Source organism: Bradyrhizobium sp. JYMT SZCCT0180, assembly GCF_018130165.1.
Classification (GTDB): Bacteria; Pseudomonadota; Alphaproteobacteria; order Rhizobiales; family Xanthobacteraceae; genus Bradyrhizobium.
The window spans coordinates 1-56539 of the sequence record NZ_JAFCLZ010000025.1 but is presented as its reverse complement, the minus strand read 5'-3'; the positions used below and the strand labels follow the sequence as shown (position 1 = coordinate 56539).

At 63.5% G+C, this 56539-nt stretch carries 51 protein-coding genes, 1 other RNA gene and 2 pseudogenes (1 of these 54 cut by a window edge); 29 read left to right on the top strand and 25 right to left on the bottom strand.

Going from position 1 to position 56539, the window contains the following annotated elements:
• The 4 genes from JQ641_RS30675 to def all read right to left on the bottom strand — a co-directional run.
• Positions 1-251, bottom strand: the 5' portion of a protein-coding gene (locus JQ641_RS30675) for a GIY-YIG nuclease family protein (RefSeq protein WP_211999662.1). The gene continues 52 nt to the left of window position 1, outside the view; only the first 251 of its 303 coding nucleotides appear in the window; the start codon lies at positions 249-251; its stop codon lies beyond the left edge, outside the window.
• Positions 252-421: 170 nt separating this feature from the next.
• Positions 422-1159, bottom strand: coding sequence for a tRNA pseudouridine(38-40) synthase TruA (truA, locus tag JQ641_RS30670; RefSeq protein WP_211999585.1), 738 nt, complete (start codon positions 1157-1159; stop codon positions 422-424).
• Positions 1159-2091 (bottom strand): methionyl-tRNA formyltransferase, encoded by a 933-nt coding sequence (gene fmt, locus JQ641_RS30665; protein WP_211999583.1) that lies wholly within the window; start codon positions 2089-2091, stop codon positions 1159-1161. Before fmt ends, truA begins: the two co-directional genes overlap by 1 nt.
• A gap of 174 nt (positions 2092-2265) precedes the next feature.
• Positions 2266-2793: a peptide deformylase gene (def, locus tag JQ641_RS30660; RefSeq protein ID WP_211999581.1), complete on the bottom strand. Its 528-nt coding sequence runs from the start codon at positions 2791-2793 to the stop codon at positions 2266-2268.
• Positions 2794-2940: 147 nt separating this feature from the next.
• Here def and JQ641_RS30655 point away from each other — a divergent pair, with 147 nt between their 5' ends.
• The 3 genes and pseudogenes from JQ641_RS30655 to JQ641_RS30645 all read left to right on the top strand — a co-directional run bounded on the left by JQ641_RS30655 (position 2941) and on the right by JQ641_RS30645 (position 6074).
• Positions 2941-4149, top strand: coding sequence for a DNA recombination protein RmuC (locus tag JQ641_RS30655; protein WP_211999580.1), 1209 nt, complete (start codon positions 2941-2943; stop codon positions 4147-4149).
• A gap of 71 nt (positions 4150-4220) precedes the next feature.
• Positions 4221-4519 (top strand): annotated as a pseudogene (locus tag JQ641_RS30650) (GIY-YIG nuclease family protein).
• A 193-nt stretch (positions 4520-4712) separates the two neighbouring features.
• On the top strand, positions 4713-6074 hold the full coding sequence (locus JQ641_RS30645) for an AmpG family muropeptide MFS transporter (RefSeq protein ID WP_211999578.1): 1362 nt from the start codon (positions 4713-4715) through the stop codon (positions 6072-6074).
• Between the two features lie 136 nt (positions 6075-6210).
• On the opposite strand, the gene JQ641_RS30640 is transcribed toward JQ641_RS30645, so the two are convergent.
• From JQ641_RS30640 to ffs, 5 genes are all read right to left on the bottom strand, one after another.
• Positions 6211-6654: a hypothetical protein gene (locus JQ641_RS30640; protein WP_211999577.1), complete on the bottom strand. Its 444-nt coding sequence runs from the start codon at positions 6652-6654 to the stop codon at positions 6211-6213.
• Positions 6655-6680: 26 nt separating this feature from the next.
• On the bottom strand, positions 6681-7286 hold the full coding sequence (gene recR / locus JQ641_RS30635) for a recombination mediator RecR (RefSeq protein WP_192739177.1): 606 nt from the start codon (positions 7284-7286) through the stop codon (positions 6681-6683).
• A gap of 56 nt (positions 7287-7342) precedes the next feature.
• Positions 7343-7663 (bottom strand): YbaB/EbfC family nucleoid-associated protein, encoded by a 321-nt coding sequence (locus JQ641_RS30630; protein ID WP_192739178.1) that lies wholly within the window; start codon positions 7661-7663, stop codon positions 7343-7345.
• Between the two features lie 36 nt (positions 7664-7699).
• On the bottom strand, positions 7700-9511 hold the full coding sequence (locus tag JQ641_RS30625; RefSeq protein ID WP_211999576.1) for a DNA polymerase III subunit gamma/tau: 1812 nt from the start codon (positions 9509-9511) through the stop codon (positions 7700-7702).
• 108 nt (positions 9512-9619) lie between these two features.
• An RNA gene (gene ffs / locus JQ641_RS30620) (signal recognition particle sRNA small type) lies at positions 9620-9716 on the bottom strand.
• A gap of 227 nt (positions 9717-9943) precedes the next feature.
• On the opposite strand from ffs, the gene JQ641_RS30615 reads away from it, so the two are divergent.
• From JQ641_RS30615 to JQ641_RS30590, 6 genes are all read left to right on the top strand, one after another.
• On the top strand, positions 9944-10366 hold the full coding sequence (locus JQ641_RS30615; protein WP_211999575.1) for an HIT domain-containing protein: 423 nt from the start codon (positions 9944-9946) through the stop codon (positions 10364-10366).
• Between the two features lie 4 nt (positions 10367-10370).
• Positions 10371-11321, top strand: coding sequence for an NAD(+) diphosphatase (nudC, locus tag JQ641_RS30610; RefSeq protein WP_192739181.1), 951 nt, complete (start codon positions 10371-10373; stop codon positions 11319-11321).
• 87 nt (positions 11322-11408) lie between these two features.
• Positions 11409-12371 (top strand): sugar kinase, encoded by a 963-nt coding sequence (locus tag JQ641_RS30605; RefSeq protein ID WP_211999574.1) that lies wholly within the window; start codon positions 11409-11411, stop codon positions 12369-12371.
• A 69-nt stretch (positions 12372-12440) separates the two neighbouring features.
• Entirely contained in the window at positions 12441-12941 is a 501-nt protein-coding gene (locus tag JQ641_RS30600) for an Lrp/AsnC family transcriptional regulator (RefSeq protein ID WP_192739183.1), read from the top strand.
• A gap of 84 nt (positions 12942-13025) precedes the next feature.
• Positions 13026-13358, top strand: coding sequence for a hypothetical protein (locus JQ641_RS30595; RefSeq protein ID WP_211999573.1), 333 nt, complete (start codon positions 13026-13028; stop codon positions 13356-13358).
• 36 nt (positions 13359-13394) lie between these two features.
• Positions 13395-14861: a methyl-accepting chemotaxis protein gene (locus tag JQ641_RS30590; RefSeq protein ID WP_211999572.1), complete on the top strand. Its 1467-nt coding sequence runs from the start codon at positions 13395-13397 to the stop codon at positions 14859-14861.
• 134 nt (positions 14862-14995) lie between these two features.
• Here JQ641_RS30590 and JQ641_RS30585 read toward each other — a convergent pair whose 3' ends face one another.
• The 6 genes from JQ641_RS30585 to JQ641_RS30560 all read right to left on the bottom strand — a co-directional run bounded on the left by JQ641_RS30585 (position 14996) and on the right by JQ641_RS30560 (position 21949).
• Positions 14996-16495 carry a phosphomannomutase/phosphoglucomutase gene (locus JQ641_RS30585; protein ID WP_211999571.1) on the bottom strand — a complete coding sequence of 500 codons (1500 nt, stop codon included), beginning with the start codon at positions 16493-16495 and terminating at the stop codon, positions 14996-14998.
• 146 nt (positions 16496-16641) lie between these two features.
• Positions 16642-16980 (bottom strand): HepT-like ribonuclease domain-containing protein, encoded by a 339-nt coding sequence (locus tag JQ641_RS30580; protein WP_211999570.1) that lies wholly within the window; start codon positions 16978-16980, stop codon positions 16642-16644.
• Positions 16970-17266, bottom strand: coding sequence for a nucleotidyltransferase family protein (locus JQ641_RS30575; protein WP_211999569.1), 297 nt, complete (start codon positions 17264-17266; stop codon positions 16970-16972). Before JQ641_RS30575 ends, JQ641_RS30580 begins: the two co-directional genes overlap by 11 nt.
• 63 nt (positions 17267-17329) lie before the next feature.
• Positions 17330-17845, bottom strand: coding sequence for a TIGR02281 family clan AA aspartic protease (locus JQ641_RS30570; RefSeq protein WP_211999568.1), 516 nt, complete (start codon positions 17843-17845; stop codon positions 17330-17332).
• Positions 17846-17991: 146 nt separating this feature from the next.
• The gene (hrpB, locus tag JQ641_RS30565) at positions 17992-20475 is read right to left on the bottom strand and encodes an ATP-dependent helicase HrpB (protein ID WP_211999566.1); all 2484 of its coding nucleotides are present in this window, start codon (positions 20473-20475) and stop codon (positions 17992-17994) included.
• A gap of 154 nt (positions 20476-20629) precedes the next feature.
• Complete coding sequence (locus JQ641_RS30560; protein ID WP_211999565.1) at positions 20630-21949, bottom strand: UDP-glucose dehydrogenase family protein; 1320 nt, start codon at positions 21947-21949, stop codon at positions 20630-20632.
• Between JQ641_RS30560 and JQ641_RS30555 the strand changes: the two genes are divergently transcribed.
• The 4 genes from JQ641_RS30555 (at position 21948) to JQ641_RS30540 (ending at position 27388) form a co-directional block, all read left to right on the top strand.
• Complete coding sequence (locus JQ641_RS30555; RefSeq protein ID WP_211999563.1) at positions 21948-22103, top strand: hypothetical protein; 156 nt, start codon at positions 21948-21950, stop codon at positions 22101-22103. The two genes, JQ641_RS30560 and JQ641_RS30555, sit on opposite strands and share 2 nt — an antisense overlap.
• A 59-nt stretch (positions 22104-22162) precedes the next feature.
• Entirely contained in the window at positions 22163-23227 is a 1065-nt protein-coding gene (locus JQ641_RS30550; RefSeq protein WP_211999561.1) for an acyltransferase family protein, read from the top strand.
• A 208-nt stretch (positions 23228-23435) separates the two neighbouring features.
• Positions 23436-26489: a DNA polymerase I gene (gene polA, locus JQ641_RS30545; protein ID WP_211999559.1), complete on the top strand. Its 3054-nt coding sequence runs from the start codon at positions 23436-23438 to the stop codon at positions 26487-26489.
• 263 nt (positions 26490-26752) lie between these two features.
• Positions 26753-27388 (top strand): LysE family translocator, encoded by a 636-nt coding sequence (locus JQ641_RS30540; RefSeq protein WP_211999557.1) that lies wholly within the window; start codon positions 26753-26755, stop codon positions 27386-27388.
• Positions 27389-27522: 134 nt separating this feature from the next.
• On the opposite strand, the gene JQ641_RS30535 is transcribed toward JQ641_RS30540, so the two are convergent.
• Positions 27523-28149: a glutathione S-transferase family protein gene (locus JQ641_RS30535; protein WP_211999556.1), complete on the bottom strand. Its 627-nt coding sequence runs from the start codon at positions 28147-28149 to the stop codon at positions 27523-27525.
• 202 nt (positions 28150-28351) lie between these two features.
• On the opposite strand from JQ641_RS30535, the gene pyrE reads away from it, so the two are divergent.
• Both pyrE and JQ641_RS30525 read left to right on the top strand, forming a co-directional pair.
• Entirely contained in the window at positions 28352-28915 is a 564-nt protein-coding gene (gene pyrE, locus JQ641_RS30530) for an orotate phosphoribosyltransferase (RefSeq protein ID WP_211999555.1), read from the top strand.
• Between the two features lie 289 nt (positions 28916-29204).
• A complete protein-coding gene (locus tag JQ641_RS30525) occupies positions 29205-30014 on the top strand; it encodes a DUF2865 domain-containing protein (RefSeq protein WP_502755014.1) in 810 nt (269 codons plus the stop codon).
• 101 nt (positions 30015-30115) lie between these two features.
• Here JQ641_RS30525 and JQ641_RS30520 read toward each other — a convergent pair whose 3' ends face one another.
• Entirely contained in the window at positions 30116-30547 is a 432-nt protein-coding gene (locus JQ641_RS30520) for a hypothetical protein (protein ID WP_192739302.1), read from the bottom strand.
• 134 nt (positions 30548-30681) lie between these two features.
• On the opposite strand from JQ641_RS30520, the gene JQ641_RS30515 reads away from it, so the two are divergent.
• Complete coding sequence (locus JQ641_RS30515; protein ID WP_211999554.1) at positions 30682-31173, top strand: DUF3658 domain-containing protein; 492 nt, start codon at positions 30682-30684, stop codon at positions 31171-31173.
• Positions 31174-31206: 33 nt separating this feature from the next.
• Here JQ641_RS30515 and JQ641_RS30510 read toward each other — a convergent pair whose 3' ends face one another.
• Positions 31207-31536 carry a DMT family transporter gene (locus JQ641_RS30510; protein WP_211999553.1) on the bottom strand — a complete coding sequence of 110 codons (330 nt, stop codon included), beginning with the start codon at positions 31534-31536 and terminating at the stop codon, positions 31207-31209.
• Positions 31537-31740: 204 nt separating this feature from the next.
• Between JQ641_RS30510 and JQ641_RS30505 the strand changes: the two are divergent.
• A pseudogene (locus JQ641_RS30505) lies at positions 31741-31908 on the top strand (RNA polymerase sigma factor region1.1 domain-containing protein); the annotation flags it as partial.
• A 58-nt stretch (positions 31909-31966) separates the two neighbouring features.
• Here the strand turns inward: JQ641_RS30505 and JQ641_RS30500 are convergent.
• Positions 31967-32200, bottom strand: a complete 234-nt coding sequence (locus JQ641_RS30500; protein WP_211999550.1) for a hypothetical protein — start codon at positions 32198-32200, stop codon at positions 31967-31969.
• Positions 32201-32403: 203 nt separating this feature from the next.
• Here JQ641_RS30500 and JQ641_RS30495 point away from each other — a divergent pair, with 203 nt between their 5' ends.
• From JQ641_RS30495 to rocF, 3 genes are all read left to right on the top strand, one after another.
• Complete coding sequence (locus tag JQ641_RS30495) at positions 32404-34938, top strand: glycogen/starch/alpha-glucan phosphorylase (protein WP_211999548.1); 2535 nt, start codon at positions 32404-32406, stop codon at positions 34936-34938.
• A 223-nt stretch (positions 34939-35161) separates the two neighbouring features.
• Entirely contained in the window at positions 35162-35977 is an 816-nt protein-coding gene (locus JQ641_RS30490) for an acyl-CoA thioesterase (protein ID WP_211999547.1), read from the top strand.
• Between the two features lie 140 nt (positions 35978-36117).
• Positions 36118-37086 (top strand): arginase, encoded by a 969-nt coding sequence (gene rocF, locus JQ641_RS30485; RefSeq protein ID WP_211999546.1) that lies wholly within the window; start codon positions 36118-36120, stop codon positions 37084-37086.
• A 148-nt stretch (positions 37087-37234) separates the two neighbouring features.
• Here rocF and JQ641_RS30480 read toward each other — a convergent pair whose 3' ends face one another.
• The 3 genes from JQ641_RS30480 to JQ641_RS30470 all read right to left on the bottom strand — a co-directional run bounded on the left by JQ641_RS30480 (position 37235) and on the right by JQ641_RS30470 (position 42582).
• Positions 37235-38848 (bottom strand): phosphoenolpyruvate carboxykinase, encoded by a 1614-nt coding sequence (locus JQ641_RS30480; RefSeq protein WP_211999545.1) that lies wholly within the window; start codon positions 38846-38848, stop codon positions 37235-37237.
• A gap of 284 nt (positions 38849-39132) precedes the next feature.
• On the bottom strand, positions 39133-41751 hold the full coding sequence (locus JQ641_RS30475; RefSeq protein WP_211999544.1) for a CHAT domain-containing tetratricopeptide repeat protein: 2619 nt from the start codon (positions 41749-41751) through the stop codon (positions 39133-39135).
• A gap of 84 nt (positions 41752-41835) precedes the next feature.
• Positions 41836-42582, bottom strand: coding sequence for a HugZ family pyridoxamine 5'-phosphate oxidase (locus JQ641_RS30470; protein ID WP_211999543.1), 747 nt, complete (start codon positions 42580-42582; stop codon positions 41836-41838).
• 212 nt (positions 42583-42794) lie between these two features.
• On the opposite strand from JQ641_RS30470, the gene JQ641_RS30465 reads away from it, so the two are divergent.
• The 5 genes from JQ641_RS30465 to JQ641_RS30445 all read left to right on the top strand — a co-directional run bounded on the left by JQ641_RS30465 (position 42795) and on the right by JQ641_RS30445 (position 46857).
• The gene (locus tag JQ641_RS30465) at positions 42795-43496 is read left to right on the top strand and encodes a response regulator transcription factor (RefSeq protein WP_016843287.1); all 702 of its coding nucleotides are present in this window, start codon (positions 42795-42797) and stop codon (positions 43494-43496) included.
• Between the two features lie 173 nt (positions 43497-43669).
• On the top strand, positions 43670-45481 hold the full coding sequence (locus JQ641_RS30460; protein ID WP_211999542.1) for a sensor histidine kinase: 1812 nt from the start codon (positions 43670-43672) through the stop codon (positions 45479-45481).
• Positions 45478-45999, top strand: coding sequence for an HPr kinase/phosphorylase (locus JQ641_RS30455; protein ID WP_211999541.1), 522 nt, complete (start codon positions 45478-45480; stop codon positions 45997-45999). Before JQ641_RS30460 ends, JQ641_RS30455 begins: the two co-directional genes overlap by 4 nt.
• A 133-nt stretch (positions 46000-46132) precedes the next feature.
• The gene (locus JQ641_RS30450) at positions 46133-46534 is read left to right on the top strand and encodes a PTS sugar transporter subunit IIA (RefSeq protein WP_021076632.1); all 402 of its coding nucleotides are present in this window, start codon (positions 46133-46135) and stop codon (positions 46532-46534) included.
• A complete protein-coding gene (locus JQ641_RS30445; protein ID WP_192739205.1) occupies positions 46531-46857 on the top strand; it encodes an HPr family phosphocarrier protein in 327 nt (108 codons plus the stop codon). Before JQ641_RS30450 ends, JQ641_RS30445 begins: the two co-directional genes overlap by 4 nt.
• A gap of 129 nt (positions 46858-46986) precedes the next feature.
• Here JQ641_RS30445 and JQ641_RS30440 read toward each other — a convergent pair whose 3' ends face one another.
• Positions 46987-47784 carry an SDR family NAD(P)-dependent oxidoreductase gene (locus JQ641_RS30440; protein WP_211999540.1) on the bottom strand — a complete coding sequence of 266 codons (798 nt, stop codon included), beginning with the start codon at positions 47782-47784 and terminating at the stop codon, positions 46987-46989.
• Positions 47785-47804: 20 nt separating this feature from the next.
• On the bottom strand, positions 47805-49409 hold the full coding sequence (locus JQ641_RS30435; protein WP_211999539.1) for a glycosyltransferase family 39 protein: 1605 nt from the start codon (positions 49407-49409) through the stop codon (positions 47805-47807).
• A 115-nt stretch (positions 49410-49524) separates the two neighbouring features.
• Between JQ641_RS30435 and lepA the strand changes: the two genes are divergently transcribed.
• Entirely contained in the window at positions 49525-51336 is a 1812-nt protein-coding gene (gene lepA, locus JQ641_RS30430; RefSeq protein WP_211999538.1) for a translation elongation factor 4, read from the top strand.
• Between the two features lie 2 nt (positions 51337-51338).
• Here lepA and JQ641_RS30425 read toward each other — a convergent pair whose 3' ends face one another.
• Positions 51339-52904: a hypothetical protein gene (locus JQ641_RS30425; RefSeq protein ID WP_211999537.1), complete on the bottom strand. Its 1566-nt coding sequence runs from the start codon at positions 52902-52904 to the stop codon at positions 51339-51341.
• A 231-nt stretch (positions 52905-53135) separates the two neighbouring features.
• Here JQ641_RS30425 and JQ641_RS30420 point away from each other — a divergent pair, with 231 nt between their 5' ends.
• From JQ641_RS30420 to JQ641_RS30410, 3 genes are all read left to right on the top strand, one after another.
• Positions 53136-54368: an MFS transporter gene (locus JQ641_RS30420; RefSeq protein WP_211999536.1), complete on the top strand. Its 1233-nt coding sequence runs from the start codon at positions 53136-53138 to the stop codon at positions 54366-54368.
• Between the two features lie 90 nt (positions 54369-54458).
• Positions 54459-55631 carry an acyl-CoA dehydrogenase family protein gene (locus tag JQ641_RS30415; RefSeq protein WP_211999535.1) on the top strand — a complete coding sequence of 391 codons (1173 nt, stop codon included), beginning with the start codon at positions 54459-54461 and terminating at the stop codon, positions 55629-55631.
• A gap of 17 nt (positions 55632-55648) precedes the next feature.
• On the top strand, positions 55649-56098 hold the full coding sequence (locus tag JQ641_RS30410; RefSeq protein WP_211999534.1) for a DUF1801 domain-containing protein: 450 nt from the start codon (positions 55649-55651) through the stop codon (positions 56096-56098).
• Positions 56099-56539: the final 441 nt, after the last annotated feature.

Sequence of the window (56539 nt, the reverse complement as noted above, 5' to 3'; positions counted from 1 at the left end):
TCCTCAATCAGTCGTATCTTCCAAGATCGATTCCATTTCTTGAGCCGTTTCTCGCGCTTTATTGCATTTTCGGCGTCGTCGAATTGCTCGTAGTATACCAGTTTCGCCACATCGTATCTCTCAGTGAAACTTTCCACCAACTTCAAACGATGCTCTGCGACACGACGAATGAGATCACTGGTCACTCCGATGTAGAGCGTCCCGCCGATCTTGCTCGCAAGAATGTAGACGTAGAAGTTCTTCCGTCCCATCGCTGAAGTTTCGGAGTACTGGATCGCCCGGTCAAGCCGGGCGAAGACTGCAACGCTGAGGTCATCGTCCGCGAAGGCGGACGATCCAGTATTCCGCAGCATCTCGGTCTATCGCTGAAGCTGCGGCGTACTGGATACCCCGCCTTCGCGGGGTATGACCGGTGGCTCACCTAATAATCCACACGCACCAGATATAGCCCGTCCGGCGGCGCGACGGGGCCGCAGGCGGCGCGGTTGCGGGCGGCGAGGGCTGAGGCAAGATCGTCGGCGCTCCAGCGGCCCTCGCCGACCCAGACCAATGAGCCCACCATCGAGCGAACCTGGCTGTGCAGGAACGAGCGCGCCGAGGTCACGATCGCAACCGCATCGCCGTCCCTGACGACGTCGAGCTGGTCGAGCGTCTTCTCCGGCGATTTCGCCTGGCACTCGGTGTCGCGGAACGTCGTGAAGTCATGCTTGCCAAGCAGCCGCTGCGCGGCGGTGTGCATCGCGTCGGTGTCGAGACGCCGCGGCACCCGCCAGGTGCGGCCGATATCGAGCGCGAGGTTGGCGCGATGGTTGGTGATGCGATAGCGGTAATGCCGCTTCATGGCTGAAAATCTCGCCTCGAAATCGTCGGCCACGATCTCGGCGCTGAGCACGCCGATCGGATGCGGCCTTAAATGCGCGTTCAGCCCGTCGCGCAAGCGCCCCGGCGGAAACGGTTTCTGGATATCGCAATGGGCGACCTGCCCCAGCGCGTGCACGCCGGCATCGGTGCGCCCTGCGCCATGCACGCGAACCTGTTCGCCGCAGATCGCCTTGACCGCGGTTTCCAGCGCGCCCTGCACCGTTGGGGCGTTGTCCTGGATCTGCCAGCCCGAAAAGGGCGTGCCGTCATATTCGATGATGAGCTTGTAGCGGGGCATCAGCCGAGCCGCGCCGGCGGCTTGAGCGGCGTGCCGCGCAAAAAGTCCGCGGCTTTCATCGGCGCCTTGCCGGCGCGCTGCAACTCGAGAATTTTTATCGCGCCGTCGCCGCAGGCGATCGTGAGCTGCTCGTCAAATACATCGCCCGGCGCGCCCGCGCCCTTGGCCGGCTCACAGCGCAGGATCTTGATACGCGCCGCTTCGCCATCGAGCGCGGCCTCGCACCAGGCGCCCGGAAACGGCGACAGCCCGTGAATGTGCCGCAGCACCTCGCGCGCCGGCCTGCTCCAGTCGATCCGCGCCTCGACCTTCTCGATCTTGGCAGCATAGGTGACGCCCTGCTCGCTTTGCTTGCGCAATTGCAGACCGCCGCGTTCCAGCCCGCCCATCGCGCGCACCATCAGATCGGCGCCCAATGGCGCCAGCGCGTCGTGCAGATCGGCTGCGGTCATGGTGTCCGATATGGCCAGCCGCTCGGCCATCGCGACGTCGCCGGTATCGAGGCCGACATCCATCTTCATCACCATCACGCCGGACTCGGCGTCGCCTGCCATGATGGCGCGGTTGATCGGGGCGGCGCCGCGCCAGCGCGGCAGCAACGAGCCGTGCAGGTTGAAACAGCCAAGCGGCGGCGCATCCAGGATCGCCTGCGGCAGGATCATGCCATAGGCGACGACGACGGCGGCATCCGCGTTGTGCGCGCCAAACGTCTCGAGCGCGTCCGGCGTCTTCAATGTGGTCGGCGTCAACACGGATATGCCGAGCCGCCGGGCTTCCTGCTCGACCGGCGTCACCTGCAGCTTCATGCCGCGCCCGGCCGGCTTCGGCGCGCGGGTGTAGACGGCCGCGATCTCATGGCCATGGGCCACGAGCTCCAGCAGCGTCGGCACCGCGAAATCGGGCGTGCCCATGAAGATCAAGCGGAGAGGCATCTCGGCAGCGTTTCCCTAGTCCGGCATCTAGATAACGAGCGTCATCCTGAGGTGCGAGCCCTTGCGAGCCTCGAAGGATGCGCAGGAAAGAAAGAATGTCGCTTGCGGCTGCCGTCGCCCTTCGAGGCTCGCAAGAGCTCGCACCTCAGGGTGACGGCAGAGAGAGAGCTGTAACTACTCCGCCGCCCTCTTCGCGGCTTTTGTGAATTTCTTCAGCACACGGTCACGCTTCAGCTTGGACAGGTAGTCCACGAACAGCACGCCGTTGAGGTGATCGATTTCGTGCTGGATGCAGGTGGCGAACAGGCCGTCGGCGTCCTCCTCGTGCACCTTGCCGTCCAGATCGGTGAAGCGCACGCGCACCTGCGCCGGCCGCTCCACTGCCTCGTAATATTCGGGGATTGACAGACAGCCTTCCTCATAGACCGAGAGTTCCTCGGACGAGGAGATGATCTCCGGATTGATGAAGACCCGCGGCTGCGGCCTGGTCTCGCCGTCCTCGGTCTTCTTGGCCAGATCCATGGTGATCAGCCGCAGCGGCTGCGCGACCTGGATCGCGGCGAGGCCGATGCCGGGCGCGTCGTACATGGTCTCGAACATGTCGTCGGCGAGCTTGCGGATCTCCGCCGTCACCTTCTCGACGGGTTTGGAGACGAGCCGCAACTGTTTGTCCGGCAGGATGATGATTTCTCGGATTGCCATGATGGGGCGATTTAAGCTGCTGGTTTGCCGCGGTCAATGCGCGGCGGAACCGGTTAAGGCGGCGTTAACCACGAAAATAAAGGGATCATTTACCATAAATGTTCCCTCTTCGTTCGCGATATCAGGCGAATCGGCTTACAAGCAACCATGAACGAGATTCTTTTTATCATCGGCGACCAGCCGATTCGTGTCGTCGACGCCCTGCTCGGCTTTGGCGTATTGGCGCTAATCCTGCTGCTCACCATTGCCATCGTCATTGCCCGATCTGGCCGCCGTGGCGCGGAACTCGCGATGGCACAGGCGATCCGCGCGGACGAGCTCGAAGAGCGCCTGAGCGAGATGTTGCGGGCACAGAGCGAATCCACCGGCCGGGTCGATGCGATGGGACAGGCGCTGGCCGGCCGTCAGGCCGAGATGGCCCGCGCCGTCAATGAGCGGCTGGATTCGGTGACCCACCGGGTCGGCCAGTCGATGGAAGCGACCACGCGCAACACCATGGACAGTTTGCGTGCCCTGCATGAGCGGCTCGGCATTATCGACAATGCGCATAAAAATCTCACCGACCTCACCTCGCAGGTCACCACGCTGCGCGACGTGCTCGCCAACAAGCAGTCGCGCGGCGCGTTCGGCCAGGCGCGGATGGAAGCCATCGTCCAGGACGGCATGCCGAAAGGTGCTTACGAGTTCCAGTACACGCTCTCATCAGGCAAGCGGCCGGATTGCGTGGTGTTCCTGCCCGACCAGCGCCCGCTCTGCATCGATGCCAAATTCCCGCTGGAGGCGATGACCGCGCTGCACGACGCCCGCACCGACGAGGAGCGCAAGTACGCCACAGGGCGCCTGCGCGCCGACGTGATGAAGCATGTCAACGACATCGCCGAGAAATATCTCATCACCGGCGAGACGCAGGACACCGCGCTGATGTTCGTGCCGTCGGAATCGGTCTACGCGGAAATTCACGACGGGTTCGACGACGTGATCCAGAAAGCCTACCGCGCCCGCGTCGTGCTGGTGTCGCCGTCGCTCTTGATGCTGGCGATCCAGGTGATGCAGCAGATTCTCAAAGACGCCCGCATCCGCGACGCGGCCGACCAGATCCGCAACGAGGTGATGCATCTCGGCGACGATTTGACCCGGCTGCGCGAACGCGTGGTGAAGCTGCAGAAGCATTTTGGCGACGTGAACGAGGACGTGCGGCAAATCCTGATCTCCGCCGACAAGATCGAAAAGCGGGCGGGGCGAATCGAGGAGCTGGATTTCAGCAAGACCGAGGCATCTGTGGAGGCCCCGCGCATCGTCAAGTCAGGTGCACCGGAGTTGTTTCCGTTGCAGCGCAAGCTGCAGGCGGGGGAGTAGCCGGGGCTACAATGCCGGTGTCATCGCCCGGCTTGACCGGGCGAATCCGCCCAGTATTCCAGAGGCGGCCCATGGGCACCCGCAGCTTCTACGTCTATATCCTCGCCAGCCGCATCGGAGGGACGCTTTACATCGGTGTCACCAACGACCTGATTCGTCGCGTTGCCGAGCATCGCCTGAAGTTGGTCAAAGGATTCACGAAGAAGTACGATGTCGATAAACTGGTCTATTTCGAGCAGTTCGATGACGCTGAAAATGCGATCAAGCGCGAGAAGCAATTGAAGAACTGGAATCGAGCCGGAAGATCCGGCTGATCGAGGAACTCAATCCCAACTGGGACGATCTGTATCCAAGCATCGCCGGCGCTTGAATAGCTTCCGCTCATCCCTCCTCGTCATACCCCGCGAAGGCGGGGTATCCAGTAACACGAGGGAGTAGTTGGTGAACTCGGGCTTCGCGGAATACTGGATCGTCCGCCTTCGCGGACGATGACAGCTTGGGTAGGCGATCTACCGGGCGATGACAGTATCATTTTTGGCGGCCGAATCTGCTAACACCCCTTCATGACCACACCCGAAGCCCCCTCGACATCGGCAACACCACCCCGCGCCTCCTGGCGCGAAGCGTGGGCGGTGTATCTGCAGCCGCGCGTGCTGATCGTGATGATGCTCGGATTTTCGTCCGGGCTGCCGCTGGCGCTGTCGGGATCGACGCTGCTGGTATGGGTCAGCGAGAACGGCGTCAGCCTCGGCACCATCGGGCTGTTCACCCTGGTCGGCACGCCCTACACGCTCAAGTTCCTGTGGGCGCCGCTGGTGGATGGCCTTAACATTCCGCTGCTGACGCGTTGGCTCGGGCGGCGGCGCGGCTGGCTGGTCTTCACCCAATTGCTGCTGATGGCGGCGATCCTCGGACTGGCGCTGACCGATCCCGCGCGCTCGCCGTTCTTCGTGGCGCTCGGCGCCCTGCTGGTCGCAACGACGTCGGCAACGCAGGACATCGTGGTCGATGCTTTCAGGGTCGAAAGCCTTGCGGAGAACGAACAGGCCGCCGGTATGGCGTCCTATGTCGCGGCCTATCGCGTCGGCATGGTGGCGTCCACGGCCGGCGCGCTGTTTCTCGTCACTGGCTTCGAATATGTCGGGCTGACCCGGCTCGATGCCTGGATGGCGAGTTTCGCTGTCATGGCGGCGCTGGTGCTGATCGGCATCGTCACGGTGCTGTGCGCGCGGGAGCCGGAGCAGTCCCGCATCGCTGACGCCGCAGCAGGCGGAAAGCCTTCGGTCAGCCGCATCGCCGAGGCCGCGATGGGCGCTTTCAGCGAGTTCCTGACGCAGCGCTATGCCATCGTCGTGCTGGTGTTCGTGATGCTGTTCAAGTTCACCGACGCCTTCGCCGGCGCGATGACAGTGCCGTTCATCATCGACATCGGCTTTACGCGCAACGACTACGCCATCATCGTCAAGGGCGTCGGCCTGGCCGCGACCCTGATCGGCGGTTTCGCTGGCGGCTTCCTCGCGCGCGGCACCTCGCTGGTGACGTGCCTGTGGATCGGCGGCCTGCTGCAGGCGGTGTCCAACCTCACCTTCACCTGGCTGGCACTGGTCGGGCCGCAGCAATGGGCGCTGACTATCGCCGTCTCGGTGGAAGCGTTCACTGGCGCTATCGGCACGGTAATCTTCGTCGCCTATCTCTCCGCGCTGTGCAAGAACCCGCTGCACACCGCCACGCAATACGCGCTACTCACCGCGCTGGCGTCTGTCGGCCGCATCTATCTGTCTTCCGGCTCGGGCTATGTGGCCGCGGCGACGGGCTGGCCGCTGTTCTTCGTGGTCTCCGTACTGGTCGCAGTGCCGAGCCTGATCCTGCTGGTGTGGCTGCAGCGGCGCGGGCATTTCGATGAACTGGGGCCGATGAAGGTTTAGCTCAGCTGTCGTCACCCGGCTTGACCGGGTGACCCAGTATTCCAGAGACGCCGGTTGCTGAATCGAGAAGCCGCGGCGTACTGGGTCGCCCGGTCAAGCCGGGCGATGACATCGGTTTTTGTGACAAAGACTCCAACTAATTCTTCGTCACGACGCTCCACTTGGTGATCACGGCTTCGCTCATTTGTCCGGCGGCCTCGGCACAGGCGACTTCATCGACCTTCACCGAAATTTCCTTGCCGACCTTGCCCTTCAACTGCGCGGCCTGCGCGTCGCTGGTGATGACGAGTTGGAAAGTCTCCGGCCCGGTCTCGAGGTTGCACAGACCGCTCGGTGGCGGCAGGCGACGCGGCTCGGACGTAATCTGGTAGGTCGCGATCTTCGCGCCACGCTTGCCGCCGCGCGTCTTCATGGCGTTGAGCTCGCCCGAGAGGACGTCTCCAACATTGATCAGCTTGCCTGCCTTGGCCGGTGCAGGCTCCTCCTGCTGAGCCGTCTGCGCGGAACCAGCAGGCGCCGCAAACGCCGTGACCATTACCAACACAAAAGCCGAGCGTGTGGCGAATCGTCGTTTCGTCATTTCCGATAGTTCCATGATAAAGAGAATCAGAACAGAGTTCGCTGTCGCATCGCAGCCGATAGCGTACCTTCATCGAGATAATCAAGTTCGCCGCCGACTGGAACACCATGGGCCAGCCGTGTGACCTTGACGTTGGCTTCCTGCAACAGATCGGTGATGTAATGCGCCGTGGTCTGGCCATCAACCGTTGCATTCAGCGCCAGGATGATCTCGCCGACCTGCTGGTCATGTGCGCGCGCCACCAGCGCGTCGATGGTGAGATCCTGAGGACCGACGCCGTCGAGCGGCGACAGCGTGGCGCCCAGCACGTGATAGCGGCCGTTGGTCGCATTGGCCCGCTCCAGCGCCCACAAATCCGCGACGTCGGCGACCACGACGATGGTGGTGGGATCGCGCCGCGGATCGGTACAGACCGTGCAGGGATTTTGCGTATCGATATTGCCGCAGGTCTTGCAGACCTGGATCTTTTCAATCGCCACCTGCAGCGCGCCGGCGAGCGGCGTCATCAGCGCTTCGCGCTTCTTGATCAGATGCAGCGCCGCGCGCCGCGCCGAACGCGGCCCAAGCCCCGGCAGCCGCGCCAGGAGCTGGATCAGACGTTCGATTTCAGGGCCGGCAACCGCAGTAGCCATTTCAGGTGAGACCAAGCATTTCAGTTAAGACCAAGACTTCAGGTAAGACCAAGGCTTCAGGTAAGACCAAGCCCTGGCGGCAGGCCGAGCCCGCCGGTCAGCGCCTGCATCTTTTCCTGCATCGCGGTTTCCGCCTTGCGCCGGGCGTCGTTATGCGCGGTCACCAGCAGGTCTTCGAGGATTTCGCGGTCTTCCGCCTTCATCAGCGACGGATCGATCTTGACGCCCTTCACTTCCATCTTCGCGGTCATCCGCACGGCAACCATGCCGCCGCCGGAAATACCCTCGACTTCGACATTGCCGAGTTCTTCCTGCATCGCCTGCATCTTGGATTGCAGCTGCGCCGCCTGCTTCATCATGCCGAGAAAATCAGCCATTTGGTTTTCCTTCGGTGCGTTCTCTCAAGATATCGATCAATCGTCGTCGCTGTCCGAACGCTCGGCCGGGTCCTCACCGATCGCGTCGGTTTCCGGCGGCTCGGCGGCAAGCTTGCGCACCTCGACGACTTTGGCGCCCGGGAACCGGGCCAGCACTTCCTGCACGCGCGGATCGGCCTCCGCGGCCCGCGCATGTTCGTTCTTCGCATGCTCGTTCTGCGAACGAACCGTCGGCTGGCCGGTCTCGTTGGAGACGATCACGGTCCAGCGCCGGCCGGTCCATAGTTCCAGCTTGCGGGAGAGATCGCTGACCAGCGCCCGCGCCGCGTGGCGCTCCAGCGCGACTTCCAGCCGCCCATCCTCCAGGCGCACGAGGCGCATGTCGGCCTCGAGTGCCGCCTTGATCAGCAGATCGCGCTTCTCGCCGGCCAGCGCGACGAGCTGCGCAAAACTGGAGATTCGCAAAGCGGGCGCGGACTGCGCCTCCGGCGCGGGCGCCGCCATTTGCGGGCGCGCGGACGCCTCGGCGCCGGACCTCTGTACCGTGGGCGCGCGCATCGGCGCTGACGACATGGAAGACACGGTCGAAGCCGGCGCCGCGCGCGAGGGCGCAGCACTTGCCGAAACGACCGGCGAGCCGCCGCCGTTTTGTTCGAGCATCCTGATCGCTTCGTCCGGCGTCGGCATGTCGGCGACATAGGCGATGCGCACCAGCACCATTTCGGCGGCAGCGGCCGGCCGTGTCGCGGTCTGCACCTCGGCGATGCCTTTAAGGAGCATCTGCCACATCCGCGACAGCACCCGCATCGACAATTTGGCCGCAAAATCGCGGGCACGCACGCGCTCGGTTTCGCCATAGGCGACGTTGTCGGCGGTGGCCGGCACGACTTTCACGCGGGTGACGAAATTGACGAACTCGGCGAGATCGGACAGCACCACGACCGGATCGGCGCCGACATCATACTGTTCGCGGAATTCCTTGAAGGCGCTGGCGATGTCGCCGCGCGCCAGCGATTCAAACAAATCAATCACGCGCGTGCGGTCGGCGAGTCCGAGCATCTGCCGCACCGCGTCGGCGCGCACGGTGCCGGCCGCATGCGCGATCGCCTGATCGAACAGCGACAGCGAATCGCGCACCGAGCCTTCGGCGGCGCGCGCGATGATGCCGAGCGCCTCGGGCTCGACCTCGACGCCCTCTTTGGTTGCGATGTTGGACAGGTGCCCCATCAGCACATCGGCCTCGACGCGGCGGAGGTCAAAACGCTGGCAGCGCGACAGCACCGTGACCGGGACTTTGCGGATTTCGGTGGTCGCGAACACGAACTTGGCGTGCTCCGGCGGCTCCTCCAGCGTCTTCAGGAACGCGTTGAAGGCGGCCGTCGACAGCATGTGGACTTCGTCGATGATGTAGACCTTGTAGCGCGCGCTCGCCGGCGCATAGCGCACGCTGTCATTGATCTGGCGGACATCGTCGACGCCGGTATGGGACGCCGCGTCCATTTCCAGCACGTCCATGTGCCGGCTTTCCATGATCGCCTGGCAGTGCACGCCGAGCGTCGGCATCTGGATCGCCGGCCCCTTCACCGAGCCGTCAGCCATTTCGTAATTGAGCGCGCGGGCGAGAATTCGCGCCGTGGTGGTTTTGCCGACCCCGCGCACCCCGGTCAGAATCCAGGCCTGCGGGATTCGCCCCGTTTCGAACGCATTCGAAACGGTGCGGACCATGGCCTCCTGGCCGATCAGGTCCTCGAAACTGGAGGGGCGGTATTTGCGCGCCAGAACCCGGTAGGGCTTTCCGGCCTCGGGCAGACCGTCTGCATTGTCGGGGGGAGCGCCAGCATCACTCATCGGTCGATCCGCAATTGATTGTCTCTCAAGGCCGGCTTGCGGAACGGAAGAGGAATCAAGCGCCAAAGGCGGCCTCGCCGCTTTCAGCGCGATTCGCTCGAAAAACAGGTAGGAGACTGACGAGCGACCCGATCCGGACCTCGTTAGGGCTGCTTCCTTCCGGACCTGACCCGGTTGGCGAGTGGCTCGTCCACCGCCAATCTCCCGGTCCTTATTTGGGGCCAAAAGGGCCGGAAAGCAAGCGGGGTGTCGGCTGTCATACCCCGCGAAAGCGGGGTATCCAGTAAACTCCGGCCTATCGATAATCGAGAAGCTGCGGGGTACTGGATCATCCGCTTTCGCGGATGATGACACCTTGGTAAGAAGCCAGACCGGTGCCCCAAGGAAGGCCCAATTTAAGCCCGACACGTATTGGGCATTCGGGAACCCCTAATGTCTGCTGACGCCGCCTGGTCGCTGCACTCCCAACTCCAGAAAGACACCATCGACATCGGCGACCTGCCGCTGTGCCGGGTGCTGGTCATCAAGGACGCGCATTATCCGTGGCTGCTGTTGGTGCCGCGCCGCGAGGGGGCGGTGGAAATCATCGATCTCGACGAGGTAGCCCAGGCGCAGTTGATGACGGAAGTTTCCCGCGTCGCCCGTGCCCTCAAAGAGATCACCAAATGCGACAAGCTCAATATCGCGGCACTGGGCAATCTGGTGCCACAGCTCCATGTTCACGTCGTCGCACGCCGCACCAGCGACGCCGCCTGGCCGCGGCCGGTCTGGGGCGTGATGCCGCCACTGGCGCATGACGCCGAGGAAGTCCAGAATTTCATCAGCGCGCTCCGCCGCAAGATTTGGCTAGGTTGAATTCATGTCAATTTTCGATTCGTTTCCGCTCGGCAAGCCGGCTTTCGTTACTCACATTCTCGACCGCGCCGCGCATCTGCGCAGCAATGACGAGAAACTGTTCGCGCTGGAAAGCCACCGCGACGCCGGCGCCTATGTGATCTACCGCGACTCGCTGGTGGTGCGGCAGGAGGCCGGCGGCTCTCGCGTCCTGCTCAGCGTCGACGAGGCCGTAAAACTGGGCGCCAATCCCGGCACGATCTTTTTGGGCCTGCGCGACGGTGCACCTGTTTTCGGCATGGGCATCGCCGCGGCGGCGGTGGAAAAGCTGCTGACGCGCGACGATGTCGCGGTCACCGAGCTGCGCGGCATGGTGATGCAGGGCGCGGTGCCGACCGAACAGCTCTCGGCGATCGCGACGGCGAAATCGATGGTGACTTGGCACCAGCGCCATGGCTATTGCGCCAATTGCGGCACCCGCACCGCGATGAAGGAGGGCGGCTGGAAGCGCGACTGTCCGAACTGCAAGGCCGAACATTTTCCGCGCACCGATCCGGTCGTGATCATGCTGGTCACTCATGGCGACAGATGCCTGCTCGGACGGCAGAAGCAGTTTTTGCCGGGGATGTGGTCGTGCCTGGCGGGTTTCGTCGAGGTCGCCGAAACCATCGAGGACGCGGTCCGGCGCGAGATTTTCGAAGAATCCGGGATTCACTGCACCGACGTGACCTATTACATGACGCAGCCATGGCCCTACCCGTCGTCGCTGATGATCGGATGCGCCGCGCGCGCAACCTCGGACGAAATCGTGGTCGACAAGGCCGAACTGGAGGATGCGCGCTGGTTCACTCGCGACGAAGTGGCCCTGATGCACAGCCGCACACATCCCGACGGCATGTTTGCCGCGCATCCGTTCGCGATCGCTCACCATTTGATCGGCCGCTGGGTGCATGGGGGAACCGACTCGAGCGCATAGCGGGAACTCACACATGGGCCAAATCATTACCCCCGGACTCTCTTCTGGGTTCCGGCATATGGCGGAGCCGGCATGACGGATTCCGGTATGAACTTTCAAGATAAAGCGCCGAAAACCCCGCCGCGGATCCTGTGCATCGGCATGCCGGTGCGCGACCTGACCTTTCATACGCCAGCTGTTCCTGGGCGCGGCTCCAAGGAGAACGCCACCGCATTCGACGAGATCTGCGGCGGCAACGCGCTCAATGGCGCGATCGGCATCGTCAGGCTCGGTGGCCGCGCCTCGATCTGCGGGCCGATGGGCGATGCCAAGGAAACATCTGCTCGATTCATCTTCGATCAGATGGCGCATGAGGGCATCGAGACGAAACATCTCATCCACATGCCGGGCCTGGTGACGCCGATCTCGGCTGTCATGATCGATCCTTCCGGCGAGCGCACCATCGTGACCTTCCGCGATCCGGAGCTGTGGAAGGTGAAATTGCCCGACTTCGACACGCTGCTGGACGATTGCGCCGCCATTCTCACCGAGAGCCGTTGCGCTGAATTCTGCACCGATCTCTGCGCCGAGGCGCAACGGCGCGGCATCCCCGTGATCGTCGACGTCGACCGCGCTATGTCGCTGCGCGAGGGCTTGCTCAATGCGTCTTCGCATCTGGTGTTCTCGAGCGAGCCGCTGCAGGAGACCGCTGATGTCGCCGACGACGCCCAGGCGCTGAAGAAGATCGCCAAACTGACCAAGTCGTTCCTGGCGGGGACCCGCGGTGCGCGCGGCACCATCTGGCTCGACGAGAATCAGGCCATCCAGGAAACCCCGGCGTTCCCGGTCCACACGGTGGACACCCTGGGCGCCGGCGACGTGTTCCACGGCGCCTTCGCGCTCGCGATCACCGAGGGGCAGGAACTGCGTCAGGCGCTTCGGTTTGCCTCGGCTGCCGCGGCCCTGAAATGCACCCGCTTAGGCGGCGCCTTTGCAGCGCCGCAACGCATTGAAGTTGAAGAGCTTTTGAGCCAAGGGCAAAGTACCAGTCCGGCCTCGCGTGGCCAATAAGATAGGCTTGCTATAGAAGAATTTTCTATATATGAGGAATGAAAGCCTCATTCATGGAACATTCTTCTCATGACCGACATTGCCGTCCAGCTTCACGAAGCCAATCGCCGCCTCGACGCCATTGACCGCAAAATCCTGACGGTGCTGCAGGAGGACGCCTCGCTGTCGGTCGCCGAGATCGGTGATCGGGTCGGGCTGTCCTCGACGCCGTGCTGGAAGCGCATCCAGCGGCTAGAGGCCGACGGGGTGATCCTGCGCCGGGTTGCGCTGGTCGACCAGAACAAGATCGGGCTCGGCATTTCCGTGTTCGTCTCGGTCGAAAGTTCCGACCATTCCGAGGCCTGGCTGAAGACCTTCGCCAGCGCCGTCAGCGCCATGCCCGAGGTGATGGAATTCTACCGGATGGCGGGCGACGTCGACTACATGCTGCGCGTGGTGGTCGCCGACATGGCGAGCTACGACGTGTTCTACAAGAAGCTGATCAGCGCCGTGCCGCTGAAGAACGTGACCTCGCGCTTTGCGATGGAGAAGATCAAGTCGGTCACCGCACTGCCGGTGCCGGCGGCGTAACCGCCGACCGATATTGCGCCGCGACAACGCTACCCTAGGCTGAAGGTTTACGCGCCGTTAGCTTCGTCACGATACTGTCTTGTGATGGAGCGGGGGGAAATCACTCCAACGACCCGACGGCCTGTCTGGCTGAACGCTGCCGCGCTGCTGATCGCGAGCTGGATCGGAATCGCAGCACTGTCGTTGCAGGTCAGGACCGGCGCCGAGGTCGTGGCGGTGGCCTTCCCGCCCTGGTGGAGCGACCGGCAAGCCTTCATTGCTACCGCGTCCGCCAACGCCGCCATCGTCAGGACGACCGCCGTTCCGGCCCTTCTGATCGTGCGACCGGACGACAATGACGGGCTGACACAACTGCACAAAGCAGGCGCCTGGCTGACCATGGACCCGCAGGCGATCGCGGCCTGCTTCGCGAAATAGACGCGTACTTCACGACCTGCAATTTCGGAGCTGGGAATGACCTTCGAAAGCGAAGACCTGGTAATCCTGCGCGAAACAGCCAGCAAGATACTGCTCGCGGTGCTCTGGCTGCATGTTCCGATCGCGCTCGTCATCGGCATGGCGCGCGATGCCGACTGGCTGGTACCGGCCGCATTCATGGCCGCAATGGCGCTGGCCGCGACCGTGTCGTGGCGCGTGTCGGGCAACGGACTTTCCACCCGCCTGATCGTTGCCGTCGCGTTGATGGCCGATGTCGCCATGTTTGTCTTCCAGCTTGCGGGACATCGCTGGCAGGTCGACATGCACATGTACTTCTTCGCAGCATTGGCCTGTCTGGTCGCCTATTGCGACTACCGGCCGATCGTCATCGGTACGGTGGCTGTCGCGCTGCACCACCTGACGCTGAACTTCCTGCTGCCGGCAGCGGTCTATCCCGGCGGCTCCGACTTTGGCCGCGTCGTTCTCCACGCCGTCATCCTCCTTATCGAGGCAGGCGTGTTGATCTGGCTCACGACCACGGTCACCCATTTGTTCGAAATGGCGGCACAGAAGACCGCGGAGGCCGATGCGGCAAGCGCTGCCGAAGCGCGCGCCACCGCCGACCGCAACATGGCCGAGCAAGCCAAGCGCGACCGTGATGCCGCAAGGCGCGAACTGTCCGCCGGCTTCGAGCGCAGGATCAGTGGCGTCGTCGAGGCCGTCGCCATGGCCGCCAGCGAGATGCAGGGCCTGTCGGCTTCGATGAGCGACAGCAACGCTGAAACCTCGCGGCAGACCGCCACGGTCGCCGCGGCATCGACGCAGGCCTCGGCAAACGTGGAAACGGTGGCATCGGCAACCGAAGAGCTCGCGGCTTCGATCAACAGCATCGCCCAGCAGGTGACGCGTTCCGCCGAGATCGCCAACAAGGCCGCCGAAGAGGCGCGCCGCACCAACGCCGTGGTCGAGGGGCTGGCCGCCGGCACCCAGAAGATCGGCGAAGTGGTGACGCTGATCCAGAGCATCGCCAGCCAGACCAATTTGCTGGCGCTGAACGCCACGATCGAAGCCGCCCGCGCCGGCGAACATGGCCGGGGATTTGCGGTGGTGGCGAGCGAGGTCAAGGCGCTGGCCAATCAGACCGCGAAGGCGACGGAGGAAATTTCCGCGCAGATTCAAGCCATCCAGACCGCCACCGGCGAGGCCGTCAACGCCATCCAGGTGATCAGCGGCACCATCGCCGAGATCGACGAGATCTCAAGCGGAATCGCCGCCGCGGTCGATCAGCAGGGTGCCGCCACGCGCGAAATCGCCGGGAACGTGCAGCAGGCCGCTGATAGCACAAGGGATGTCAACGACAGCATCCTAAGCGTCAGCCGGGCTTCCGATGAAGCCGGCCGCGGGACGGAACGGTTGCTCGATGCCGCGAATGGCCTGTCGTCGCAGTCGGGCCGGCTGAAATCCGAGGTCGACAGCTTCCTCGGCTCGCTTCACGCGGCGTAGGGCAGCTGTCGTTACCCGGCTTGACCGGGTAACCCAGTATTCCACCGACGTCGAGATTCATTGGAGAAGCCGCGGCGTACTGGATACCCCGCTTTCGCGGGGTACGACAGTTGTGGGCGGGGCGAGCTAAACCCTCAAATCGTCTGATTGTACTCGCCGACTTCGGGATGGGTGCGCAGCACCACATTCATTGCCTCGAACATGTCGTGCATCCGCTGCTCGGCAACGGGGCTCTCGACCACCACCACCAGCTCCGGCTTGTTGGAAGACGCCCGCACCAGGCCCCAGCTGCCGTCTTCGACGGTGACGCGCACGCCGTTGACGGTGACGAGATCGCGGATCTTTTGGCCCGCGACCTTCTCGCCCTTGTTCTGCATCGCCTCGAAATGCTTCACCACGGCATCGACGACGCCGTATTTGGTCTCGTCGGCGCAGTGCGGCGACATCGTCGGCGACGACCAGGTTTTCGGCAGCGCGTCCTTCAGATCCGCCATCGACTTGCCGGTGGCGCGATCGAGCATCTCGCAGATCGCGATCGCCGAAACCAGGCCGTCGTCATAGCCGCGGCCGAACGGCTTGTTGAAGAAGAAATGCCCGGATTTTTCGAAGCCCGCCAGCGCGCCAAGCTCGTTGGTGCGGCGCTTCATGTAGGAATGGCCGGTCTTCCAATACTCGGTTTTGGCGCCCTGCTTCTGCAGCACGGGATCGGTGACGAAAAGTCCGGTCGATTTCACGTCGACCACAAACAGCGCATCCTTGTGGATCGCCGACATGTCGCGCGCCAGCATCACGCCGACCTTGTCGGCAAAGATTTCTTCCCCGGTATTGTCGACCACGCCGCAACGGTCTCCGTCGCCGTCGAAGCCGAGGCCGACATCGGCCTTGTGCTTCAGCACCGCGTCGCGGATCGCGTGCAGCATCTCCATGTCTTCGGGGTTCGGATTGTATTTCGGAAAGGTGTGATCAAGCTCGGTATCGAGCGGGATCACCTCGCAGCCGATCGCTTCCATCACCTGCGGCGCGAACGCGCCCGCGGTGCCGTTGCCGCAGGCGACCACGACCTTCAGCTTGCGCTTCAGCTTCGGGCGCTGTGTCAGGTCGGCGATGTAGCGCGCCGGAAAATTCTCGTGGAATTGATAGGAGCCGCCGGCCTTGTTCTTGAAGTCGGCGTTGAGCACGATTTCCTTCAGCCGCGTCATCTCGTCGGGACCGAAGGTCAGCGGACGGTTGGCGCCCATCTTGACGCCGGTCCAGCCATTGTCGTTATGCGACGCGGTGACCATCGCGACGCAGGGCACGTCGAGGTCGAACTGCGCGAAATAGGCCATCGGCGTCACCGCGAGCCCGATGTCGTGCACCTTGCAGCCCGCCGCCATCAGGCCCGAAATCAGCGCGTATTTGATCGAGGCCGAATAGCCGCGGAAATCGTGCCCGGTGACGATCTCCTGCTTGATGCCGCGCTCCGCGATCAGCGCGCCGAGCCCCATGCCCAGCGCCTGAATGCCCATCAGGTTGATTTCCTTGCCGAACAGCCAGCGCGCGTCATATTCGCGAAAACCCGTCGCCTTCACCATCGGCTCGGATTCATAGGCATAGGTATTCGGAACCAGCACGGATTTCGGCTTCGGAAACATGGGGGATGGCCTCTTGAGACATAGAAGGGCAGCGCCGCAGGCTTAGCGAAAGCCTGACTGCAGCGGAAGGCGGGATTAGCGGCTTTTGGCGATTAATTGCGGCAGATTTGGTGGTTACTGTCGGCCGTTGAGCGAAATCAGTCCCATTAACCGGTAATTTCTTTCTCAATCGCGGCTCTCAAGGGCGGCAGCGAGTGCGCGATAGTGTCCCAGATAAATTGCGCGACAACATCTTCGTAGTCGTGACGATAAACGTTGCCCGCTCCCGCCATCTGCTTCCAGGCTATTTCGGGGTATCGGGCTTTTATTTCGTCCGGCAAGCGTCGTGATGCTTCGGATATGATCTCCAGACAGCGCGTAACGGCATAGACGGATCGCAAGTCCGCCTTGAACGTGTCGCGGTCTAAGCCCTCGACGAACTGCGTCGCCAACTCGATATGATGCAGGATGTCGCGGAGCGCGCTGTCCGTGCGGTCAGAAGGCATAGATAACGTCGGCCGTCACCGCCGGACGGACGTAGGATTTGAGGCCTTCGCGGTTCACAACATCAACCCGTTGATCAAAGAGCTTGGCAATGTATTCTTTGATATCGACATAATCGAAAACCGTGACGCGGGCATCCGGATCGATTTCGATCATGATGTCGATGTCGCTATCGGAGCGATTGTCCCCCCGAGCCACCGAGCCGAACAGGGCAGCATGCTTCACGCCACGCCCACGCAGGGCTTGTTCGGAGCGACGCAAAGTTTCAAGGGCTTCGGAACTGTTCATGGACGGAATATAGCACGCCGCCGGACCGTCCGGGAGAGGCCGACCCGCCGAAAAACGGCACGCCTATTGCTCCAGCACCAGTCGGCCATTGGCGTATTCGAAGCGTTTCAGCTTCGACAGGAACGACAGGCCAAGGAGATTTTCCGAAAGGGCTTCGTCGGGCAGCACCATGGCGTCGACGTCGCGCACCACGATCCCGCCGAGGTCAATCATGGCAATCCGGGCGCGTGCGGCCTTGATGGTGCCGTTGGCGGTGGTGACGGTCGCGTTGTAATCGCCGCGCGAGGGACGCAGGCCGAACCGCGCCGCGGACTTCTCGTTCAGCGCCACCAGCGAGGCGCCGGTATCGACCATGAAATCGACGCGCTGGCCGTCGATCCGGCCATCGGTCTGGAAATGCCCTCGGGCGTCTCTGGGAATGCTGAGGCTGCGGCTGCTGGCCTGCGCGACCGTCGCCGCTTCGATCTTCTGTGGCTTGGCATTGGCGGCCGCCAGCGTCGGCGCGATCTTGTCCGCCATCTGTCCCATGAAGCCGCCGAGGCCGACCAGAATGGCGGCGAAGATCATCAGGTTACGCATGACGCCACACTCGATACGCTACAATTTGGCGAGATCGCCAATAACACCACGGCGCCGGCCAAGCCGCGACTAACAACGCCGGCCGAGGCTGCCATTTTGGCGAAAAGGATGAGTGAAGTGTTAACGAAAGCGCGCAATTGCGCCCTTCACGTCCCCCGCGGTTTGACCCGTCGCGTCGGCAAGGCATTGGCCGGGTCTTCCGGCCAGGGATGCCGGGGATAGCGGCCGCGCAGGTCGGAACGCACGGCGGCGTAACTGCCGCGCCAGAACCCGGGCAAATCGCGCGTCACCTGCACCGGCCGCTGCGCCGGCGACAGCAGTTCCAGCACCAGCGGCACCGCGCCCTTGGCGATCGAGGGATGGCTGTTGAGCCCGAACAATTCCTGCAGCCGCACGGCAATCGTCGGCCCCTGCTCGGCTTCATAATCGATCGCCAGCATGGTGCCGGTCGGCGCTTCGAAATGGGTCGGCGCCTCGCGCTCCAGCCGCGCGCGCAGATCCCACGGCAATAGCGACATCAGCGCGTCCGAGAGATCGCCTGATGACAAGTCTTTCAGCGACGTCTTGTCGTAGAGAACGGGCTCTAGCCACGCCTCGCTTGTGGCAGCGAGCGCGTCGTCGGACAGATCAGGCCAGCTTTCACCTTCCGCCTTGCGCAGGAACATGACGCGGTCGCGCCATTGCTTCAGGGATTTCGACCACGGCAATTTGTCGAGCCCGGCCGCGACCAATCCGGCCGCAAATGTTTTCGCGGTTTCCGCCGAGGGCTGCAGCGCCATCGGCGCCTCCGACAGCGTGATGGCGTGCAGGCTGCGCTTGCGCCGCGCACGGAGCGCCATCGCGCCACGATCGAACGTGATCTCCTCGGCGTTCTCGATCTGGTCGGCGAAGCGCAGTTCGATCTCTTCCTGCGCGATCGGCGCCGCCAGCAGAATGCGGCCCTGTGCGGCGGTGCCGGTCAGTTCGGCAACCGCGATGTAGGGCGCGCGCGCCAGCGACGAAGTCTGCTCCACGGCCGCACCCCGGCCATTGGCGAGCACAAAACTGCCGTTGCCCCGGTTGCGGGCGACCCGGTCGGGGAAGGCAAAGGCCAGCATGACGCCGGTGCTCAGGTCGCCGTCCGCTTGCGCGGACGAAGCCGGCGCTTCGGCCGCCACTTGCGAAGCCCAGCGCTGCGCCAGGCTGCGCGCGCTGGCGGCTCGCGGTGAACGGTCGCGGCGGAATTGATCCAGCCGGTGATCGAGATCGACGCTGTCGCCGCCGAGACCGCGCTCGGTCAGAACAGCGGCGATATCGGCGGCCTCCTCGCCCGCGCCTGCGCGATGCGAATCCACGATCATGCGCGCCAGCCGCGGCGGCAACGCCAGCGCGCGCAGGCTCTTGCCCTCCGCGGTGATCCGGCCGTCGCCGTCGAGCGCGCCGAGTTCGGAAAGAAGACTGTTGGCCTCCTTCAACGCAGGCGCCGGCGGCGGATCGAGGAACGCCAATGTCGCGGGATCGCGCACGCCCCATTGCGCGAGGTCGAGCACCAGCGAGGACAGGTCGGCCGAGAGAATTTCAGGCTGCGTGTAGGCGGCGAGCGATGCCGTCTGCGGCTCGTCCCACAGCCGGTAACATACGCCGGGTTCGGTGCGGCCGGCGCGGCCGCGGCGCTGATCGACCGCGGCGCGCGAGGCACGCACGGTTTCCAGCCGGGTCAGGCCGATGTCCGGCTCATAGCGCGGGACCCGCGCCATGCCGGAATCGACGACAATCCGAACGCCTTCAATGGTCAGCGACGTCTCGGCAATCGAGGTGGCCAGCACCACCTTGCGCTGCCCCTTGGGCGCCGGCTGAATGGCGCGGTCCTGCACGGCGGCATCGAGCGCACCGTACAGCGGCACGATCTCGACGCTCGCATCATGGACCCGTTCGCCGAGAAAATTCTGCGTGCGGCGGATTTCGGCGGCGCCCGGCAGGAACGCCAGCACCGAACCGGGATCGGCGCGCAGCGCGGTTGCGATCGCATCCGCCATCTGCCGCTCCAGCGGCGCATCGGCCTTGCGGCCGAGATAGCGCGTCTCCACCGGAAAGGCGCGGCCTTCACTGGCGACCACCGGAGCATCGCCCAAGAGTTTGCCGACCCGCGCACCGTCGAGCGTCGCCGACATCACGAGGATGCGCAAATCCTCGCGCAGACCGGTCTGCGCATCGCGCGCCAGCGCCAGGCCCAGATCTGCATCGAGCGAGCGTTCGTGGAATTCGTCGAACAGCACCGCAGCAACGCCGCCCAGTTCGGGATCATCGAGAATCTGGCGCGAGAAAATCCCCTCGGTGACGACCTCGATCCGGGTCGCGCGCGATATCTTCGAGCCGAAGCGCACGCGATAGCCGACGGTCTCGCCCGCGCGTTCGCCGAGCGTCCGCGCCATCCGTTCCGCACTGGCGCGCGCCGCGATCCGCCGCGGCTCCAGCATGATGATCTTCTTGCCCTTGAGCCAGGGCGCGTCCAGCAGCGCCAGCGGCACCCGCGTGGTCTTGCCGGCGCCCGGCGGGGCCACCAGCACCGCGGCATTATTGTCCGTCAGCGTGCGCGCCAGCTCGTCGAGCACGACGTCGATCGGAAGTGGCGTGTCGAAGCTGCGGGGCAATTACGGCTCGGCCTGGTACTTCCCCTCTCCCCCTGTGGGAGAGGGTGGCTTCGCGCAGCGAAGACGGGTGAGGGGTTCTATCCGCGGATACAGACCCCTCATCCGGCGCTACGCGCCACCTTCTCCCACAAGGGGAGAAGGGAAGAAAGCGCCATCAACCCACCGTCTCGGAGCCCCGCCCCACGCTGTCATAGGTGAAGCCGTGCGCCGCCATGTCCTCGGGGCGATAGATGTTGCGCAGATCCACCACGACCGGCTTGGCCATCTCGCGCTTCACGCGCTCCAGGTCGAGGGTGCGGTATTGCACCCATTCGGTCACGACAACCATGGCGTCAGCGCCGCGCAGGCAGTCATAAGGGTCTTCGCAATATTCGATATCGGGCAATTCCTTGCGCGCCTGCTCGATGCCGACCGGATCGTGGGCGCGGACCTTGGCGCCCATGTCGAGCAGCCCGGTGATGAGCGGAAGCGAGGGCGCCTCGCGCATGTCGTCGGTGTCGGGCTTGAAGGTGAGGCCGAGCACCGCGACCGTCTTGCCACGCAGGCTGCCACCGGCCGCGTTCGACACCTTGCGCGCCATCGCGCGCTTGCGGTTGTCGTTGACCCCAAGCACGGCTTCGACGATGCGCAGCTGCACGTCGTGATCGAGCGCGATCTTCACCAGCGCGCGGGTGTCCTTCGGGAAGCACGAGCCGCCGAAGCCGGGGCCGGCATGCAAAAATTTCGCGCCGATGCGGTTGTCCAGCCCGATGCCGCGCGCGACTTCCTGCACGTCGGCGCCGACCTTTTCCGAAAGATCCGCGATCTCGTTGATGAAGGTGATCTTGGTGGCGAGGAAAGCATTGGCGGCGTATTTGATCAGCTCCGCGGTGCGCCGCGCCGTGAACATCAGCGGCGCCTGGTTGAGCGACAACGGCCGATAGATATCGCCGAGCACCTTGCGCCCGCGCTCGTCCGAGGTGCCGACCACGATACGGTCGGGGAATTTGAAATCGCGGATCGCCGCGCCCTCGCGCAGAAATTCCGGATTGGACGCCACCACCACGTCAGCTGACGGATTGACCTCGCGGATCAGCCGCTCGACCTCGTCGCCGGTGCCGACCGGCACCGTCGATTTGGTGACCACGACCGTAAAGCCCTTGAGCACCGCGGCGATCTCGCGCGCGGCGGCGTGCACGTAGCTCAAATCCGCGTGACCATCGCCGCGCCGCGACGGCGTGCCGACCGCGATGAACACGGCGTCCGCTTCGGCGACCGGGGCGCTCAGATCGGTGGTGAAATCCAGTCGTTTGGCCTTCACATTGGAAGCCACCAGCGTGTCGAGCCCAGGCTCGAAAATCGGGATCTCACCGCGCCGAAGCGCGGCGATCTTGTCGCCGTCCTTGTCCACGCAGGTAACCTGGTGACCGAAATCGGCAAAGCAGGCGCCGGATACCAGCCCCACATAGCCCGTGCCAATCATGGCAATTCGCATGGAAAACAGCCTGTTTTTGATGGTTAGCGACGGTTCGGATTCTGCCCGCCTCTTAAAGCATTTGGCGGCAAAGGGGAAACCGGAAAAGCGCCGGAGAACGGCAAGAACCGGCAAAGAAACCGGCAAGAAACCGGCATGTCATTTGTATGAATAAAGGAGAAAGCAACGGATCGGGCCGATGATGCGGCTCCAACGGACCAAAACAGGACAGCCATGACACCAAACGGCACATTGCCTGTCGCCGAACGCGCCACGTCTTTCGTGGCCGGACGCGTGGACTGGGTCGACTATGCCAAGGGCATCTGCATCGTCATGGTCGTGATGATGCATTCGGTGCTGGGGGTTGAGGCGGCAGCGGGCCAAACCGGCTTCATGCATTGGTTGGTCATGTTCGCCAAGCCGTTCCGGATGCCGGATTTCTTCCTGATTTCAGGCCTGTTCCTGGCGGTCGTGATCGACCGCGACTGGCGGACGTACCTGGACCGCAAGGTGGTGCATTTCGTCTATTTCTACGTGCTGTGGGTGACGATCCAGTTCGGTTTCAAGGCGCCGTCTTTCGCCGCCGGGACCGGTTGGGCACATGTCGGCTATCTGTATCTGGAATCCTTCATCGAGCCGTTCGGCACGCTGTGGTTCATCTATCTGCTGCCGATCTTCTTCGTCGTCACAAAACTGACACGCAGCGCGCCTCCGCCAGTGATCTTTGCCGCAGCCGCGTTGCTGGAAATGGCGCATGTCGCGACCGGCTGGACCGTGATCGACGAATTCTGCGCGCGCTTCGTCTATTTCTATGCGGGTTATTGGCTGGCTTCCTACGTCTTCGCCGTGTCGGATCGCGCGCGGGCGCAGCCCGCACTGGCGCTCGCGGGTCTGGCATTGTGGGCCATGATAAATGGCGGCCTGGTCATTGCGGGCTACAGCGACTTGCCGCTGGTCTCGCTCGCACTGGGATTTGCCGGCGCCGGCGCCATCATCGTGATGGGCACGCTTTTGGCGCGAATGCGCTGGCTGAATTTCCTGCGTTTTTGCGGCGAGCATTCGATCGTGATCTATCTCGCCTTCTTCCTGCCGATGGCGGCGACAAGGGCGCTGCTGCTACGCAGTGGGCTCCTCGACGTCGGCACGATCTCGCTGATCGTCACCGTCGCAGGCGTCGTCGGCGCGCTGGCGATCTGGCGGCTGGCGCTGGCGCTGCATGCCAACTTCCTGTTCGATCGCCCCGGCGCGTTCTGGATCGCGCCGAAAAAGGCAGCCCCGGTGTTGCAGGCGGCGGAGTAATTCTATCGTCGTCCCTGCGAACGCAGGGACCCATAGCCACCGCTCTCCGCGGTTGAATTTTGCTGCCTCTCCAGCCCGGTACAAAACTAACTCTCCGGGATTATGGGTCCCTGCGTTCGCAGGGACGACGAGAATTGGCAGCTGATGACAGCGTGGAAAATCGCCCGCCGAGGCTGTCAATCCGCGCAAAAATCCCTAAGTTTCGGCCATGCCGAGAACAGCCCCCAAAGCCGACAAACCCGCCCCCGCCAAAGCCGCAGCCAAGGCTGATGCCAAGTCCGAGACCAAGTCTCAGACCAAGGCGCCCGCCAAAGTTCCGGGCAAGGGCGACCATGTCTTTCTGGTCGACGGTTCCTCCTACATCTTCCGCGCCTATCACGCGCTGCCGCCGCTGAACCGCAAATCTGACGGGCTGCAGGTCAATGCCGTGCTCGGGTTCTGCAACATGCTGTGGAAGCTGCTGCGCGACATGCCCGAGGACAACCGGCCGACCCATCTGGCGATCATCTTCGACAAATCCGAGATCACGTTCCGCAACAAGCTTTACCCCGATTACAAGGCGCACCGGCCACCGGCGCCGGACGACCTGATCCCGCAATTCGCGCTGATCCGCGACGCCGTGCGTGCCTTCGACCTGCCCTGCCTCGAGCAGGGCGGCTTCGAGGCCGACGATCTGATCGCGACCTATGCAAGGATCGCGGGCGAGCGCGGCGCCACCACCACCATCGTCTCGTCAGACAAGGATCTGATGCAGCTCGTGACCGACAAGGTCGTGATGTACGACACCATGAAGGACCGCCGCATCGGCATTGCCGAGGTGATCGAAAAATTCGGCGTGCCGCCGGAGAAGGTGGTCGAGGTACAGGCGCTGGCGGGCGATTCCACCGACAACGTGCCGGGTGTACCTGGCATCGGCATCAAGACCGCGGCGCAATTGATCGTCGAGTATGGCGACCTCGAGCAATTGCTGTTCCGCGCCGGCGAGATCAAGCAGCCGAAGCGGCGCGAGGCGCTGATCGAGAACGCCGAGAAGGCGCGGATCTCGCGGCAGTTGGTGCTGCTCGACGACAAGGTCGCGCTCGACGTGCCGCTCGACGATCTTGCGGTACACGAGCCCGATGCGCGAAAACTGGTCGCGTTCCTCAAGGCGATGGAGTTCTCCACCCTCACCCGCCGCGTTGCAGACTATTCGCAGATCGATCCGTCCGACGTGGAAGCCGATGCCGCCAGCAAGAGTGCTGCCGTACCCGCCACGGCCAGGGCGGCCGGCGGCGCTACCGGCGACCTCTTTGCCAGCCCGCCCGCTACGGCAAAGCCGGGGGCCGACAAGCAGGACAAGGCCGCGAGCCCGAAGGGCACGCCGATTTCGCTCGCCGCGGCGCGCGCCGAGGCCGCGCGAAAAATTCCGGTCGATCGCACCAAGTACCAGACCATTCGCAGCCTCGATCAGCTCAAGGCATGGATCGCACGCGCGCATGACGTCGGACACTTCGCGATCGACGCGCAGGCCAATATTGATGATCCGATGCAGGCCGATATCTGTGGCATTGCGCTGGCGCTGGGACCGAACGACGCCGCGTACATTCCGCTCGCCCACAAACAGTCCGGCGGAGGCTCCGGGCTGTTCGACGCCGGCCTTGCGCCCGACCAGATCAAGCCGGGCGACGCGCTGGCCGCACTGAAGCCGCTGTTGGAATCAGCGGGCATTCTGAAGATCGGTTTCAACATCAAGTTCAACGCCGTGATGCTGGCGCAGCATGGCGTCACCCTGCGCAACGTCGAAGACGCGCAGTTGATATCGTATGCGCTCGACGCCGGCCGCAATGCCCACGGGATCGACGGGCTGGCCGAGCGCTGGCTTGGCCACGCCGTGATCAGCTATGGCGACCTTGTCGGCAGCGGCAAGAACAAGCTCACTTTCGACCAGGTCGAGATCGACAAGGCGACCGCCTACTCGGCCGAATATGCCGACGTGATCCTAAGGCTGTGGCGCGTGATGAAGCCGCGGCTCGTCGCCGAGCGCATGAACGTGGTCTACGAGACGCTGGAGCGGCCGCTGGTCAGCGTGCTGGCGCGGATGGAGCGCCGCGGCATTTCGATCGATAGACAAGTGTTATCGCGGCTGTCGGGCGAATTCGCCCAGACCGCCGCACGGGTCGAAGCCGAGCTGCAGGAGATCGCGGGCGAGCCGATCAATGTCGGCAGCCCCAAGCAGATCGGCGATATCATCTTCGGCAAGATGGGCATCACCGGCGGCACCAAGACCAAGACCGGCGCATGGTCGACCTCGGCGCAGATCCTCGACGAACTCGCCGAACAGGGCCACGAATTCCCGAAGAAGATTCTGGAATGGCGGCAGGTCTCGAAACTGAAATCGACTTATACCGACGCGCTGCCGGAATATGTCCATCCGCAGACCCATCGCGTTCACACCACCTACGCGCTGGCCGCGACCACCACCGGGCGGCTGTCGTCCAATGAACCGAACCTGCAGAACATTCCGGTGCGTACCGAGGACGGCCGCAAGATCCGCCGCGCCTTCATTGCGACGCCAGGCCACAAGCTGGTGTCGGCGGACTATTCGCAGATCGAGCTGCGGCTGCTGGCCGAGATCGCCGACATCCCCGTGCTGAAGCAGGCGTTCCGCGACGGGCTCGACATTCACGCCATGACGGCCTCCGAAATGTTCGGCGTGCCGATCAAGGACATGCCGAGCGAGGTGCGCCGCCGAGCGAAAGCGATCAATTTCGGCATCATCTACGGCATCTCGGCGTTTGGCCTCGCCAACCAGCTCGGCATCGCACGCGAGGAGGCCTCGGCCTACATCAAGAAATACTTCGAGCGCTTTCCGGGCATCCGCGCCTACATGGATGCGACACGGGATTTCTGCCGCGCCAACGGCTATGTCGAGACGCTGTTCGGCCGCAAGTGCCATTACCCCGACATCAAGGCGAGCAACGCCTCGGTCCGCTCCTTCAACGAGCGCGCCGCGATCAACGCCCGCCTGCAAGGCTCCGCCGCCGACATCATCCGCCGCGCCATGATCCGGATGGAGGACGCGCTGGCCGAGAAGAAACTGTCAGCGCAGATGCTGCTGCAGGTTCACGACGAACTGATCTTCGAGGTGCCCGAGAAGGAAGTCGCGGCGACGCTGCCGGTGGTTCAGCACGTGATGCAGGACGCGCCGTTCCCGGCCGTGCTGCTCTCGGTGCCGCTGCAGGTCGATGCGAGGGCCGCGAATAATTGGGACGAGGCGCATTAGTTGTTTACCTCTCCCCGCCTGCGGAACGCGTCTTCGCGGCGGGTGAGGGGGTACCGCTCTCACCACGTCAACGGATTTCGCGGATGCAGCCCCTCACCCCAACCCTCTAAGAGCGAGCTTCGCTCGTCTCGACCCCGCAAGCGCGGGGCGAGGGAGCGCAGCGCCGATGTCGCCACCGCTCAATTGCTCTCCGTGCAATTTCCGCAATGACATCGCGGCGTGACGCACGCTAAAACGCGCGTATCCCCTTCGCGAGTCTCCTCATGCCCCACACGTCAGCCCTGCTCGGTTTTGCCCTCGTCTCGCTCGGCATGGTGCTCACGCCGGGGCCGAACATGATCTACCTGATCTCGCGCTCGATCACGCAAGGCGCGGCGGCGGGGATCGTGTCGCTTGGCGGCGTGGCGCTCGGGTTTGTGTTCTACATGCTGTGCGCGGCGTTCGGGATTACGGCGCTGCTGTTCGCGGTGCCTTACGCCTATGACGCGTTGCGGTTCGCGGGCGCGGCCTATTTGTTGTGGCTGGCGTGGCAGGCGCTGAAGCCGGGCGGCCGCTCGCCGTTTCAGGTCAGGAAGCTGCAGGTCGATGGTCCGCGCAAGCTGTTCGCGATGGGCTTTGTCACCAACCTGCTCAATCCGAAGATCGCGATGCTTTATCTGGCGCTGCTGCCGCAATTCATCGATCCCGCAGCCGGCAGCGTGCTGACGCAGTCGCTGGCGCTGGGCGCGATCCAGATCGTGATCAGCGTCAGCGTCAACGCGATGATCGCGCTGGCCGCCGGATCGATCGCGCTGTTTCTCGGCACGCGGCCGAGCTGGCTGCTGCTGCAGCGCTGGCTGATGGGCACCGTGCTGGCGGGGCTGGCGGTGAAAATGGCGTTCGAGGCGAGGAAGGCGTAGCTGTCATGCCCCGCGCAGGCGGGGCATCCAGTACGCCGCGGCCTCTCGATCTTACCACTGCTTTCTCGGAGTACTGGATCACCCGCCCCCCGTGCGCAATTGCGCACTCGGGCGGGTGATCACAGCAATGCCCACTAATCCAGCTTGGCTTCCATCCCGCGCTTCGTGGCCGGGCGGGCCATCAACGCGTTGTACCAGCGCTCGACATTCGGAAAATCCTTCAGCTCGACCTTGTGACGCGGGTGGCGCCAGGCCCAGCCGAGGATCGCGAAATCGGCGACCGACAGCGCATCCGCGACGAACTCGCGGCCATCGAGCCGGCGGTCCAGCACGCCGTAGAGGCGGCGGGTCTCGTCCATATAGCGCTTCAGGCCATAGGCGCGGTCGGTCTCGTTCTCGAGCGCGATGAAATGGTGCACCTGGCCGGGCATCGGCCCAAAGCCGCCCATCTGCCACATCGTCCATTCATAGACCGGGATGCGGTCGCTGAGCGGTTTGGGCAGGAACTTGCCGGTCTTCTCGCCGAGATAGAGCAGGATCGCGCCGGACTCGAAAATGCTGACCCGCTTGCCGTCCGGGCCATCGGGATCGACGATCGCGGGAATCTTGTTGTTCGGGCTGAGTTTGAGGAAAGCGGGCGCCATCTGCTCGCCCTTGCTGATGTTTACCGGGATCACCTTGTAGGGCAGCCCCATTTCCTCCAGCGCGACCGAGATCTTGCGGCCGTTCGGCGTGTTCCAGGTGTGCAGTTCGATGGTCATTTACGGTTTCCCCCAATAAAGCTTGGACTTCCCGTAGCCCGGAAGCTTGCGGCCTTACAACCGCCGTTTCCGAGGGGGCTTCCCTGCGCCCGGCGGGGGCCCGGCACATTGCCGCGCCCTGTTGATTTGGCCAGATCGGCTCTGGAATGTGACTGCAAGCACCGATAGATTGCCGCCCGCCTCAAACCTTTGGGAATACGCCTTGTCCAAGTCAGCCTCCCGCGCCCGCCTCGCCGAGATCATCCGCAAGCGATCGTTCGGCCGCGGAGAGATCACGCTGGCCTCGGGCCGCAAGAGCGATTTCTACTTCAACCTCAAGCCGACCATGCTCGACCCCGAGGGTGCGGCGCTGCTGGCGGAATTGACCTACGAGGCGCTGAAGGACGACCAGCTCGACTACGTCGGCGGCCTGGAAATGGGCGCGGTGCCGCTGGCCGGCGCGATCGCGCAGCTGTCGTGGATCAAGGGCCATCCAATCGCGGCCTTCTTCGTGCGCAAGAAGCCGAAGGAGCACGGCGCCCGCCTTGCGGTCGAGGGCCTCGCCAAAGACGAGAGCCTGCAAGGCAAGCGCATCGTGATCGTCGAGGACGTCACCACGACCGGCGGCTCCGCGCTGAAGGCGGCCGAGGCCGTGCGCGAAGCCGGCGGCGAGATCGTGTTGGTCTTCACCATGGTCGACCGCGAGGAAGGCGCGACGGAAGCATTTGCCGAGGCGGGCATACAGTTTCGATCGCTCTACAAGGCCAGTGAATTTTTGAAGAGTTGATTGCTCTTTGCTCCCTCGCCCCGCTCTTGCGGGGAGAGGGTTGGGGTGAGGGGCTGTCTCCGCAAAAGTAGTGTCAGTTGATAGACCTGCACCCCCTCACCCGGATCGCATCTACGATGCGATCCGACCTCTCCCCGCAAGCGGGGCGAGGTAAGCAAGTAAGCAAGCCCGCAATTCTTTCCCGCCGCCGAGCGCTTGCTCATAGCTCGTTTACCATCCCGGATTATGGTGAATCCGCTGACGCCTGTCGCGCGTCGGTGGTTAAGTGTTGCGTTGGGTGGAGTTAGCGTTGCGTACAGAGTTGGTTTTTTCGCGCATGCGGCGCCGCGCGACCTCTATTGCCGCCGCCACGCTTGCAGCATCTTTCATGCTGGTGCCCGGCAGCGTATCGGCCGAAGGCCTGTTCGACATGTTCTTTGGCGGTGGCCAGAAACAGCAGGCACGGCAAGCCCCGGCACAGGCGAATTTCTTTGCCGATCCGTTCGGCCTCAATCAGCCGCCAGCGCAGCCCGCCCCGGCGCCGCGCGTCGCCGGCTCCGGACCCGCCTTTTGTGTGAGAAGCTGCGACGGCAAATATTTTCCGCTGACCACGCGCGGTAATGCCACGCCGGTTCAGATGTGCCAGGCGTTCTGCCCCGCCAGCACCACCAAAGTGTTCTACGGCAGCAACATCGACAGCGCGTCGGCCAGCAATGGCGAGCGCTACGCCGACAGTGAAAACGCCTTCGCATACCGCAGGGCGCTGCGCGCCGATTGCACCTGCAACGGCAGGAGCCCGTCGGGCCTCGCGCCGGTCGACCTTGCGCTCGATACCTCGCTGCGCTCGGGCGACGTCGTCGCCACCACGGACGGCCTCGTCGCCTATACCGGCGTCCGTCTCGGCGCCGAGCAGAGCGCCGAATTCACGCCCGTCGCCTCCTATCCCGGCCTCACCGCCAGCGTTCGCGCACGGCTCGGCGAAATGAAGGTCGCACCTGTCAGCGCTGAAATGGTCGGTGAAACCGTGATGCCCGAGACGCGAAACGAGATCGCGATGCCGGCGACGGTAGTGCCGAAGAGCACAGCCCCCAAGGCAGCGAAGCGGGCGGAAGTGCAATAGGCAACTGCTGTCATTGCGAGGAGCGATAGCGACGAAGCAATCCATCTGTCCCGACGCGGTGACATGGATTGCTTCGCTTCGCTCGCAATGACGGCGAACCATCACCGCCCGACGATCACCCCGATCACGTTCGGCGCCGACAGATATTTTTCCTCGATCGCTGCACGCGCCGCGGCGCGGTTTTCCGGCGTCAGCAGGCCGCGCTTTTCGGCGAGGATCATCCAGCAATAGCCCCACCAGTCCGACAGCATGCCCTGGTCGTCGACGAGGTCGTAGCCCTGCTCGGCGGCAAAGATCCGCGCATGGGCCTCATCGAGCGAATCGAGCCAGGCGTGATCGGCGATCGAGAACAGGTCGTCGCTGAAATCGTCGGTCGTGTAACCCCACACCGACATGCAGACGGCGTTGAACTCACGGTCGATGGCGTCGTCGTCAACCAGCTGGCGGCGCGAGGCCTGATGCAGCCGCGACAGCGAGCGCGCGAAATCGGCGATACGGGTGAGCGCGAATTGATCGAAGGCGATGGTGGACATGGACATGTAGTCCTCGATACCAGTGATAGACCATAGATATTGTGTCGGCACTGCGCCGAATCACAATGATATATCAAGTACTTGCTAAAGTGTTCTTAATTTGTTCCAGTAGAATTAATTTGCGAGATTGAGACATGGACCGGATGCAGGCCACGGAAATTGCCAGGCACTTGCACGATGCTGCAGAGGCCATTAACCGGGCGAGCGCTGTCATATCAGCACTTGATCAGGCGGATCGGGCAGCACTCGCCGATCCCCTTGGAGAGACCGTTTTCGCCCTGCATTTCGGCCTTTTGCGGGCTGTTTACGATCGCTATCCGGACTTGCGACCGCCATTGGACGAAGAGCCCTCCATCGATTCGACCCTGCAATGGGCGGATGTCGTGCTCCCCAAGTCCGTGTCCCAGGCCGATCTCGACGAACTGATCTTTTCCGCTCTGAAACCGAATTGGCAGAAGACCGCCCGGGTTATCGGCGACATTGCTATTCGCTGCGAAGCCCTTGCATGGCCCCTCGATGCGGAAATGCTGGCTGCGCGCATCCAGGCATTGGCCGAAGCCGGAAGTATCGAGAGCGCGGGCGATGTTCGCGCATGGCGGCATAGCGAGATACGATTGGCAGGTTGAGGAGTGCTGCGATGTTTCAGTGCCGCTGCCCCTTCACTGCGACGAAGCGCTCGAAAACAGATTGATTACAACCACCCCCGAGACGATCAGGCCCATGCCGCAGAGCGCCGCCGTGTCCAGCTTCTGGCTCTGGAACACCCAGGCGATGGTGGCGATGAGGACGACGCCGACGCCCGACCAGACGGCATAGACCACGCCGGTCGGCAGGCTTCGCAGCGTCAGCGACAGAAAATAGAACGCCACCGCGTAACCCGCGACCGTCACCAGCGATGGCAGCGGCTTGCTGAAACCATCCGACAGCTTCAGGAACGTTGTCGCCACGACTTCCGAGAGAATCGCGATGCCCAAATAAAGATAGGTCATGCCGCCTGCTAGCAGAGGCATGTGATGTTTTGACGACTCTGGCGGCCCCGTAGCCCCGATGAAGCGCCAGCGTAATCCGGGGAAACATTCATGTGTGGCTCGGCTGATCCAGCGCCTTGCTCCACCCTGGCTACGACGACGGCGGATCCGATGCCTGTTTCTCCCTCCTATTGGTAGAGGGGCAAGATTCAGGAGCGTCGAGAGATGGAACCGGACTTCATCCAGCGAATCATCGGACTTTATGGCGCGAGGGGATTTGTGACGTTCGATCAACTCGATGAACTGCTGCCGTCGGCAACGACCAAGGCGGAAGATATCGAAGCGATCATGCAGGCGTTGAGCGACGCAGGATTAAACGTTGTCGAGGACGACTCGTAGCCGGCGTGCATCGGCGGAACCATTCTCTCTGGAGGGCTGGCTTCGTCGTCGCTCACATCGCCGACAGCATCTTGCCGCTGCAATAATTGGCGTAGAATTTTCCGCCGCATTGCCGCTTGATCGCGGCACAGCGCGCCGCGGGCGAGGCGTTGGCCGGCACGCTGAACGAGCAGCCCAACCCGTCGGCGCTCTTGCTGCCCGGTTTGCCGGCGGCGAAAGCCGCGCTGGTGACGCTGATGCAGAACACCAGAAGCGTCGCGGCGGCGATCTCGATCATCAATCTCATGGCGCGTCCTCCTGGAGGTTCTGGCGAAACCTTTGCTGTCGGCCCGCTATTCTAACACCGAAATCGGCGCGCCGATGCCTCCAAATCGGCCCGGTCCTTGCATAAAAACATACCAGCGCGGTGCACAACAAACGTCTGGATGGTTTCGGTTGTGGTGCAAGGCGCGTATCGTTTTGTGAGTCTGAACTGCAGGGATTGACGCTTTGCAAGAACAAGCATTCGCAGGGAGTTTTCCGGTGCCGGGCCAACCGATCGACGAACTGGCGCTTTCCGAAATCAAGGGCGCGATCCTCGCCAAGCTGCGGCTTGCCATCGGCAAGGACACCGGCATGGCGACCAAGCGCGACTGGTACAAGGCCGCAGCATTGGCGCTGCGCGACCGCATCGTGCACCGCTGGCTGACCGCCGAGAAGGAGAACTACGACGCCGGCCGCAAGCGGGTCTATTACCTCTCGCTCGAATTCCTGATCGGGCGCCTGTTCACCGACGCGCTGAACAATATGGGCCTGCTGCCGCTGTTCGAGGCGGCGCTGGGCGATCTCGGCGTCGATCTCGACGACCTGCGCAAATGCGAGCCGGATGCGGCGCTCGGCAATGGCGGCCTCGGGCGGCTGGCGGCCTGCTTCATGGAAAGCATGGCGACGCTGGCGATTCCCGCGATCGGCTACGGCATCCGCTACGATTTCGGCCTGTTCCGCCAGATCATCGCGCAGGGCTGGCAGCAGGAATATCCCGACGAGTGGCTCGGCTTCGGCAACCCCTGGGAATTCCAGCGCTCCGAGGTGGTCTATCAGGTGCATTTCGGCGGCCACGTCACCCATGTCGCGGACCGCGGCCGCGAGCGCGCCAGCTGGCATCCCGGCGAAACCGTGCAGGCCGTCGCCTACGATACCCCGATCGTCGGCTGGCGCGGCCAGCACGTGAATGCGCTGCGGCTGTGGTCGGCGCGCTCGCCCGACCCGCTGCGGTTAGACGCCTTCAACACCGGCGACTATCTCGGCGCAATGGCCGAGGAAGCGCGCGCCGAATCGATCTGCAAATTCCTCTATCCGAACGACGAGAGCGCGGCGGGCCGCGAATTGCGGCTGCGCCAGGAATATTTCTTCGTCTCCGCCTCGCTGCAGGATCTGGTCAAGCGGCACCTCGCCGCCGATGGGCAGCTGCGCAGCCTGGCGCAAAAGGCCGCGGTACAGCTCAACGACACCCATCCGAGCCTTGCCGTCACCGAGCTGATGCGGCTGCTGGTCGATTTGCACAATTTCCGCTGGGAAGAAGCCTGGAAGATCACGGTCGCGACGCTGTCCTACACCAACCACACGCTGCTGCCGGAAGCGCTCGAGACCTGGCCGGTCGAACTGTTCGAACGGCTGCTGCCGCGGCATCTTGAAATCATTTACCGCATCAACGCCGCGCATCTGGCGCTGGCCGAGCAACGCGCTCCCGGCGATATCGACTTCCGCGCCTCGGTGTCGCTGATCGACGAGCGCTCCGGCCGCCGGGTCCGGATGGGACAACTGGCCTTTGTCGGCTCGCACCGCATCAACGGCGTCTCGGCGATGCATTCCGACCTGATGAAGGAGACCGTGTTCCACGATCTCAATCATCTTTACCCCCAGCGCATCACCAACAAGACCAACGGCATCACCTTCCGGCGCTGGCTGATGCTGGCCAATCCGAAACTCACCCGCCTGTTGCGCGAGACCTGCGGCGAAGCCGTGCTCGACGATTTCTCGCAGCTGCAGCGCCTCGAAGACCATTGCGGCGACAATTCGTTCCAGCAGCAGTTCCGCGACGTCAAGCTCCAGAACAAGCTGGCGCTGGCGCGGGTGATCGGCGAGCGCCTCAGCATCAAGGTCGATCCGTCGGCGCTGTTCGACGTCCAGATCAAGCGCATCCACGAATACAAGCGGCAGCTGCTCAACATCCTCGAAGCGGTGGCGCTGTATCAGGCAATCAAGGATGAACCCCAGCGCGACTGGGTGCCGCGGGTGAAAATCTTCGCCGGCAAGGCCGCGGCGAGCTATCGCACCGCCAAGCTGATCATCAAGCTGATCAACGACGTCGCCGAGGTCGTCAACAACGATCCCGTGGTCGCGGGCCGGCTGAAGATCGTGTTCCTCGCCAACTACAATGTCAGCCTGGCCGAAGTGATCATCCCGGCGGCGGACCTGTCCGAACAGATCTCGACCGCCGGCATGGAAGCCTCCGGCACCGGCAACATGAAGCTCGCGCTCAACGGCGCCTTGACCATCGGTACGCTCGATGGCGCCAACATCGAGATCCGCGACCATGTCGGCGCGGAAAACATCGCGATCTTCGGCATGGAGGCCGGCGACGTGATGGTCCGGCGCCGCCAGGGACTGGATGCCTCCGACGTGATCCGCCGCTCGCCGCGGCTGTCGCGGGCGATCAGCGCGATCGAGAGCGGCGACTTTTCGCCCGGCGACCCCGCAAGGTTCGAGGCGATCGGCCACACGCTGCGCCAGTTCGACCACTACATGTGCGCCGCCGATTTCGATTCCTATTACGAGGCGCAGCGCGGCATCGATGCGCGCTGGCAGGTGATGCCGGCGTGGACGCGGGCCTCGATTCTCAACGTGGCGCGGATGCCGTGGTTCTCCTCCGACCGCACCATCCGCGAATACGCCGAGGATATCTGGCACGTGCCGGTGCTGCCGACCGCGCCCGTGCAGGAGCAGGAGCAGGAGCAGGATGCCCAGCGCGGCGTGTCGGGCTGAATTCCACAATCCCTCTCAGTCGTCATGCCCGGGCTTGTCCCGGGCATCCACGTCTTTGTTTCTCGTAAGCAAGGAAGACGTGGATGGCCGGGCATAGGCGAGCGTAAGCGACGCCGTCCTTTGGACGGCTATGCCCGGCCATGACGGAGGGAGCCATTACCTGCCACGTCATTGAATTCGACCCGGTTGCGGTGATACTGCACGGCAGCACCCGGGGAATTCCATGCTCACCAAGACACCGCATCTGTTCGACGACGCCACGCAGGTCACCGCCGGCGACAGCCGCTGGCAGGGCAAGACCAGCGAGGACTACTGGGCCTTTGTCGGCCCGTTCGGCGGCTGCACGGCGGCCACAATCCTGCGCGCTCTCATGGACCACCCGCAACGGTCAGGCGATCCGTTGTCGCTCACCGTCAATTTCTGCGCGCCGGTCGCGCAAGGCGCCTTCGATCTCGACGTGCGGCTGGTCAAGGCCAACCGCTCGACGCAGCATTGGTGCGTGGAGATGACGCAAGGCGGCGGCGAGGTCGCGACGCTGGCGACCGCCGTGTTCGCCGAGCGCCGTCCGTCGTGGTCGCACGCGCAGGCGCCGTTCCCGTCGTCAAAACCCTACGAGCAGACGCTGCCTTACGGGAAGGTCGCCGCTCCCTGGGTCAAGCAGTATGATTTCCGCTTCGTCGAGGGCGAACCGGGCTGGGGCTCGACGTCGTCGGCGGAGCCGAATTCGTTCTCGAAACTGTGGATCGGCGACCGGGTGCCGCGGAAGATCGACGCGCTGTCGCTGATGTCGATGTCGGACGCGTTTTTCGGCCGCATATTCCACGCCAGGCGGGAACTGGTGCCGTTCGGCACGGTGTCGATCACGACCTATTTCCACGCCGACGCCGCCGATCTCGCCGCCGAAGACATCACGCGCGTGCTGGCGGTGGCCGACGCCAAGATTTTCCACAAGTCTTATGGCGACCAGAACGGTGAATTGTGGTCGCCGAACGGACGGCTGCTCGCAACGACGACGCAAATCGCGTATTTCAAGGCGTAAGGAACAATCCCGTTCGAGTCTGCGTAGGGTGGGCAAACGCGCGTTTGCGCCGTGCCCACCATTCATCCACAGTGACGTCTTGAATGGTGGGCACGCTACGCTTTGCCCACCCTACGCATTCCGAATATGAGGGCGGCTCAATGTCCGAACCCGACGCCAAGAAGCCCGGTATCGCCCTGCTCGGCATCCCCATCGAAATCGGCGCCTCGCAGGCCGGCACGCTGATGGGACCCGACGCCTTGCGTACCGCTGGCATCGCGCGCGTGCTCGATCAATTGGGATTTGCGGTCGAGGATCACGGCAACCTCGCAATATCGACAGTGATTTCGGACGGGCCACCGCCCGCTAACGCCAAATTCTACGACGAGGTCAAAACATGGGTTCGGCTGCTCAGCGAGCGCGCCTTCCAGCTCGCCCACTCCGGTGCCATCCCGATCTTCATGGGCGGCGATCACTCGCTGTCGATGGGATCGGTCAACGGTGTCGCACGTCATTGGCAGGAGCAGGGGCGCCCGCTGTTCGTGCTGTGGCTCGATGCGCACGCCGATTACAATACGCCCCACACGACCCTCACCGGCAACATGCACGGCATGTCCACGGCATTCCTGTGCGGCGAAGGCGGACTTGATGATTTGCTCGGCGATCAGCCGCGCACTTCGCTCACGCCGGACCGGTTCGACCTGTTCGGCGTGCGATCGATCGATCCCCTGGAAAAGCAGTTAGTTCAAGACCGCCGTGTCGCGATCGCCGACATGCGCGCACTCGACGAATTCGGCGTCGGCGTGCTGATCCGCCGCGTCATCGCGCGCGTGAAGGCGAAAAACGGCGTGCTGCATCTCAGCTTCGACGTCGATTTTCTCGATCCGGCGGTCGCGCCGGGTGTCGGCACCACCGTGCCCGGCGGCGCCACCTACCGCGAGGCGCATCTGATCATGGAGCTGCTGCATGATTCGGAACTGGTGCGCTCGGTCGACATCGTCGAACTCAACCCGTTCCTCGACGAGCGCGGCCGCACCGCGCGCGTCGCGGTGGAGCTGATCGGCAGCCTGTTCGGCCTGCAGATCACCGACCGGCGCACACCGACAAACGCGATGCTGCAAGGACGATAGCCAATATCTATCGTCGTCCCGGCGAAGGCCGGGACCCATAACCACAGGTGTTTATTTTCGAAGAAGGTATCGACCCGCGGCGCTCTGATCGAGAGGCCGCGGCGTATGGGTCCCGGCGTGCGCCGGGACGACAATCGATGTTAGCGCCTCACTCCGCCGCGAGCTTGACCTCGGGGGCAGCAGCGCGGACGTCGGCGTCGACCTGGGCTTCGAACTTGGCAAAGTTCTTCTGGAACATGCCGACCAGCGCGCGCGCGGTCTTGTCGAACTCGGCCTTGTCCTTCCAGGTGTTGACGGGATTGAGGATGTCGCTGGGCACGCCCGGCAGCGCCGTCGGCACCGCAAAGCCGAAATATTTGTCGGTGCGGAATTCGACATTGCGCAGCGAACCGTTGAGCGCGGCGGTGAGCAGCGCCCGGGTCACCTTGATCGGCATCCGGCTGCCGGTGCCGTATTTGCCGCCGGTCCAGCCGGTGTTGACCAGCCAGCAATCGACATTGTGCTTGGCGATCAGCTCGCGCAGCATGTTGCCGTACACCGACGGATCAAGCGGGAGGAACGGCGAGCCGAAGCAGGTGGAGAATTCCGGCTGCGGCTCGTTGCCGAGACCGCGTTCGGTGCCCGCGACCTTGGCGGTGTAGCCGGACAGGAAGTGATACATCGCCTGCGCCGGGGTCAGCTTTGCGATCGGCGGCAGCACGCCGAAGGCGTCGGCCGCCAGCATCACCACGTTCTTCGGCTGGCCGGCACGTCCGGTTCGCGAGGCATTCGGGATAAAATCGAGCGGATAGGCCGAACGGGTGTTTTCGGTCTTCGAACCGTCGTCGAAATCCGGCACGCGGGTGCGCTCGTCAAGCACCACGTTCTCCAGTACCGCGCCGAAGCGGTTGGAAGCCGCGAAAATTTCGGGCTCGGCTTCGGGCGAGAGCTTGATGCATTTGGCGTAGCAGCCGCCTTCGAAGTTGAAGACGCCGTCCTTGCCCCAGCCATGCTCGTCGTCGCCGATCAGCGTGCGCTGGGGATCGGCCGACAGCGTGGTCTTCCCGGTACCGGAGAGGCCGAAGAAGATCGCGGTGTCACCGTCGGGGCCGACATTGGCCGAGCAGTGCATCGGCAGCACGCCCTTGGCGGGCAGATAATAGTTCAGCGTGGTGAACACGCTCTTCTTCATCTCGCCGGCATAATAAGACCCGCCGATCAGGACGATCTTGCGGGCGAAATCGATAGCCACGACGTTCTCGGACTTGCAGCCGTGACGTTTGGGATCGGCGCGGAAGCTCGGCAGATCGATGATGGTGAGTTCCGGCACGAAGCTGGCGAGATCAGCAGCTTCAGGGCGGATCAGCAGCGTGCGGATGAACAGCGAATGCCAGGCGAGCTCGGTGAAGACGCGGGTCTTGATCTGGAAGGAGGGATCAGCGCCGCCATAGAGATCCTGCGCGAACAGCGACATGCCTTCGGCGTGCTTGAGGAAATCGGCATAGAGCGCGTCGAACTGTTCTGACGTGATCGACTGGTTGCCGGCCCACCACATCTTCTCGGTGGAGGCGTCGCGCACCGTGAACTTGTCCTTCGGACTGCGGCCGGTGAACTCGCCGGTGTCGGCGCACAGCGACCCATCGGCGGAGAGCACGGCTTCGCCTGACGACAGCGAATATTGGTAGAGCTGCGGCGCTCCGAGGTTCCAGCGAACCTCTTTGAGTTTCTTTAAGCCAAATTTATCGGCGCCAAAGGCACCGTTACGTAGACCCGTCTCTTGCACGAAGAACCTCCTCGAACCCGCGTATCTCGATCGCGCGAATGCCGCTAAACGCGCTTCTGTCGCGGTGACCACTGAATATAGCCTTCCGGCTCCGGTCCGGCGACCTAATACTTGGCAACGCCGTGCTTGCCAAGCCGATCCAACGCGTTTTGGTTTATTCCAGACAAGGCCTTGATCTAGATCAAACACTTGCTGCGGCGCGGGGACGGTTGTGTACACTCAACGCGCGACCATCAGCCGCGCGATAGCGCTACCATTCAGTTATTGCGTCGCACAATCTGATTTTAGCGGGTCGCACCCTCGCCGATCAGCGCAAACGGCGCCCAGAACGCCGGATAGGCGTTGCGCGGCGACGAGGCATCATTGAGATAGGCCAGCATCGACTGGCGCAGCGCCTCGGCCCGGCCAAGCTTCGGGTCAGCCTTGAGCCGATCGAAGGTCGATGTCGTCAGCCGCGTGGCGGCCGCGGAATCCACCGCCCAGTGCGACACCAGCAATGCACGCGCGCCGGCATAGAAGAACGATCGCGCCAATCCCGAAAGCGCTTCGGCGCCGGGCTTGTCGCCGGCAATCGTGTTGCAGGCTGATAGCACCACCCAATCGGCGTTGAGTTTCAGCTGCGCCACTTCGCTCGACGTGAGCAGGCCGTCGTCGAGTTCGGACGGCTGCTTCGGAATACTGAGCACAAGCGAGGGCTCGGCGATCCCCTTCACGTCACCCGCGACGAGGCCGTGGGTCGCGAAATAGACGATGCTGTAATTGGCGAGCGGGGCGCGCTTCACGTTGGTTTCGCTGGCGTTCTCGCCGAGATGAATATCGCTTTCGGAAACGCCGAGATCCTTTGCGACCGCATTGAGTTCGTCGGCGGTATCAGGCAGCTGCGACAGCACGCGGGAGAGCCGCGCGCGATCGACACCGGCGCCTTGCCAGAAATCGGTATAGGCGACGTTGGTGACGCCGCGCGCCGCGGACTTGATCGCCGCCGGCTTGGCTGCGCCGCGCTTATCGCCACTGCTATCCTGCAGCGGATTGAACAGCGGATCGCCGAAGCCGGTCATCGGTTTGGTGGTTTGATCCTTGCGGGCAACCAGCCGCAGCGTCTTCAGGCTTGCGACCGAGGGCAACACCGACACCGCATGACGCTTGAGCAGCCAGGCGGCGTCACGATAGCCGTCGAGTTCTTCCGGGATCGCCGCCGGCGGCTTCTCCGTCACCAGCAGATGAAACGGCAACGCCGTCAACGCGCCGGTGGGGACAATCAGAAGGCTGCGCTTGTCCTTTATCCGTGTCTCGACGCGGCCCAGCAGGTGGTTGTAGAGCCAGTGGGCGGATTCGAGGTTGAACAGCGTGGCTTTGCCGGACGCATCGCTGGCATTGGCGATATCCAGTCCACGGCGGAAATCGGCGACCAACTCACGCAGCCCTTCCGAGCCACGCCCGATCGGGGACCAGTCAAAGCCCTCGCGCGTGATCGCGATGGCGTAGCTGTCCTTTACCGTGGCCGTGAGCAGCACCATCGCCTCGTCGCCCGATAACAGCGACTGAATCTCCTTCACCGTCATTGGCAGCGGATTCGACAGCGCGGCGTAGTCCGGAAATTCCACAGACAAGGTCTTTTGCAACGACGGGCGTTCGGTCGAAATGGCGGCAAGCCTGGCCTTGGTCCGCTGCTCGGCCGCAAGGTCGCGCTTCGATCGCTCTTTCGAGACCGCCGCCACCAGAGCCCTGTCCAGCGCTTCCGTTTCCGCGGCGAGATCCTGATCCCGACGCACCAGTTCGGCGAGCCGATCGTTGCCGGCAGCAAGGCGCACCGCCAGCTTGTTGACGGCTGATGCCGCCGACGACTGGGTGCCGCGCTGGATCGCATTGAGCATCGCATCGAGCGCCTGATCGGTCGGTATCAGTTTGTTGCGCTCCGCGTCCGCCAGAACCGGAAGGACGGCGCGGAGGTCGCCGCGCCCGCTCGCGATCAGCCGCAGCGCCAGCGGCAACGCCTTCTCCGGGTAGCCTGTCTGAGCCTGGAAGAGCGCCAGATTGTTCATGGATCTGGCTGTATCCGGATGATCGGGGCCTACCGCGCGTTCACGGATCGCCAATGCCCGCTCGAATAGCCGCTCGGCCTCGCGGACGCGATCCGTCGGCCCATCGTAAAGTTCCGCCAGATTGTTCAGCGAACGCGCCACGTCGGGATGATCGGGACCGAGTACTTTCTCGCGGATCGCCAGCGAGCGCTTGATCAGCGGCTCCGCCTTGGCGAAGTGGCCCTCGACCTTCTCGACCTGGCCGAGATTGTTCAGAAGCGTCGCGACCGCCGGATGCTCCGGACCCGCCGCTTTCTCATAGATTGCGAGCGCGCGCTTGAACAACGGCTTGGAGTCGTCATGGCGGCCCTGCTTCTCGTAATGGGTGCCGAGATTGTTCAGGGACTGCGCGACGTCGGGATGCCCGGACCCGAGCGACCGCTCACGGATCGCCAGTGCCCGCTTGAACAGCGGCTCAGCTTCGGCGTAGCGCTCCTGGCGCTGATAGAGCGCAGCGAGATTGTTTAGCGCCGCCGCGATCTCCGGCGACTCGGCGCCAGCCGTCTTCTCCAGGATCGCAATGGATCGCCTGGACATCGGCTCGGCTTCAGCGTCCCGGCCCTGACTGCCATAGAGCTGCGCCAGGTTGTTCAGCGCAGCTCCGACGTCGCGATGCGCGGGGCCGTATTTCTTTTCCAGGGATTCGACCTGCCCCAGCGCCAGCGCAACAGCTTCGGCGTATTTTCCTGCACGGCTAAGGTCGTTGATCTTGGCGCTGAGCGCCGCGGTCTCGCTCTTTTGCGCCGACGACGGCGTGCTGAGACACGTGCTTACGAAAAGCGTGAGCCCTGCAAGCAGGACCACTCGAGTGCGGGAATTCATGATGCGGACTTAACCTTTGGCCACTTCGCGCGGGAGTGTGGATTAGGTCGCGCGAACGGCCGCCGCCGTTCAAATTCCGGCTGCTCAAGGACTCGTGGGCTCCTTGGCCCGGGCCTCGCCCGCCAGCCGGACCAGCATTTTGCGTAAGGCGGTCCCGTTGGTGACCCGTTCCGGGAAATCCAGCCGAAGCGTGGTGGAGCCTGCCTGCATGTCCATGCCATCGGGGTCGCAGCCGGTGCAGGCCCAGTCGGCGCTATCGGCCCCGAGCAGGCGCGTGGCGTAGAGGTTCATCGCCTCGCGGTGGTCCTCGTTCATGTGTTCCACGGCGCCCTGCTCGGCTTCCAACAGCCCCTCGGCATCGTTGATATCGGTCAGGAACTGCGCCGGCGTCAGGTCGATGATCCGGCCAAAGCCGGCGACCAGATGGGCGCCTGTTGGCACGATCCGGAAGAACGAAAAATCCTTAAAGTCTACAAAGACTTCCGCGGATGGATGGGCGTTGAGGTAGCGCCGGCGCAAGATTTCAGCCTGGCCAGCCGCGGCCTCCTCGGCCCGCCCTGCCAGCATGATCCGGGCGCCCTCCAGCGGATCGCCGGCGGCGCGCTCGTCCAGCATCAGCGAGACCCTGTTATCGGCCAGAATATTCTTCGTATGCAGCGCCAGCCGGGAGATCAGCAGGATCGGCGAGGCATCGGAATCGCTCGCGATATTGACCAGCGAGCAATAGGGATCGCCGCTGCCGGCCATCAGGGTTGCCAGCGCGCCCTGCCGGCTCCGCCTCAGCAATGAGCGGGCCAGTTTGGAAGAGTTAAAATCAGCGGTCGGTTGCATCGTTTTCCAGCCATCTTATTGCAAAAAGGGCCTTTTCTCAGGCCTTGAGGGTGCTATATGGGTGCTACGCATCGTCCGCGGAACGGTTTCGCGGAACTCGGTCACACTTCAGCCCAGCTTGCATTGCTCGTTGACCGCGTACGAAGCTCATTTACACGGCGCACGGCTGATTTGCCCGCCGTTTAAGCCACTTCTCTTTCGAAAGCAGGCTCATGCCCACAATCGCCTTGGTCGATGACGACCGCAACATTCTCACTTCCGTCTCGATTGCGCTCGAAGCCGAAGGCTATCGCATCATGACCTACACGGATGGTGCGTCGGCGCTCGATGGTTTCCGCACCTCGCCGCCGGACCTTGCGATCCTCGACATCAAGATGCCGCGCATGGACGGCATGGAGACGCTGCGGCGGCTGCGGCAGAAGTCCGATCTGCCGGTCATCTTCCTCACCTCCAAGGATGAAGAGATCGACGAATTGTTCGGCCTCAAGATGGGCGCCGACGATTTCATCCGCAAGCCGTTCTCCCAGCGCCTGCTGGTCGAGCGCGTCAAGGCCGTGCTGCGCAGGGGGCAGCCCAAGGATCCGACCGCCGCACCGAAGGAGCCGGATGCACGTGCACTCGACCGCGGCCTGCTGCGAATGGATCCGGAACGTCACACCTGCACCTGGAAGAACGAGCCGGTGACGCTGACCGTGACCGAGTTCCTGATCCTGCAGGCGCTGGCGACGCGGCCCGGTGTGGTGAAAAGCCGCAACGCGCTGATGGACGCCGCCTATGACGATCAGGTCTATGTCGACGACCGCACCATCGACAGCCACATCAAGCGGCTGCGCAAGAAGTTCAAGGTGGTGGACGACGATTTCGAGATGATCGAGACGCTCTACGGCGTCGGCTATCGCTTCAAGGAAGCCTGATCTGCAGTTTTGGTCTTTTTTGTTTGAGCATGATCTTTTCGGAAAACCGGTGTCCACTTTTCCGGATCATGCTCGAGCGGCTCGTTAACTGACGCCTTGGCGCGTCTGGGGTAGGATTGAGCGCGCAAGCCGCGCTTTGCAGGGACAGTCGAGACAACCGGCAGTTTTAGCCATTGCTAGATCGAACGCAGCCTGATCGAGGCCGGAACAACGAGGATGCATCTGCGTCCGTCGATCGGGATTACGTTGCCGACGACAAGGCGCAGAGCCAGGGCTGGTGGCGGCCGCTGGGTTGGTTGCGTCGCGCCGGACAATTCTTCTTTGCGCTCTCTTTCTCCAGTCTCACCCGCCGTATCGTCTCGCTCAATCTGGCAGGCCTCGTCGCGCTGGTGGCGAGCATCCTCTATTTGTCGCAGTTCCGCGCCGGCCTGATCGATGCGCGTGCACAGAGCCTACAGGTGTATGCCGAGATCATCTCCGAGGCGATCGCGACCTCGGCCACCGTCGAGGGCGGCACCATCACCGTCGATCCCGACCGCCTGCTCGATCTGAAGCCCGGTGAAAGCTATGGCGCGCCGGACGAATATTCCGACTTTCCGATCAACCCGGAGCGCGTCGCGCCGGTGCTGCGCCGCCTGATCGCGCCGACCAAGACGCGCGCACGTATTTTCGACCGCGAAGGCGGGCTTATCCTGGACAGCCGCAATCTGTTTGCCCGCGGCGACGTGCTGCGGTTCGAACTGCCGCCACCGTCGGCCGACAAGCCCAATATTGCGGAGCGGACGCTGACCGCGATCCGCACCTGGTTCAATCGCGGCGACCTGCCGATCTATCGCGAACTCGGCCCCGAGGGCGGCAAAGGCTATCAGGAAGTCGCGCAATCGCTGGGCGGCCAGAAGAGCAGCATGATCCGCGTCAATGAGCGCGGCGCGGTCATCGTGTCGGTCGCGGTGCCGGTGCAGCACTTCCGCGCGGTGCGTGGCGCGCTGATGCTCACGACCCAGGGCGACGACATCGACCAGATGGTCGGTGCCGAGCGCTGGGCGATCCTGAAAATCGGCGGCGTCGCCTCCGCCGTCATGATCGTATTGTCGCTGCTGCTGGCGAGCACGATCGCCGGTCCGGTGCGGCGCCTCGCCGACGGCGCCGAGCGCGTTCGCCGCCGCATCCAGACCCGTGTCGAGATTCCCGACTTCACCCGCCGCCGCGACGAGATCGGCCATCTTTCCGGCGCGCTGCGCGACATGACCAATGCGCTCTATAGCCGCATCGAGGCGATCGAGATGTTCGCCGCCGACGTCGCCCATGAACTGAAGAACCCGCTGACCTCGCTGCGCTCGGCGGTGGAAACGCTGCCGCTGGCGCGCAATGAAAACAGCCGCGCGCGGCTGCTCGCCGTCATCGAACACGACGTCAGGCGGCTCGACCGGCTGATCTCGGACATCTCCGACGCCAGCCGCCTCGATGCCGAACTGCAGCGGCAGGATATGGCCCCGGTCGATTTCAGGCGCTTGCTGACGACGCTGACCTCGGTCGCCAATGAAACCAAGCTCGGCCACGACGTCTCCGTCGAGGCGCGCTTCGAGGGCCGCAGCCCGACCGACACCTTCTCGGTGCCCGGCCATGATTCGCGGCTCGGCCAGGTGATCTCCAACCTGTTGTCGAACGCTCAATCGTTCTCCCACGCCGGCGGCAAGGTGCGCATCGTCTGCCGCCGCGTCCGTTCGGAAATCGAAATCGTGGTCGACGACGACGGTCCGGGCATCGGCGAGGATGCGCTTGAGCGTATCTTCGAGCGCTTTTACACCGACCGGCCGCATCAGGGCTTTGGCCAGAATTCCGGCCTCGGGCTGTCGATCTCTAAGCAGATCATCGAGGCCCATGGCGGGCGTATCTGGGCGGAAAACCGCGCCGGTCCGGCCGACGCCGACGGCAACCCGACGGTATCGGGCGCGCGCTTCGTGGTCAGGCTGCCGGCGCCATGACTGAGAATGCCAGCGTGCACGCCTCCGCCGTGCTGGTTGGCGACCGCGCCGTCCTGATCCGGGGGCCGTCGGGTTCCGGCAAGTCACGGCTGGCCTTCGACCTGATTCTCGCCGGCCGTACCGGCCAGGTTCCACCGGCCATTTTGGTGGGCGATGACCGTGTCCATCTGGGCACACTGGCCGGAGAATTGTGGGTCCGCCCGGCGGCCGAATTGGCCGGCCTGATCGAAATCCGGGGCCTCGGGATTCGCCGCTGTGATTGTGTCAGCGAGGCGGTAGTCGGTCTGGTTGTCGATCTTTCGGCTAGTGACGCGGAACGGCTGCCGCCGCCCGAAGCCCTCGTCGTCAGCCTTAATGGTGTTTTGATACCGAGAATCCCTGTCGGAACCGGCTTTCAGCCCCTTCCGCTGGTTGTCGCCGCGCTGACGACAACTCAAAGTTCACCTTCCGGTAATAATACGGCCGATTGTGTGAAGGGGTTTGGTAACCATATAAGCCCCACTATCGCGACCGAATAAGACCCGCGCAGGCTCCCCTCTCTTGCCACCGATTTCCGGGAGAATAGCCAAGATGCCCTCTTGCGCGGGGCCTCTGGATGGTCAAAGTGGCGCGTTCGTGCGGTGCACCAAAAGCACCCGCGAGGAGTTTCCGATGATTGGTCTAGTGCTTGTGACCCATGGGCGCCTTGCCGACGAGTTCAGGGCGGCGCTCGAACATGTCATGGGTCCGCAAAAACAAATTGAAGCGATTACGATCGGAGCCGAGGACGACTCCGATTTGTGTCGAAGCGACATTATCGAAGCGGTGAATCGCGTCGACAGTGGCGACGGAGTTGCTATCCTTACCGACATGTTCGGTGGCACCCCCTCCAACCTGGCGATCTCCTGTATGAGCCGCCCCAAGGTGGAAGTACTCGCAGGTATCAACCTTCCCATGCTGGTGAAGCTTGCCAAGGTGCGTGAAGAGCGCTCGCTTCCGGACGCCATCGCGATGGCTCAGGAAGCCGGTCGCAAATACGTCACCATCGCCAGCCGCGTACTCGCCGGCAAATGAGCGACGAGGCCCCGCCCGGAAACGACGTCGGGCCGAGCGTGCCAGCCGGCGCCATTTCCCGCGAGCTTCTCATCATCAACAAACGCGGACTGCACGCGCGCGCGTCGGCCAAATTCGTCCAGATGGTCGAGCGTTTCAACGCGGAGGTCTGGGTGACGCGCGGCAACGAGACCGTCGGCGGCACCTCGATCATGGGATTGATGATGCTGGCCGCAGGTCCCGGCACCACAGTAACTGTTTCCGCCACCGGCCCCGAGGCGCAGGCCGCGGTCGATGCGATCGCGGGTCTCGTCGCCGACAAGTTCAACGAAGAAGGCGTGTGAGCGCTAGACGCTCGTAGCGCTGCGCTCTCGTAGGGTGGGCAAAGGCGCAGCTGCGCCGTGCCCACCATCCATCCAGACCATCGTCGTGAATGGTGGGCACGCTTCGCTTTGCCCACCCTACGCATCATCTCAAAACGGATTGGTGACGATGCCGCCGTCGGCGCGCAAGGCGGCGCCGTTGGTGGCGCTGGAGGCTTTTGAGCAGACGTAGCAGATCAGATTGGCGATCTCCTCAGGCTCGGCGTAGCGCTGCAACAGCGAGGCCGGCCGCCGTTCGCTGAAGGTGCGCGCGACGAGGTCGTCGACGGTCGTTCCCATGCCCTTGGCGCGGGCAGCCAGCCGCACCGGTGCCATCTCGACCCAGGTCGGCCCCGGCATGACCGAATTGACGGTCACGTTGGTCGCCTTGGTGAGTTCGGCGGCGCCGCGCGCCACCACAAGCTGGGCGGCCTTGGAGAAGCCGTAGTGAACCATCTCCTTGGGAATGAAGACGCCGGATTCGCTGGAGACGAACACGACGCGGCCCCAATCCTTGTTGTCCAGCATCCGCTTCAGATAATGCCGGGTGAGGCGCACGCCGCTCATCACGTTGACTTCGAACATCCTCGTCCAGTCGGAATCCTCGATATCGAAGAATCCCTTCGGCTCGTAGATGCCGAGATTGTTGACGAGGATGTCGACTTCAGGAAATTGCGCCGTAAGCGCGGCGCATCCTTCGGCGTTACCAAGATCGACCGCCGCCGAGTGCACCTCGGCAGCAGGCGCAGCTTGCCGGACCTTTGCCATGGCTTCAGTGACGGCCGCTTGCTCGCGCCCGTTGACGATGACTTCCGCGCCCATCCGCGCAAGCCCGATGGCGGTTGCGAGCCCGATGCCGCGCGTCGAGCCGGTGACCAGCGCGGTCTTTCCAGTCAAATCGATATTCATGCGTTTCCCCAATTCCCTTTTTATTTCTTTTCCGGCGGCACCACTATCACGTTCCAGATCGTGGCGGGGCCCGGCCCCCCTGAGAAAAACCTTCGCGTCGTAATCACCATGCGCTCGCCATTGGCGGCATGGTCCTTCATCCATGCCTCGCATCTTTCGAACTTCCAATCGCCGGTCTCGCAGATCCCGATGAAGCCGGATCGCTTGGCCTCTTCGAGCGAGGTCAGCCCCGACGACCACGGCTCGTACGGCGTCAGGATTGCCGGATGATCGGCGCTGTAGAATGTAACGGGGTGGCCGATATCGCTGTAGGCCGCGACCACCGGCAAGGCTGAGAAAAACCGCCGGTGCCAGACTTCCGTCAGCTCGCGCGCAAGTTCGGAGCGCGCCCGGTAGCTTGCCCCCTCGTTGCGATGCTGGCCGGCATCATAGGAAGCGATCTGCGGCGATGCGATCAACACCGCCAATGTAAGCACCAGCCAGGTCGCGGTCAGCCGAAGCAGCGCCAGCTGCCGCACGCGTAGCGCCGGGATCGCGATCAGCGCCAGCGGCACCAGGAAGAACAGCGGGATGCCCCAATCGGTCTTGATGTAGACCTGGAATAGCACCGCGCCGAGCGGCGGCCCGATCGCCACCACCGCCTGAATCAGCCAGACATTGAGTGCCTGCCCGGTGTTGACGCTGGCATTCGCACCGCGCGACCAGAACGCAAAAGACGGCTTGCGCCAGCGCGACGGCCACGCCAGCGCTACTCCCGCCAGCACCACGGGCAACGCCAGCAGCGCCAGATTATGGCCGACATAACCGAGCGCCAGGTTATCGATCATGCGGCGGTCGGTGAGCGAATAGATTTCGCCGGCATAGGTGAGCGGGACGAAATTCACGTCCCGGAGCCAGATCAAATGCGGGACCATCGCCACGACGAGCACGAAGATGGCCACCCACGGTGCCGGCGAGCGCAGGAATTGCAGGCGCTGCGGATGGATCAGCGCGGCGAGGCCGATGGCGCCGATCATGGTCAGCGCCCAGTATTTGGTCATCAGCGCCAGTGCGCCGGCGATCCCGAGCATCCATCCGGATTTCACGCTGCGCTTCTCGAACGCGTCGAGATAGGCCAGCACCAGAAGCGGCAGCGTCACCAGCTGCAGCAGGTCCGGATTGTACTTGAAGCCCTTGAAGTTGAAGATCGGATAGAGCGCGAGCATCACCACGACGAGGAAGGCGCGGCGGTGATCGACCACGCGCAGCGCCAGCAGCCAGCAGATCACGAGCCCCAGGCCCAGCGTCGCCATCGCCAGCGCATAAGTCGCCCAATCGGTGACCGGGAACAGCCTGAACCAGGCGCCCGCCACCCATCCCGACAGCGGCGGATGCTTGCCATAGCCGAGCAGGAACTTCTGGCCCCAGCCGAACGCCTCGGCGACGTCCATATGGATGTCCTGGCCGGTCTTCAGATTGACCAGGATCAGCGTCCAGAGCGCGGCATGGACCACGGCAAAGCCGCTCACCAGCCACAAAGCGCCCTTGGGATCGCTGGCGCGCGCGGCCAGCCATGCCGCCAGCCGCCGGAGGGACAATCTGCGCCTGGAACGCGCGGCGGCGGGTAAAATGGATGCAGTCGACATGGGCCCGTGCGTAGCGCGTTTTTGCCGCGCGTGGAATCAGCTTGGCGTGAAGAATGCCCCTTAAAATACAGCAATATGGTTGCCGCACGGGGATGTGAATGCTATCCCGCGCCCCATGACAACTGCCCCGATTTCCAACATCCGCAACTTCTCCATTGTCGCCCATATCGACCATGGCAAATCGACGCTGGCCGACCGCCTGATCCAGACCACGGGCGGGCTGACCGATCGCGAAATGGCGGGCAAGGAGCAGGTGCTCGATTCGATGGATATCGAGCGCGAGCGCGGCATTACCATCAAGGCGCAGACGGTCCGGCTGAACTACCGCGCCAAGGACGGCAAGGATTACATCTTCAACCTGATGGACACGCCGGGCCATGTCGACTTCGCCTACGAAGTCTCGCGCTCGCTGGCGGCCTGTGAAGGATCGCTGCTGGTGGTCGACGCCAGCCAGGGCGTCGAGGCGCAGACGCTCGCCAACGTCTACCACGCGCTCGACGCGGGTCATGAGATCGTGCCGGTGCTCAACAAGGTCGACCTGCCCGCCGCCGAACCGGAAAAGGTCAGGCAGCAGATCGAGGATGTGATCGGCATCAGTGCCGCCGACGCGGTGATGATCTCGGCCAAGACCGGGCTTGGCATTCCCGACGTGCTGGAAGCCATCGTCACCCGCCTGCCGCCGCCGAAGGGCGACCGCAACGCGACGCTGAAGGCGCTTCTGGTCGATAGCTGGTACGACGTCTATCTCGGCGTCGTCGTTCTCATTCGCGTCGTCGATGGCGTGATGAAGAAGGGCAGCCGCATCCGCATGATGGGCACCAACGCCGCCTATGACATCGAGCGCGTCGGCTTCTTCACCCCGAAGATGACGCCAGTCGACGAGCTCGGCCCGGGCGAGATCGGTTTCATCACCGCCGCGATCAAGGAAGTCGCCGATACGAGAGTGGGCGATACCATCACCGACGACCGCAAGCCGATCACCGACATGTTGCCGGGCTTCAAGCCCGCGATCCCTGTGGTGTTCTGCGGCCTGTTCCCGGTCGATGCCGACGACTTCGAGACGCTGCGCGCGGCGATGGGCAAACTGCGCCTCAACGATGCGAGCTTCTCGTTCGAGATGGAGACCTCGGCCGCACTCGGCTTCGGCTTCCGCTGCGGCTTCCTCGGGTTGCTGCATCTGGAAATCATCCAGGAGCGGCTGTCGCGCGAATTCGATCTCAACCTGATCGCGACCGCGCCGAGCGTGATCTACAAGATGCACCTCACCGATGGGCAAGAGATCGAGATCCACAATCCCGTCGACATGCCCGACGTGGTCAAGATCGCCGAGATCCAGGAGCCATGGATCGAAGCCACCATCCTGACACCGGACGAATATCTCGGCAGCGTGCTTAAGCTGTGCCAGGACCGCCGCGGTTCGCAGAAGGAGCTGACCTATGTCGGCTCGCGCGCGATGGTGAAATACGATTTGCCGCTCAACGAAGTCGTGTTCGATTTCTACGACCGGCTCAAATCGGTCTCGAAGGGCTACGCCTCGTTCGACTACCATCTGACCGACTACAAGCCCGCCGATCTCGTCAAGATGCAGATCCTCGTCAACCTCGAGCCGGTCGACGCGCTGTCGATGCTGGTGCATCGCACCCGCGCCGAAGGCCGCGGCCGCGCCATGGTCGAGCGGATGAAGGAACTGATCCCGCCGCACATGTTCGTGATTCCGATCCAGGCTGCGATCGGCGGCAAGGTGATCGCCCGCGAGACCGTCCGCGCGCTGCGCAAGGACGTCACCGCGAAATGCTACGGCGGCGACATCACGCGCAAGCGCAAGCTTCTGGAGAAGCAGAAGGAAGGCAAGAAGAAGATGCGGCAGTTCGGCAAGGTCGACATCCCGCAGGAAGCCTTCATTGCCGCGCTGAAGGTGGATAGCTGAGGCTACTGGATCTCCACGCTGCCGAGCGAGTAGTCGCCACGAAGCCGGTCGACGCTCTTTCCGGTCAAGGCGCTGACCTGACGGTCGATCGCTAATGCCGCCGGCCCACCGCGAAAGCTGGTTCCGAGATATTCATGGAACGGCGCACAGGCCGCATCGACCGGCGGACGATTCTGGCGGCTTGCGAAGTCCGCCTGGATCACCGGCGTGGCCGGTGAAACGCCCTCGACTTTGCTCGCATAGTAACCGGTGAGAATGACACCGGCGATCTGCGTGCCCTCGTTGGCAACGACGCGCCAGATCGCGGGCTCATAGGTATTGAGAACAAGCAGCACCGCACCGGGTTTGCTCACCTTGACGTCCACCGGCGACGGCTCGCGGGTGCTGGCAAAGGAATGCTTGGCGCCTTTAGGCTCGTACATCGATACGGCTTCGACGCTCACATCCGCGGCCGGTGTCAGCAGACGGCATTGAACCGAGTTGGCGTCGGGCAGCTTTTTCAGCCTTTCGATTCCGTCCCACGCATCGCCGTAGCAGGAACGGTCTTCCGCCTTGAAGCCGTCCATGTAGGCGAGGCAGCCATGACCAACGCGGCCGCGGGGCGCAGGCACGCCCGACAGCACCAGGAAGTTCTTGGAATGCGCACCGTTGAGACCCGCCGGCAGCATCAGGTCGCGCAGGATCACATAGGAGAAACCAACGCGCATTTGATAGTTAGGGCTGAGCCTGGACCGGAACGGATTGCTGAAGCCTTCGACAAAACGATCGATCTCATGCCGCTCCGCTGGACGGATCGCGCCCGCGCGTTCGAGTTGGATCAGGCCGGCGATATCGGGATAGGTTTCCGGTGTCAGCACTTCCGCACGCGACACCAGCGATTTGGCATCCACAGTCCGGAACCCGCCCGGGAAGTAAGTATATAATTCCCTCTCGGTGGATCCCACGGCACGTTCCGCTCCGCCTTTCGGCGCCGATGCCATTTGCAGCTCGGGCAACGCAATTGAATTCAGCGAATGGCCTGTTGCCGCACGATCCGCCAAGCGGCCGAACATGGCCGTCAGGAGTTCATCGCGACGCTTTTCATTATCCTTGTTGAGCGTAATGGCCTGTGCCGGGCAGCCCTCGAGCTTGACGAGATCGACTTGCGCCGCCGGCAAGCCGGCGACTGCGACGCGGTTGCGATTTCCGGGAAAGATGATCGCGCGCGCGACGCGCTCGACCGCCCCTTCGAAATTCCAGATCATCGGCCGTGAGGCCTGCAGCAGCACGGTGATCGGTTTCGAACCCGACGCCACCGCGATGCGGACCATGGTCGTCTCGCTGTCCTCGTCACCAAGCTGGACATTGGTCAGTGTATCGCCCTGATAGGCCGATGCAGCGACAAAAACGTGCTCCTTGCTGACGGGGGCAATTTCGCAATTCGACCCGAAAGCCGCAAAGGGCGACGGAGATGGCGGGACGGCGCGCCCGGTCGGTATCACACTGCTCATCGGGCCGAGAATGGCTATACCGACGAGCAACAAAGGGCCGGCGGCAACGAGAGCCGCGATCAAAACATTCCGGTTCATTCCCGAGACTCCCGATCAACGATAGGTCGCAAACAAACTTCAAAACCTGATGAATCGCCGGCGACACATTGAAGTCCGCGATTAAGGCTGCCTTAACCGGGCGGTCCGGGCAGCGTGGCGTCAGGTGGGGCAACTTCCCATCATCACCCGCCTTGCCCTGCAGTCGCGGATAGGCCACCATCCCGCCCGCTCAGACCATAAAATCCAAAAAAAACATGCTGAGGAAACGCAATGAGCAAGCCCGCCAATTCCTCCTATGGCTGGATCGTCGTCGGCGCGGGCGCGCTGATGACCTGTGTCGGCTTCGGCACGATGCTGTCGCTGGCGGTATTCCTGCAGCCGATTGCAACGGATACCGGCTGGTCGGTCAGCGGCGTCTCGGCGGCGGCGACGATCGATTTCCTCGCCATGGGATTTGCGGCGTTCTTCTGGGGCGCATTGTCCGACCGGTTCGGCACCCGCATCGTGGTTTTGGCCGGCGCCGTGCTGCTCGGCATCGGTTTGGTCGGCGCGAGCCAGGCCGCAAGCCTCTGGCAATTCCAGTTTTTCTTCGGCGTGCTGATCGGGATTGCTGCAGGGAGTTTCTATGCGCCGATGGTCGCGGTGGCGAGCGCCTGGATCGAACATCGCCGCAGCCTTGCGGTGGCGCTGGTGTCGGCCGGCATGGGCGTGTCGCCGCTGACGATCGCACCATTCGCAAGCTATTTGATCACGACCTATGACTGGCGCACCGCGATGCTGGTGATCGGCATCGCATCCTGGGCACTGTTGATCCCGGCATCGTTCCTGGTGCGTCCGGCGCCGCCGGCCGCAGCACCCGTGAGCGGCGGACCTGACGTGCCGGAAGTACAATGGACGGTCGGGCAGGCGTTGCGGACCCCGCAATTCATCACGCTGGCGCTGGCGCATTTCGCCTGCTGCGCGGCACATTCGGGGCCGATCTTCCACATGGTGAGCTACGCGATGATCTGCGGCATCGCGCCGCTGACCGCCGTCACGGTCTACAGCCTTGCCGGATTCTCCGGGCTCGGCGGCCGGCTGCTGCTCGGCGTCATGGCCGACCGTATCGGCGCCAAGCCGGTGCTGGTCGGCGGGCTGTTCGTGCAGGCGATGTCGGTCGCGACCTATCTTGCGGTCGGCCAGCTCGGCGAGTTCTATGCGCTGTCCGTGATCTTCGGGCTCGCCTATGGCGGCGTGATGCCGCTCTATGCGGTGCTGGTACGCGAATATTTCGGCGCGCGTATCATGGGCACGGTGTTCGGCGCGGTCTCCGCCTTTGCCAGCCTCGGCATGGCGCTGGGGCCATTGGCCGGCGGATGGGTGTTCGACACTTTCCACGCCTACAACTGGCTCTATGTCGGCTCGTTTGCGATCGGCATTACCGCGGTCGCGGTGGCGCTGAGTTTCCCGTCGGCGAAGCGGCCATCGCAGCCCTCGCTCGATCTCGGGCGCGCCGCAGCCTGAGATGCGTATTCTCCGCCGCCTTGATCGGGGACGGCGGATGGGCCACCATCGCCCCTCGCGCAAACAAAACAAGACAATGCGAGGAAGCGCATGAACAAGCACCCCGGCCTCGACCTCGTCGAGCGCGCGCGCATGCTGCAGCCATTGATCGCACGCGACGCCGACGAAATCGAGCGGACGCGGCGGCTGACGCCTGATGTGACCACCGCCCTGATCGAGAACGGGCTTTATCGCTCGTTGCTGCCGCAGAGCCTCGGCGGCGCCGAATTGCCGCTCGAGATCTTCATGCAGATGCAGGAGGAAATCGCCAAGGCCGATGCTTCCACCGCCTGGTGCCTCGGCCAGTGCAGCGTCTGCGCCATGACCGCGGCCTATCTCGATGCCGATGCCGCCAGCGAGATTTTCAACGTCGCGCCCGGCATCCTCGCCTGGGGCGCAATCAAGCATGAAGTGCAGGTCGTGCCCGGCGGCTACAAGGCCAGCGCGCGCTGGGATTTTGCCAGCGGCTCCCGGCAGGCGAGCTGGCTCGGCGCCCATGTCAGGGTCGTCGAGGCCGACGGCAGCCCGCGACGCAAGGCGGATGGTTCGCCGGAAATCCGCACCATCCTGTTTCCGGTGGCTGATGCCACGATGTATGACGTCTGGGACGTCATCGGTCTGCGCGGCACCGGCACCGATTCCTACTCGGTCGACAATCTGTTCATCCCGGACAAGTTCGCGGCGCTGCGCGACGAACCTTCGGCGCTCCGCGAACACGGCCCGCTCTACAAGCTCTCCACCAACATGGTGTTCAGCATGGGCTTCGCCGCGACCTCGCTCGGCGTCGCGCGCGCGACGCTGGATGCCGCCACCGATCTGGCGCGCGGCAAGACGCCGCAAGGCCTCAAGGCGATGCGCGACAACAACGCCGTGCAGGGCCTGATCGGGCGCACCGAGGCGACCTTGCGCGCCGCGCGCGCCTATCTCTACACCACGGCGGCCGAGGTCTGGCGCGACCTGGCGCGCGGCGACGCCCTCACCGAACAGCACCGCATCGCGCTGCGGATCGCCGCGACCTGGACCATCCATCAATCGGCCTCCGTGGTCGACACCGCCTATCACATGGCCGGCGCCACCGCCGTCTTCAGCGCCAACAAGTTCGAACGGCGGTTTCGCGACATGCACGCGATCGCGCAGCAGATCCAGGCCCGCGATACCCATTACGAAGATGCCGGCAAGGCGATTCTTTTCGCCAATCTCGACACGCCGCCGACGGCGCGCTGATGGGGCTTGCGAAGAAAATGGCCGGAACGAAAGCTGCAAAAAAGCAGCCCGCGAAAAGCCCGGCTTCCGCGGTCGAAGCCGTCTTCGACGCCTATCCCAGGCCGGTGAAAGCCAGATTGCTGGCGCTGCGCCGGCTGATCTTCGACACCGCAAAGACCACCAAGGGTGTCGGCGCGCTGGAAGAGACATTGAAATGGGGGCAGCCGAGCTATCTCACGGCGGAGACCAAGAGCGGCAGCACGATCCGGATCGACCAAGTCAAGCCGGTGCCCGGGCAGTATGCGGTCTACTTCCATTGCCAGACCAATCTGGTCGAGACGTTTCGCGAGCTTTATCCGCAGCTGCGTTATGAAGGAAACCGGGCCATCCTTCTTGGCGCGGAGGATAAGGTGCCGGAGGCCGAGTTGCGCCACTGCGTGGCGCTGGCGCTGACGTATCGTTTGGGGAAACGGAAGGGCGCGAAGTAACTGATCACCGTCATTGCCTGCAACAAACGCAAAGCGTTTGTGCAAGGGAGCGAAGCGACGAAGCAATCCCATGGATTGCTTCGCTCCGCTCGCAATGACAGCGGCGACGCGCCTGCACACCGCTGTCATACCCCGCGCAGGCGGGGTATCCAGTACGCTGCGGCTTCTCGATTCAATCATTGACGTCTCTGGAATACTGGATCGTCCGCCTACGCGGACGATGACAGCGGTAAACGTGGCTACGCGTTCTCGCGACGCATTGCGCCCGAGCTTTGTCAGAAAACCTTGCCCCCAGAATTAAGAGGGCGCAGGGAAGACCGGGTGCGCGCTGCACCCGCGGTCTCGTGTGCGATCTGCACTAAAAAGGCTGCACACGAGCATACAGGGCAGCGGTGAACACCCGGCCTTCCCTGCGCAATGGCTTTACGGCTTATGCCGTGC

What these genes read in the sequence shown, in the direction of transcription:
- JQ641_RS30615 (WP_211999575.1), top strand. Translation starts at nt 9,944, where the DNA reads ATGTCTGCTGACGCCGCCTGGTCGCTGCACTCCCAACTCCAGAAAGAC.
- JQ641_RS30465 (WP_016843287.1), top strand. Translation starts at nt 42,795, where the DNA reads ATGCCCACAATCGCCTTGGTCGATGACGACCGCAACATTCTCACTTCC.
- def (WP_211999581.1), bottom strand. Translation starts at nt 2,793, where the DNA reads ATGGCAATCCGAGAAATCATCATCCTGCCGGACAAACAGTTGCGGCTC.
- fmt (WP_211999583.1), bottom strand. Translation starts at nt 2,091, where the DNA reads ATGCCTCTCCGCTTGATCTTCATGGGCACGCCCGATTTCGCGGTGCCG.
- JQ641_RS30425 (WP_211999537.1), bottom strand. Translation starts at nt 52,904, where the DNA reads ATGAACCGGAATGTTTTGATCGCGGCTCTCGTTGCCGCCGGCCCTTTG.
- JQ641_RS30560 (WP_211999565.1), bottom strand. Translation starts at nt 21,949, where the DNA reads ATGCGAATTGCCATGATTGGCACGGGCTATGTGGGGCTGGTATCCGGC.
- JQ641_RS30535 (WP_211999556.1), bottom strand. Translation starts at nt 28,149, where the DNA reads ATGACCATCGAACTGCACACCTGGAACACGCCGAACGGCCGCAAGATC.
- JQ641_RS30625 (WP_211999576.1), bottom strand. Translation starts at nt 9,511, where the DNA reads ATGAGTGATGCTGGCGCTCCCCCCGACAATGCAGACGGTCTGCCCGAG.
- JQ641_RS30640 (WP_211999577.1), bottom strand. Translation starts at nt 6,654, where the DNA reads ATGACGAAACGACGATTCGCCACACGCTCGGCTTTTGTGTTGGTAATG.
- JQ641_RS30510 (WP_211999553.1), bottom strand. Translation starts at nt 31,536, where the DNA reads ATGACCTATCTTTATTTGGGCATCGCGATTCTCTCGGAAGTCGTGGCG.
- recR (WP_192739177.1), bottom strand. Translation starts at nt 7,286, where the DNA reads ATGGCTACTGCGGTTGCCGGCCCTGAAATCGAACGTCTGATCCAGCTC.
- JQ641_RS30570 (WP_211999568.1), bottom strand. Translation starts at nt 17,845, where the DNA reads ATGCGTAACCTGATGATCTTCGCCGCCATTCTGGTCGGCCTCGGCGGC.
- JQ641_RS30455 (WP_211999541.1), top strand. Translation starts at nt 45,478, where the DNA reads ATGACTGAGAATGCCAGCGTGCACGCCTCCGCCGTGCTGGTTGGCGAC.
- JQ641_RS30555 (WP_211999563.1), top strand. Translation starts at nt 21,948, where the DNA reads ATGGAAAACAGCCTGTTTTTGATGGTTAGCGACGGTTCGGATTCTGCC.
- JQ641_RS30415 (WP_211999535.1), top strand. Translation starts at nt 54,459, where the DNA reads ATGAACAAGCACCCCGGCCTCGACCTCGTCGAGCGCGCGCGCATGCTG.
- JQ641_RS30410 (WP_211999534.1), top strand. Translation starts at nt 55,649, where the DNA reads ATGGCCGGAACGAAAGCTGCAAAAAAGCAGCCCGCGAAAAGCCCGGCT.
- JQ641_RS30470 (WP_211999543.1), bottom strand. Translation starts at nt 42,582, where the DNA reads ATGCAACCGACCGCTGATTTTAACTCTTCCAAACTGGCCCGCTCATTG.
- JQ641_RS30490 (WP_211999547.1), top strand. Translation starts at nt 35,162, where the DNA reads ATGCTCACCAAGACACCGCATCTGTTCGACGACGCCACGCAGGTCACC.
- JQ641_RS30655 (WP_211999580.1), top strand. Translation starts at nt 2,941, where the DNA reads ATGAACGAGATTCTTTTTATCATCGGCGACCAGCCGATTCGTGTCGTC.
- JQ641_RS30645 (WP_211999578.1), top strand. Translation starts at nt 4,713, where the DNA reads ATGACCACACCCGAAGCCCCCTCGACATCGGCAACACCACCCCGCGCC.
- JQ641_RS30420 (WP_211999536.1), top strand. Translation starts at nt 53,136, where the DNA reads ATGAGCAAGCCCGCCAATTCCTCCTATGGCTGGATCGTCGTCGGCGCG.
- JQ641_RS30580 (WP_211999570.1), bottom strand. Translation starts at nt 16,980, where the DNA reads ATGCCTTCTGACCGCACGGACAGCGCGCTCCGCGACATCCTGCATCAT.
- JQ641_RS30435 (WP_211999539.1), bottom strand. Translation starts at nt 49,409, where the DNA reads ATGTCGACTGCATCCATTTTACCCGCCGCCGCGCGTTCCAGGCGCAGA.
- JQ641_RS30440 (WP_211999540.1), bottom strand. Translation starts at nt 47,784, where the DNA reads ATGAATATCGATTTGACTGGAAAGACCGCGCTGGTCACCGGCTCGACG.
- lepA (WP_211999538.1), top strand. Translation starts at nt 49,525, where the DNA reads ATGACAACTGCCCCGATTTCCAACATCCGCAACTTCTCCATTGTCGCC.
- truA (WP_211999585.1), bottom strand. Translation starts at nt 1,159, where the DNA reads ATGCCCCGCTACAAGCTCATCATCGAATATGACGGCACGCCCTTTTCG.
- JQ641_RS30630 (WP_192739178.1), bottom strand. Translation starts at nt 7,663, where the DNA reads ATGGCTGATTTTCTCGGCATGATGAAGCAGGCGGCGCAGCTGCAATCC.
- JQ641_RS30550 (WP_211999561.1), top strand. Translation starts at nt 22,163, where the DNA reads ATGACACCAAACGGCACATTGCCTGTCGCCGAACGCGCCACGTCTTTC.
- nudC (WP_192739181.1), top strand. Translation starts at nt 10,371, where the DNA reads ATGTCAATTTTCGATTCGTTTCCGCTCGGCAAGCCGGCTTTCGTTACT.
- JQ641_RS30590 (WP_211999572.1), top strand. Translation starts at nt 13,395, where the DNA reads ATGACCTTCGAAAGCGAAGACCTGGTAATCCTGCGCGAAACAGCCAGC.
- JQ641_RS30475 (WP_211999544.1), bottom strand. Translation starts at nt 41,751, where the DNA reads ATGAATTCCCGCACTCGAGTGGTCCTGCTTGCAGGGCTCACGCTTTTC.
- rocF (WP_211999546.1), top strand. Translation starts at nt 36,118, where the DNA reads ATGTCCGAACCCGACGCCAAGAAGCCCGGTATCGCCCTGCTCGGCATC.
- JQ641_RS30445 (WP_192739205.1), top strand. Translation starts at nt 46,531, where the DNA reads ATGAGCGACGAGGCCCCGCCCGGAAACGACGTCGGGCCGAGCGTGCCA.
- JQ641_RS30575 (WP_211999569.1), bottom strand. Translation starts at nt 17,266, where the DNA reads ATGAACAGTTCCGAAGCCCTTGAAACTTTGCGTCGCTCCGAACAAGCC.
- polA (WP_211999559.1), top strand. Translation starts at nt 23,436, where the DNA reads ATGCCGAGAACAGCCCCCAAAGCCGACAAACCCGCCCCCGCCAAAGCC.
- JQ641_RS30600 (WP_192739183.1), top strand. Translation starts at nt 12,441, where the DNA reads ATGACCGACATTGCCGTCCAGCTTCACGAAGCCAATCGCCGCCTCGAC.
- JQ641_RS30540 (WP_211999557.1), top strand. Translation starts at nt 26,753, where the DNA reads ATGCCCCACACGTCAGCCCTGCTCGGTTTTGCCCTCGTCTCGCTCGGC.
- JQ641_RS30515 (WP_211999554.1), top strand. Translation starts at nt 30,682, where the DNA reads ATGGACCGGATGCAGGCCACGGAAATTGCCAGGCACTTGCACGATGCT.
- JQ641_RS30450 (WP_021076632.1), top strand. Translation starts at nt 46,133, where the DNA reads ATGATTGGTCTAGTGCTTGTGACCCATGGGCGCCTTGCCGACGAGTTC.
- JQ641_RS30605 (WP_211999574.1), top strand. Translation starts at nt 11,409, where the DNA reads ATGAACTTTCAAGATAAAGCGCCGAAAACCCCGCCGCGGATCCTGTGC.
- JQ641_RS30520 (WP_192739302.1), bottom strand. Translation starts at nt 30,547, where the DNA reads ATGTCCACCATCGCCTTCGATCAATTCGCGCTCACCCGTATCGCCGAT.
- JQ641_RS30595 (WP_211999573.1), top strand. Translation starts at nt 13,026, where the DNA reads ATGGAGCGGGGGGAAATCACTCCAACGACCCGACGGCCTGTCTGGCTG.
- JQ641_RS30500 (WP_211999550.1), bottom strand. Translation starts at nt 32,200, where the DNA reads ATGAGATTGATGATCGAGATCGCCGCCGCGACGCTTCTGGTGTTCTGC.
- JQ641_RS30585 (WP_211999571.1), bottom strand. Translation starts at nt 16,495, where the DNA reads ATGTTTCCGAAGCCGAAATCCGTGCTGGTTCCGAATACCTATGCCTAT.